A 56,315-nucleotide genomic window follows, 5' to 3' on the forward strand; every position below is an offset into this window, starting at 1 on the left:
ATCACTCTCTTAGTCCTATATATATTGAAAGGAAGAATTGTATATCCCTATTTCTATAATCTTTGGTATCTTATTTCTTCGCAAGCCCCTAACGTGAGTAAGTTACGCGATCGCTTTCCGAGTCATCCACAATTAAAACATCGATCTCAGTCTTTGCATCAACAAAGCCCCATGACGGCAAATGCGCCTTTGCCGTTTCAGGTCGTAAATTGTCCATAGCTAGCAGCTCACGAATTAGAAGCTAATATTTAAGTTGAGTCCTGAGCAATTCATTAAATTTTAATAAACCTGATGATATTCCCCGTTATGCCCAACTCACAGTCCCAAGATGTCTAACAGCATTTTAGAACCCATTTTAAGAATTACATGACCCTTACTCGTTTCAAGCTTTGGGTGTCTAGCCCCCCTAAATCCCCCAATTCTTGGGGACTTAAATATGGTTCCCCCCAGAATTGGGGGACTAGGGGGGCAAAAACTACAATTCTTAAATGGTTTCTTAAATAAAGAAAACTAAATGATCATAAAAATCAATGACCTCAGAATAATTCTAGCTCTTTCTCAACCTAACACCTAACAGATTGTTAGGTGTTAGGTATTTGGAAAATCAAAAAATCCCTAACAGCCTGCAAGGTGACGATCTCTCCTTAAGCCTCTAATCTAAGTACATCGAAACAAGAAATGTTCTTCATGACTTAATGAACCAGCTTGATTAGTTCAGGGCAAAACTATGACTACCGCAACACTCACTTTTTTATCTGATATTCCTACTCAGTCCAGCATCACCACCCATAAAGTACGTGAGTTTTCGGCGGCGGACAAAACTACAACCCTCGAATTACTCAAGCAATATCGCAAAGCGCCATCGGCATACCTACGCGATCGCATCGTGCGCTTAAATATCGGTCTAGTCAAAAAAGAAGTCCATTTCTGGGCAGATCGCCACTCAGAACTCTATGACGATTTATTACAAGTGGGTGCATTGGGCTTAATCGGCGCAGTCGATCGCTTTGAACTAAATCGCGGCTATGCCTTTAGCTCCTTTGCCGTGCGCTATATTCGTGGCGAAATTCAGCATTATCTACGGGACAAAAACTCATCAGTACGCATCCCTCGCCGTTGGATGGATCTGCAACAGCAATCAGTACGAGTAATGCAAAAATTGCGTAATACCTTGCAAAGAGAACCTTCCGCGAAGGAAGTTGCTAACGCTCTTGGCATAACCCTCAGCGAATGGCAAGAAGCAAAACTCGCCTGTCAAAATCGCGCTCCCTTAAGTCTTGATGCACCGATTCGTTCTGAAGAAGATGATTCTTCCTCTATCGGCGATTTGGTTGCAGATCCTAGAAGTAACATGCAACTACAACAGGATGAAAAATTCCGCTTACAGCAAGCACTCTCACTCTTAGAGCAACGCACTAGAGAGATTGTCGAGTTTGTCTTTATTGAAGATCTTCCTCAAAGAGAAGTTGCCAAAATGCTAGGAGTGAGTGCAGTCACAATTTCCCGTCAACTCAAGAAAGGTCTATCAACATTGCGTTGTGCCTTAGAAGCTGAAGCTTGCTAATAAATACAGCGCTTTGTGCTCAAACCCAAACCCAGAGATTTTTTAAAAGTGTTGCGAAGCAACACTTTTAAAAAATCTCTGGGTTTGCTTGATATTGCTATAAAAAAGAAGGGGCGTTTCACGCCTCTTCTTTTTAGTTGAATTGTTCAGCCCAATTGGCAATCCAGTTGAGGGTTTTATGCACCAGTTCAGGAGTTGCTGCTTCACAATAAAGCCTTAGTAATGGCTCAGTACCACTAAAACGAATTAATAGCCAACTTCCATCTGCTAAACGGAACTTAAAGCCATCAGGAGCCTTAGCATCGATTACTTTGCGCCCAGCGATTTCAGTCAATGAAAACTGTTGAAGAGTAGCTACTAATTTCTCACGCGCCGCCATACCTGAGAGCTTCTTATCAATGCGATCGTAATGAGAAACAAAATTAGTCTGCTTTTGGAGATCGCTGTAGAGAATGCTCAAATCCTTTCCAGATTCAGCGATCGCCTCTAGCACATATAAAGCCGACAACAAAGCATCACGTTCAGGAATGTGATTGCCATAGCCGATACCGCCCGACTCTTCACCTCCCAATAGGCAAGGAACGCCAGAGAGCATTCTCTCCGCAATGTACTTGTATCCAACAGGAGTTTCATAAACAGTCAGATCGAAAAGGGCGGCGACTTTGGGCATTAAGTCAGATCCACTAATCGTTTTAATCAGTTCTCCTTTAAATCCACGATGCTTAGCAAGATGTTCTAACAAGATCGGAATTAGGATTTGGGAACTCAGGAAGTTCCCTTCACTATCCACAGCCGCAATGCGATCGGCATCTCCATCGAAGACAAATCCTACTAAAGTCTTTTCGCGATGATCGTGGTGATAGGTTTTGACTTGACGGAAGAGATCGGCAATATATCTTGGCAGTGGCTCAGGCGCACCCCCACCAAAGAGCGGATCAGTATCACTGTTGATTTCAATTAAATTGGCTTGGGTTGTGGATGGCAAATCTAAAATTTTTGCTAAACCTCCTGCGGCAGCCCCATGCATTACGTCTGCGAATACGGTCAACTTTCCCACCGCGATCGCCTCTTTGATCGCTTCAATATTTACCTTGCCTCGCAAAGCTTCACAATAACTTGCCCATGCATCAAAGGTCTCGATTTTGCCCACTCTTTTGTCAAGATGATGGCTTTCGTAGACAAAATCACCACGCTCTAAAATCTCCTCAACTTTTGCAGTCACATCTGGTGACACTGAGCCACCGAATGCACCTTTAATTTTTAAGCCCGAATAGTTGGCAGGGTTATGACTCGCCGTAATTACCAAAGCTCCCAAAGCCTTGCGGTCATAAGCTGCCCAACTAAACGCAGGTGTCGGTGCAAAGTCATCGGCAAGTAAGACATCAAATCCGATCGCGGCCACGGCTTCAGCAGTACGTTTAGCAAAAGCATCAGACATGAAGCGGCGATCATACCCAACAATAATTGTGTTACTCCCTGACGCACCAAAGATTTGATGCAGAATATGAGCAGCGATCGGTGCAACTGCGGCTAAGCGATCAAAGGTAAAGTCATCGGCAATGATGCCTCTCCAACCGTCAGTTCCAAAGCGTATGGGGGGATGCAATGTAAATTTGCCGTGCATAAGCCTTTCAAAATTTCTTTTAGGTTAAAGTTTATCGTGAATTATCCTCAAGTAAAGCAAACTCGCCATAATGGCGCTTTTCGTTTTGCCTACAGCAAAATGAAAACTCAAAACCTTGCAATATATAGCAATGAAAGTTTTGCTTAGGACATAAAACCAAAAAGATGAGTGGCGGCGCGAAGCGCCGCCACTCATCTTTTTGGTTTTGGTTTGTACTAACTAACTCTTTTTTTTGCTATAGGCATAATTAATTACAACCCCAAACCAGTAAAGTTGCGCCCCTGCGGGGCACAACTTTACTGGTTTGGGGAATTTATGCTGCACAGGTACTTATGTAGCGATGTAATTTTTGAAGCAAAGGCTTTTTGATTTAGCGAAGGTGTTGTAATTAAAATTTCGACAACACATTAAAAAACAGCTTGACAATCAGATGTCAACTGCGTTAGGATTATGTGCTTATGTCTTGAATCAAAACTAGACATATACTCCGCCCACTAAAACTGCAGTCATTAGTGCATGAATAAGCCTACTCTTGTTACTCCTGCCTTCGTTCTACCAGATCTTGTAGAAATCCAGCGGGAGAGTTTTCGATGGTTCCTAGAAGAAGGACTTATTGAAGAGCTTGAGAGTTTCTCACCGATTACAGATTATACGGGCAAAATGGAACTCCATTTTATTGCCAAAGATTATAAACTCAAGCGCCCAAAATATAGTGTTGATGAGTCCAAACGTCGGGATGCCACCTATGCCGTACAGATGTACGTTCCCACAAGGCTTATCAATAAAGAAACAGGAGAAATAAAAGAGCAAGAAGTTTTTATCGGCGATCTGCCCCTGATGACAGATCGTGGAACCTTTATTATCAATGGCGCTGAGCGAGTCATCGTCAATCAGATTGTCCGTAGCCCTGGGGTTTATTACAAGCAAGAGATTGACAAGAACGGTCGTCGTACTTATAACGCTAGCCTCATTCCGAACCGAGGCGCTTGGTTGAAGTTTGAAACCGACAAGAATGATCTTGTCTGGGTGCGTATCGACAAAACCCGTAAACTTTCCGCGCAGGTATTACTCAAAGCGATCGGCTTAAGTGATGCCGAAATTCTTGATGCGCTTACTCACCGTGAGTATTTCCAGAAAACGATTGACAAAGAAGGTCAGTTCGACGAAGACGAAGCACTGAAAGAACTTTATCGTAAGCTGCGTCCAGGTGAGCCTCCTACAGAGTCTGGTGGACGTGAACTCTTGCGATCGCGCTTTTTTGACCCCAAACGTTATGACCTCGGAAAGGTTGGACGTTACAAGCTCAACAAGAAATTGCGCTTGAATACCCCTGACACCATGCGGGTATTGACTGAGAAGGATATTCTCACTGCGATTAACTACCTGATCAACCTCAAGTTTGACATCGGTGAAATCGATGACATTGACCACTTGGGCAACCGTCGCGTCAGATCAGTTGGCGAACTATTGCAAAACCAAGTCCGTGTTGGCTTAAATCGTCTAGAGCGCATCATTCGTGAACGGATGACCGTCTCTGATGTTGATGCATTGACACCTGCATCCTTGGTTAACCCCAAGCCCCTAGTTGCCGCAATCAAAGAATTCTTTGGTTCCAGCCAACTGTCTCAGTTTATGGATCAAACCAATCCTCTAGCTGAGTTGACCCACAAGCGTCGTCTTAGTGCCCTTGGTCCTGGTGGTCTGACCCGTGAACGCGCAGGCTTTGCGGTACGTGATATTCACCCTAGCCACTATGGTCGCATCTGCCCCATTGAAACGCCTGAAGGACCTAACGCTGGTCTGATCGGTTCCTTGGCAACTCACGCTCGTGTGAATCAATACGGTTTCATCGAAACTCCTTATTATGCAGTTGAAAATGGCAAGGTTCTCAAGAACGAAGAACCTGTCTACATGACTGCTGATGAAGAAGATGAATTCCGCGTAGCTCCTGGTGACGTAGCCACTAACGATGACGGTTACATTTTTAACGAAATTGTGCCGATTCGTTACCGCCAAGAATGGGGTACGGCAACACCTGAAGAAATTGACTATGTTGCAGTTTCACCCGTACAGATCATCTCGGTGGCAACATCGCTGATTCCGTTCCTTGAGCATGATGATGCTAACCGTGCCCTGATGGGATCGAACATGCAACGTCAAGCAGTTCCTCTCTTGCGTCCTGAGCGTCCCCTCGTTGGTACTGGACTCGAAGCTCAAGCTGCGCGTGACTCAGGGATGGTCATCGTCTCGCGAGTCACAGGTGAAGTCTCCTATGTATCTGCCGATGAAATTCGCGTTAAGGCTGATGATACTGGGCTTGAGAGTATCTACCGTCTGCAAAAGTATCAGCGATCAAACCAAGATACCTGTTTAAATCAGCGTCCTCTGGTATGGGTTGGCGATACAGTCGTCGCAGGACAAGTACTTGCTGATGGCTCAGCAACGGAAGGCGGTGAAATCGCCCTCGGTCAGAACATTCTCGTTGCTTACATGCCTTGGGAAGGCTACAACTACGAAGACGCAATTCTAATTAATGAGCGTCTGGTAATTGATGATGTTTACACCTCGATTCACGTTGAAAAATACGAAATTGAGGCGCGTCAAACTAAGCTTGGGCCTGAAGAAATTACTCGCGAAATTCCTAACGTTGGTGAAGATTCTCTGCGTAACCTTGATGAGCAAGGCATTATTCGCATTGGTGCTTGGGTAAGTTCTGGTGAAATCCTTGTTGGTAAGGTCACACCTAAAGGTGAATCCGATCAGCCTCCTGAAGAAAAACTCCTCAGAGCAATCTTTGGTGAAAAAGCGCGTGATGTAAGAGATAACTCTTTGCGCGTACCTAACGGCGAAAAGGGTCGTGTTGTCGATGTGCGCGTATTTACTCGCGAACAAGGCGATGAGCTTCCTCCGGGGGCAAACATGGTCGTTCGTGTCTATGTTGCTCAAAAGCGCAAGATCCAAGTCGGCGACAAGATGGCAGGTCGTCATGGTAACAAGGGCATTATTTCTCGGATTTTGCCGAAGGAAGATATGCCTTTCTTGCCTGATGGTACGCCTCTCGACATCGTGTTGAATCCCCTGGGTGTGCCTTCTCGGATGAACGTCGGACAAGTATTTGAATGCTTGCTCGGTTGGGCTGCGGAAAACTTGAATGCCCGCTTTAAGATCGTACCTTTCGATGAAATGTATGGTGAAGAAGCATCTCGTGAGTTGGTACATGGTCAGCTAGAACATGCTCGTAACCACACTGGCAAAGACTGGATCTTTAATGATGGTTTTCCAGGTAAATTGACCGTGTATGACGGACGCACTGGTGAACCCTTCGATCAACCTGTGACCGTTGGTAAGGCATACATGCTGAAACTGGTTCACCTTGTTGATGACAAGATTCACGCACGTTCGACAGGTCCTTACTCTCTGGTTACCCAGCAACCTCTTGGTGGTAAAGCCCAGCAAGGTGGTCAGCGCTTTGGAGAAATGGAAGTATGGGCGCTGGAAGCTTTTGGTGCAGCCTATATTCTCCAAGAACTTCTCACAGTTAAGTCTGATGACATGACTGGACGTAACGAAGCTCTGAATGCGATCGTGAAAGGTCATGCGATTCCTCGTCCTGGTACGCCTGAATCATTCAAGGTATTGGTGCGCGAGCTTCAGTCTCTCTGTTTAGATGTATCAGTTCACAAACTCTCTGAGGATGGCAGTAACCAAGATACTGAAGTAGATCTGATGGTGGATACTGGTTCCCGTCGCACCCCAAATCGTCCAACCTATGAGTCAGTCTATCGAGGTGATATCAACTTTGATGAGGACGACGACTAGACTAACCTAGATAATTCGTAATTCGTAATTATCAATTACGAATTACGAATTATGGCTATGCAGCTAAAGAATTTATCAATATAAATAGTCAATTTATTTAAGGACGTTGTAACGTATGGCGAAAGTGGAACAGCGATTTGACTATGTCAAGATTGGCTTGGCATCACCTGATCGCATTCGTAAATGGGGCGAACGTGTTCTACCAAATGGCAGTTTGGTTGGCGAAGTCACAAAACCTGAAACAATTAACTACCGCACACTGAAGCCAGAAATGGATGGCTTGTTCTGTGAGCGGATTTTTGGTCCTGCTAAGGACTGGGAATGTCATTGCGGCAAGTATAAGCGTGTGCGCCATCGTGGCATCGTTTGTGAACGTTGCGGTGTAGAAGTCACGGAGTCACGAGTACGCCGTCACCGCATGGGCTTCATTAAGTTAGCAGCTTCGGTTACCCATGTATGGTATCTCAAGGGTATTCCTAGTTATATGGCGACTTTGCTGGATATCCCTCTACGTGATGTCGAGCAAATTGTTTACTTTAATGCCTACGTTGTCCTTAATCCCGGAATTCAGTCTGAGGTTGATGGTGTAATTGTTTCCGTCAATAGCCGTGAGATCCGTATTCGTGGCGTTGACGGTATTGAAAGAGCTTACCATCTGCATCCTAAACATGTTTCCACTGTTACTGAAGGGAAAGTTGTTGAAGCTGGAGAGGCGATCGCTAGTGCCTATAATCTCTCATACAAGCAACTGCTTTCTGAGGATCAATGGATTGATCTAGAAGATCAGATCTATGCTGAAGATCCAGTCTTAGACGGTATTGAAGTTGGTATTGGTGCTGAAGCAATCAAGCAATTATTGCAAAATATCAATCTTGAAAAAGAAGCCGAACGTCTCCGTACTGATATTGAAAACTCTAAGGGTCAAAAACGCGCCAAATTAATCAAACGTTTGCGTGTAGTTGATAACTTTGTGGCAACTGGCTCGAAGCCAGACTGGATGGTATTGGATGTCATTCCTGTAATCCCTCCAGATTTGCGTCCGATGGTACAGCTTGATGGTGGACGCTTTGCTACCAGCGACTTGAATGACCTCTATCGCCGTGTAATCAACCGTAATAACCGTTTAGCACGTTTACAAGAAATTCTTGCACCTGAAATTATCGTTCGTAACGAAAAACGGATGTTGCAAGAAGCTGTTGATGCGCTCATCGATAATGGTCGTCGCGGTCGGACGGTAGTTGGTGCAAACAATCGCCCACTTAAGTCTCTCTCAGACATTATCGAAGGAAAGCAAGGTCGTTTCCGTCAAAACTTGCTCGGTAAACGGGTTGACTACTCTGGTCGTTCAGTCATCGTCGTTGGTCCTAACCTCAAGATTCACCAATGTGGTTTGCCTAAGGAAATGGCGATCGAGCTGTTCCAGCCCTTTGTAATTCATCGCCTGATCAAAACAGGTTTGGTGAATAACATCAAAGCTGCCAAGAAACTGATTCAGCGTAATGATCCAGCCGTTTGGGACGTTCTAGAGGATGTGATCCGAGAACACCCCGTCATGCTCAACCGTGCTCCGACGTTGCACCGTTTGGGTATTCAAGCCTTTGAACCATTGCTTGTTAGTGGTCGTGCGATCCAATTGCATCCCCTCGTTTGTCCAGCCTTTAACGCTGACTTTGACGGTGACCAAATGGCGGTTCACGTACCTCTATCGATTGAAGCGCAAGCAGAAGCACGCTTGTTGATGTTGGCTTCTAACAACATTCTCTCACCTGCAACAGGTCGTCCGATCGTCACACCTAGCCAAGATATGGTTTTGGGCTGTTACTATCTCACCACTGAAAATCCCTATAAGCAGAAAGGTGAAGGACGTTACTTTGCTAACTTTAACGATGTCGTGATGGCATACGAACAAGGCGAAATTGACATTCATGCCAATGTTTGGGTGCGTTTCGAGGGAATCGTGGAAGGACAAGGTGCAGTCAAGGAAAATGAGGAACCGAAAGTTACGGTTCTCGAAGATGGCACAAAGGTCAAGGAGTATGATTTCCGACGGACTCGTGAAGATGCGGAAGGTGGCTTGATTTCGCAGTACATCAAAACTACTCCTGGGCGCGTAATTTTCAATCAGGCAATTTATGCGTCTCTAGCTAGCTAAATGTTATAAATAGCCGCGCTTGGCGTGGCTATTTATAACCATAGAATTTCGATTAATTACTCAAAAGATTATTTAATAGCTTAATACCATGGCAGATTTCACGACTAGCAACACGGATTCGCCTGAAGAAAAGAAGCCTCAACGCTTTATCAATAGCACCATCGACAAGGGGCAGTTGAAGAAGTTAATTGCTTGGGCTTTTACGCATTATGGAACAACTAGCGCCGCCAACGTTGCTGACCAATTAAAAGCACTTGGCTTTCGCTATGCGACTCAGGCTGGAGTATCAATTAGTATTGACGACTTGCAAGTTCCTGCTAGTAAGAAAGCTTTGCTAGCGGCGGCTGAGCAGGAAATTGAAGAGACTGAAAGTCGTTATACAAGGGGAGAAATTACTGAAGTAGAACGTTTCCAAAAAGTAATTGACACATGGAACGTGGCTAATGAAAACCTCAAGGATGAGGTAGTTAAAAACTTTAAGAGTAATAACCCGCTCAACTCTGTGTACATGATGGCGTTCTCTGGAGCGCGTGGTAACATCTCGCAGGTGCGTCAGCTAGTTGGTATGCGTGGTTTGATGGCTGATCCGCAAGGGGAAATCATCGATTTACCGATTAAGACGAATTTCCGTGAAGGGCTGACAGTTACTGAGTATATTATTTCGTCCTATGGTGCGCGCAAAGGGCTAGTAGATACAGCGTTACGTACGGCTGACTCTGGATATCTTACCCGTCGTCTTGTTGACGTATCGCAGGATGTAATCGTTCGTGAGAATGATTGTGGTACGACTCGCGGCATTAAGCTAAAAGCGATGCGTGATGGGGAAAAGACCTTAATTAAGTTGTCCGATCGCCTATTTGGTCGTGTGGCAGCTGAAGATATTGTCGATCCTAATACGGGCGAAGTAATCGTCATGCGTAACCAAGAGATTTCGGAAGATTTATCCTTGGCAGTCCAAAAGGCTGGGGTCGAAGAAGTTTGTGTGCGCTCTGCCTTTACTTGCGAATCGACGCGATCAGTTTGCCAGATGTGCTATGGCTGGAGCTTGGCTCATGCTGAATTGGTAGACATTGGCGAAGCGGTAGGTATCATCGCCGCCCAATCGATCGGTGAACCAGGTACACAGCTAACCATGCGTACCTTCCACACAGGTGGTGTATTTACTGGGGAAGTTGCCGAACAACAACGCGCTCCCTACGATGGCACAATCAAGTACAACAAAAAGCTGAAAGTCCGCCCCATGCGTACTCGTCATGGTGAAGATGCGTTCATCGTTGAATCCAATGGTGACTTTACCCTAGAAAGTTCTGAAGGTAAAAAGGTCTACGCGATCACCCAAGGTTCGACATTGTTGATGCGTGATGGACAGAAAGTAACTCAAAATCAACTGATGGCTGAGGTATCCATCACAGGTAAAACTTCTCGCAAAACCACAGAAAAGGCTACGAAAGCTCTGAATACTGGTTTGGCTGGTGAAGTATTATTTTCGGATCTGGCGATTGAAGAGAAAAAAGACCGTCAAGGTAACACCAGCTACGTCGCTCGTGGTGAAAAAGGTCGGGTTTGGGTATTGGCTGGTGAAGTCTATGACTTGCCTCCGACGGCTGAACCAACTGTGAAAAATGAAACCTATGTCACAGAAGGTGATGTCCTTGCAGAAACTCGCTTGATTACAGAGCATGGCGGTGTCGTGCGTTTGAGTGAAGAAGACAGTCGCCATAACCGCGAAGTTGAAATTATTACGGCTTCGGTAGTATTGGATCAGGCGATCGTCAAAGAAGAAAGCTACCAAGGTCGTGAGCATTATGTGCTAGAGACTCAAGGTGGTCAAAGCTTCTCGCTCAAGGCTTCCCCCGGTTCCAAACTGATCAATAATCAAGTCGTTGCCGAACTGATTGATGATACTTACCAAACTAAGAGTGGCGGTATTATCAAATTCGCAGGTGTGGAAGTCGCGAAGCGCAGTAAGGGCAAGCAGGGTTATGAAGTTGTCAAGGGTGGCACTTTGCTTTGGGTTCCTGAAGAAACCCATGAAGTGAATAAGGATGCTTCCCTATTGATGGTGGAAGAGAATCAGTTCATTGAGGCTGGTACAGAGGTTGTTAAGGATATTTTCAGCCAAACCGCAGGGGTGGTGGAAGTATTCCAAAAGAATGACATTCTGCGCGAAATTGTGATCAAGCCAGGTGATTTACATCTCGTTGATGATCCACAAACAGCCATGCAAAAGAATGGCACTTTAGCTCAACCAGGCACGGAAATTATGCCAGGATTGACTTCCCCTGAACTGCGCTATGTGGAATATCTGGACTCGACTGAAGGTCCTGCCTTGCTATTGCGTCCCGTGGAAGAATATCAAGTTCCTGATGTACCAACGGTTCCTAGCCAAGAATCGGTTAACCAAGAAGGTCGTTCGATTGGTTTACGGGCTGTGCAGCGTATCCCTTATAAGGATGGCGATCGCGTCAAGGCGATCGATAGCGTTGAGCTACTCAAGACCCAACTATTGCTAGAAGTTGACACGGATGCCCCTCAATTGGCTGCGGACATTGAGTTCATTCCTAATGACAGCGATCCAGGTAGCTTGCGTTTGCAATTGGTAATTCTGGAATCTTTAGTGATTCGTCAAGATAACTCTGGCGACCCAGCCCATACCAACTCACGCACCCGTTTGCTAGTAAATGATGGCGATCGCATTGACCCAGGTGCAGTTGTTGCACGTACCGAAATTCTCTGTAAGAAAGCTGGTCAGATCCGTGGCATTCGTCAAGGGTCGGAAGTAGTACGTCGCTTACTAGTTGTCACCGAAGCAGATTGCATCACCACACCTTGCCCTAATCCCACGGTGCAGGCTGGCGATCTTTTGCGATCGGGCGATGAAATTGGTGAGGGAGTGATTACTGAAGAGTCAGGACAAGTCCTCAAAGTAGAAGATGGCTCCGTCGTATTTCGGATTGGTCGTCCTTATCTGGTATCCCCCGGTGCATTGTTGCAAATCCATGATGCTGACCTTGTGCAACGTGGTGACAACATTGCACTGCTAGTATTTGAACGAGCCAAAACTGGAGATATTATTCAAGGTTTGCCTCGGATTGAGGAACTCCTCGAAGCACGTAAGCCTAAGGAAATGTGTGTACTTGCGCGTACTACAGGTACTGCTCAAGTCACCTACGACTCAGACGATAATCCTGAAGTGAAGATTCTCGGCGATGATGGCGTTCTTGATGATGATTATTCATTCAACGCGGGTCAGAGTGTGATTATCTCCGATGGTCAGAAGCTTTTGGCTGGTGAAGCACTCACCGATGGTCCCGCCAATCCCCATGACATTCTCGATATCTATTTCCATGCTTACAAGGAATCTCTGGGAGTCAGACAAGCGGCGCTCATTGGCTTGCAAAAAGTCCAAGAGTTCTTGATGAACGAAGTCCAGTCGGTATACCAATCTCAAGGTGTAGACATTTCCGATAAGCACATTGAAGTGATCGTTAAACAGATGACTTCTAAGGTACGCATTGAGGACGGTGGTGATACAACTCGTCTCCCTGGTGAGCTAGTAGAACTCCATCAAGTTGAACAAATCAACGAAGCGATGGAAATTACAGGTGGAGCACCTGCGGACTATACGCCTGTGTTGATGGGTATTACCAAGGCTAGTTTGAATACCGACAGCTTTATCTCGGCGGCGAGTTTCCAAGAAACTACTCGTGTTCTTACGGAAGCGGCGATCGAAGGTAAGTCTGACTGGTTGCGTGGCTTGAAGGAGAACGTCATTATTGGTCGTTTGATTCCTGCGGGTACTGGCTTTAATGCCTATGACACGCCAATTGTGGATGTCGATAATGGCTATGAGCCAGATCTCGGCTATGACGAAGAAGCGGATGATGTGATCATTGATGACAACACTGCGCGTAATTATCAAATCATTGAGCCTCGAATCGAACCAATCCGCGTTGTCGATAAGCCTCGCAGTCGTCGTAGCTTTGACGATGAGCTAGTGGATGATGATGTGGAGTTTGATGATGACGATGAGGAAGATGATGATGATTTTGAGGATGAAGACTAAATAAAAAGAAGGGTGCGCTGAGCGCACCCTTCTTTTTATGGATTACGATTAGAGCCGATCGCTTGATTAAGAGATCGCAGTTCTTGCAAAATTTCTCTTAATAGCCGATTCGTTTCGTTTTGAGTAGGCTCTTGCACCTGAATTGTCACTTGTTTCATTTTCAGGACATCCCGCGCAAATCTTGATACCTCAGTGGGGTGAAATAATAAAGGATCGCGATCATTTTGGCGGAGTTCAGGATTAAGTCTAGTTGGATCGTAAGGTAAGTTTAGTAAACCTTGTGCTGGATCGGTATTGGCATAGCGATATATAGAAGCACGCGATCGCCCTAATGCTTTTTGGATTGCTTCTATATCCATTAGCTCGTAGTTATGATCAGTTTTTAGGTCAGCGTGGGAATACGCAGGATTCATGTTGTCACGAGCATTCATAATCATCTTGAAATAGCTTCAACTTATTATGCAATGTCGCCAAGCCTGATTAGCCCAAACCCGTAAAGTTGCGCCCCACAGGAGTGCAACTTTACGGGTTTGAGTAAATTGTTGGGCAGTCCGCTACGCGGACTGCCCAACAATTTGGGGTTAGGTTATAACTATTATGCTGAGCTACTTACTTATAATAAAAGCTGTATTTCGTGGAGATTTCGGTGAAGCGTAATTTTATGCTCTCTTTTTTGAGTCGAGGCTTAGCTACGGCGATCGCTGTAGTGATGCTCAGTAACTTGCCCCTATCTTGGCAATCATCTTTATGGCAATTGTCAGGTAACCAAGCCTATGCTGCTCAGCCTGATCTAGTTGCCAAAACCGCTACAACCTCTAGTCAATCGCCTGATTTGCTAACGGGTAACGTCGTTAAAACTGTTTTGGATAATGGCTTGACGGTTTTAACCAAAGAAGTAAATACGGCTCCAGTGGTCACTGTCCAAGTATGGTATCGCGTTGGTTCTCAAAATGAAAAAGCAGGAATCACAGGTATTTCCCATCAACTTGAACATTTACTATTTAAAGGAACTAAAGATCGTCCGATTCAGTTTGGGCGATTGTTTAGTGCTTTAGGTAGTGACTCTAATGCTTTCACCAGCTATGACATGACAGCCTACTTCGGGACAACAGGTAGCGATAAGCTGGATGCGATGCTCAGACTGGAAGCCGATCGCATGGTTAATACCGTCGCAGGGGAAAATGAACTCAAAAGTGAGCGTACTGTCGTTTTATCGGAGCTAGATGGCGGAAATAATAGCCCCGGCACAAGGCTCTATCGACAGGTTATGCTAGCCGCCTATCCAGATAGTTCTTACGGTTGGCCAGTGATCGGCTATCGTCCTGATGTTGAGAACTATACGGTTGAGGATATCCAAAATTATTACCGTACTTTTTATCGTCCTGATAATGCCACGCTGGTGATTGTTGGCAATTTCAACACCGCAGATACGCTCAAAAAAGTACGTGAAATCTATGGTGCGATCGCTGCTCCTCCAAAACCTCAAGTTTTAATTACCCCTGAAGTACAGCAAAGTAAACCCAAGCCCCCAGAGCCGAAATCAGCGCAGGAGCCAATTCGTCTCAAAGAACCTGGTAGTGTGCCATTTTTGCAAGCGGTCTATCCGAACTTGCCTAAAATCAATGATCCAGATGTGGCGGCGATCGATGTGATGGATAGCATTTTGACATCGGGTAGAAGTTCTCGACTCTATCAAGCTTTGGTGGAGACAGGCTTAGCCAGTAGCGCTAGTGCTAGTGGTTCGGCGATGATTGGCACGGGTTGGTATTTTATGAGTGCGACTCCGACCGCAGGTAAATCGCTTGAAGAACTCGATCGCCTGTTACTAGCAGAAGTTGACAAGCTGCAAACGCAGCCCATTACGGCTGAAGAACTAGAGCGAGCAAAAACTAGTATGCGTGCAAGCTACATTCTCGGCAATCGGGATGTGAATTCTCAGGCTATTCAAATCGGTTATAACCAAACCGTAGCCAAGGACTATCGCTATAGCGATCGCTATTTGAGTGATGTTGATAAAGTCACCAGTGCGGATGTCAGGCGCGTAGCTAAGCAATATTTACAACGCGATCGCCGTGTGGTCGGATATTTTGAGCCATCGGTGATTACGGCTGGGGCGGGGACAACGCCTAGTAATGCTCACTCTTCAGATGCATTTAAACCCAGTTCTCCCGTTGATCCTGCCGAAGTTGCCAAGTACTTACCAGAGAGTGCTTTAGTTGCTAAGGCGGGAATTCCCCCAGAGGTAAATCCTGATAAGTTCACCCTATCCAATGGGTTGAAAGTTCTGTTATTAAGCGATCGCAGTACGCCATCCGTAACTTTAGTGGGTGAAATCAATGCAGGAGCAGGTTTTGACTCAGTTGAGAAAGCTGGTCTAGCAGTCATCACGGCTCAGAATATCACCAATGGCACAGCAACAAAAGATGCATTAACCCTTGCCACACGGTTAGAAAATCGTGGAGCCAGTTTAGGATTTTCGGCTGGTCGTGAAAGTGTGGGTATTTCTGGTATATCACTGTCCAAGGATTTACCAATTGTGATCGATCAGTTAGCTGATTTGCTCCAAAATGCGACTTTCCCAACCAAGGAATTTGAACTCAATCTTCAGCGCAATCTCCTCGCCTATAAGTCAGAGATGGATAACCCCAACTCTTTAGTGCGTCGGATTTTTCAATCAACGCTCTATCCTAAGGGACATCCATTTCAGGCGATGCGAACTGAAGAAACGCTCAAATCCTTAACCCGTGAAGATTTAGCCAAGTTTTACAAGACCTACTATCGTCCTGACAATACGATTCTCACGCTCATGGGTGACTTTGACCCTGCGGTGGTGAAAGCTTTACTCGAAGAAAAATTGGGTAAATGGAAAGCTATAGGTAAAGCACCAAAGTACCAATTCCCAAAAGTGCCAAATCTGGCTAGCACCAATGAGAAACAAACATCTCTCGCGGGTAAAACGCAAGCGGTAACTATCATCGGTCATCCAAGTATTTCCCGCTTCGATCCTCAGTATTACCCTGCGCTCTTGCTGAATCAGGTTGTCGGTGGTGATACCTTAGCTAGTCGTCTGGGTACGGAAATTCGCGATCGCCTTGGTTTGACCTATGGCATTTACAGCTATTTCCAAGCGGGTAGACCTCCACAAGGCGCATTTATCGTACAGATGCAAACCAGTGGTAAGGATACAGAAAAGGCGATCGCGGCGACGGTGGCTTTGCTCAGATCTGTTCGCGATAAGGGCATCACTCAAGCTGAATTTGATGTGGCAAAAAAAAGTTTGCTCAATAGCTTTAGTACTGAGTTTGCTGATCCTGACAGTGTGGCAAGTTCTCTGCTCAGTGATGAAATCTATGGCTTACCAGTCGGCGATTTCTATAAGTTCCCTCAGCGTATCCAAGCGGTTACTTTTGAGCAGGTCAATCGTGCAGCTAAGGAACTATTACAACCCGATAATCTTTTGATTGTCTCGGTAGTTCCTAAAGCTGAAAAATAGTCATAGCAAGGCTCAAAATGGTGATACCCATTTTGAGCCTTGCTATCAAATCCATTAATTACGATCGCAATGGACAAGCTTTCCCTTTTCCCAACTGAAGATGGATCAGTTACTTTTTGGTCAGACACATTCCAAGAAACATTTCATAGCTCCCACGGTGCAAAACACGAAGCCGAAGCTAAATTTGTCACACCCGCCAAAATTGCCGAAAAAGCTCGCACTCAGCCCCAACTTAACATTCTCGATGTTTGCTATGGCTTAGGCTATAACAGCGCTGCCGCGATCGCCTGTGTCTCCTCATTACCAGATCGCAGGGCTAATCTCCACATCATCGCCCTCGAAAACAACCTCGAAGTACCCCAAAAGGCGATCGCCGCAGGATTAGTCAATATTTGGCAACCAGCGATCGCGCAAATCTTAAAAACTGCTGCTGAAACTCAAACTGTAGCTACCGAAAATTTATCTTTACAACTACTCATTGGCGATGCCAGACAAACCATCAGCCAAGTCCCCACAAAATGGGCTGATGCAATTTTTCTTGATCCCTTCTCTCCGCCCCATTGCCCCCAACTCTGGACAGTCGAGTTTATCCAACTTTTAGCCAACTGCCTCAAACCAGATGGCTATCTGGTTACTTACTCCTCATCCGCCGCCGTTCGGGCTGCCATGCTGTTGGCAGGACTACAAATTGGTGCGATCGCACCAATCGGACGCAAATCCCCCAGCACAATCGCCGCCTTTGCACCCACCCCACTACCACCAATTTCTGACACCGAAGCTGCTTTTCTCCATACTCGCGCGGCTATTCCCTATCGCGATCGCGCCTTACAAAGCAAAGCTTCAGAAATTATCGCCATCCGTCAAGCCGAACAAAACAACTGCAATCTTCCTCCAAGCTCTAGCCTTCGCAAAAAAGTTTAGACTTAAGCTATCCTAAAAGATTTGTGAGAGTGCGCCTAAAAGGCGCACTCTCACAAATCTTTTAATCTCATAAAGAAAAAAGTTTATAGCTGTCGCCATTCTTGTTAGGACATAAAACCCAAGAATAGAGTGGCGGCGCGAAGCGCCGCCACTCTATTCTTGGGTTTTGGTTTGTACTAGCTAACTCTTTTTTTGCTATAGCGCTTCAAGCTATATCTAAACTTTTTTGCAAAAATTATAGACATTAGATCATTCATGCTCTAACATAGATGATCGCGACTTTTTTGGCATTCCTCATGAACGCTTCTGAAATCATCCGCTCAATTGAAGCGGAATATATCAAAACGGATCTTCCCACAATTTATGTGGGAGATACTGTCAAGGTTGGAGTTAGGATTAAAGAGGGCGGCAAAGAACGTACTCAGCCATACGAAGGCGTAATCATTGCGAGACGCGGTTCTGGCATTAACTCTGTCATCACCGTTCGTCGTGTATTTCAAGGAATCGGAGTTGAGCGAGCCTTCTTGCTACATTCTCCCCAAATTGAAAGCATCAAAGTGATTCGTCGTGGTAAAGTACGTCGTGCTAAGCTCTACTACTTACGTGACCTCGTTGGTAAAGCAACTCGTCTTAAACAACGATTTGATCGCCCACTATAGAGTCATCTATGGTTATACTAAGTATCAAACACTATTTTGTTATAGCAATTGATACAGATATAACTGGTTGCGTATCGACATCGTGTTTTCATTACGTGCGTCCTTAGTTCAGTTGGTAGAACGCAGGTCTCCAAAACCTGATGTCGGGGGTTCGAGTCCCTCAGGGCGCGCTTCACCAATTTCACAAGATCGAAATTATTTAAGCTTGTTCAAGACTTTACTTAAACATATCGCATTTATCAAGATTGCAAAGGGATCGCAAGAGTTGCCGCTATGACGAAAAACGAACTAAAAGAGCAACCAAAAGAAGCACCGAAAGCTGGAGCAGATGTACAGTCTGAACCAACTGGAGTTGTCAAACTTTTTGTAGAATCCAAAGCCGAATTCGGTAAGATTGTCTGGCCCACCCGCCAACAACTTATTAGTGAATCTGCATCGGTTCTTTTGATGATCGTTGCAGTAGCAACCTTTGTTTATCTAATTGATGCTTTGTTTAGGGCGATCGCATTGCAGGTGTTTCAATAATGTTTACCGAGGACATCGACCACTCATCTAGTAGCCACGAAGATGAAGACGTACTGTTTAACTGGTACGCCGTCCAAATTGCTTCAGGCTGCGAAAAAAAGGTTAAGTCGAGCCTAGAGCAACGCATCAAAACTCTTGATGTCGAAGATAGGATCAAGCAGATTGAAATTCCGCAGACACCGACCGTCAAACTGAGAAAGGATGGCAGTCGAGCAACCTCTGAGGAAAAGATTTTCCCTGGATACGTTCTGATCCAAATCAAAACTGTCAGAAATGAGATCGGACAGCTAGAAGTTGATGATGATGCATGGTTGGCTGTCAAAAGCACCCCCCATGTAATTAACTTCGTTGGTACAGAACAAAAACGTCATTACGGTCGTGGTCGTGGACATGTTAAACCTCGTCCTTTAACCGAAAAAGAAGTCGAAAGAATCTTCCGTGTCACCGTCGAACAAGAGCCAGTTCTCAAAATCAATATGGCTCAAGGCGACAAAATCAAAGTGCTTAATGGACCCTTCAAAGACTTTGAAGGTGAAGTGGTGGAAGTTAGCCCAGAACGTAGCAAACTTAAAGCCCTTCTTTCCATCTTTGGTAGAGACACTCCTGTAGAACTAGAATTCAATCAGGTTCAAAAGCAAAACTAATTCACTCAAACGCAGGTTTGTAGATTTTTTAACGGCTAAAATCAATGGCTAAGAAAGTTACAGCAATTATCAAGTTAGCACTTAATGCTGGTAAAGCTAGTCCAACTCCACCAGTTGGCCCTGCTCTAGGTCAGCATGGTGTAAACATCATGATGTTTTGTAAGGAATATAATGCCCGTACTGCTGATCAAGCAGGCATGGTCATTCCTGTCGAAATATCTGTTTATGAAGACCGAAGCTTTACCTTCGTTCTCAAAACACCACCAGCATCAGTTTTAATTCAAAAAGCGGCTGGTATTTCCTCTGGTTCGGCAGAGCCTAACCGTAAAAAAGTTGGTTCGATCACCAAAGATCAACTTCGCCAAATCGCGGAAACCAAAATGCCTGATATCAATGCAAATGATATCGATGCAGCAATGAAGATCATTGAAGGCACGGCAAAGAATATGGGCGTTACGATTAGCGCTTAGTTCTTAGCTTTGTAAACTTTCGAGATCAATAAGTTTCAATAAAAATTTTAGTTGGGGGAGGGAATTAAGTTTTCCGATCGCACCCCGTAGGAGTAATCATGGCAAAGAAAATCTCAAAGCGTCTTAAGGAAGCTCTCAGCAAAGTTGAGATCCGTCCTTATGCACCAATTGATGCGTTAGAACTAGTTAAGGTAACAGCAACCGCTAAGTTTCCTGAATCTGTAGAAGCACACGTCAGACTAGGTATCGATCCGAAGTACGCCGATCAACAATTGCGAACGACGGTGACTTTACCTAAGGGAACAGGTCAAACAATTCGCGTGGCAGTTATTGCTCGTGGTGAAAAAGTTGCTGAAGCAACCGCCGCAGGTGCAGACATCGCTGGTTCTGAGGAACTAATTGATGAAATCAGCAAGGGAAGAATGGATTTTGATTTGCTGATTTCCACACCTGATATGATGCCCCAAGTGGCTAAGCTTGGTAAATTGCTTGGTCCAAGAGGATTGATGCCTTCGCCTAAAGGTGGTACGGTAACTACTGATTTGGGTGGTGCAATCAATGAGTTCAAAGCTGGTAAGCTAGAATTCCGTGCTGATCGTACTGGGATTGTGCATATTCAGTTTGGCAAGGCTGCATTCCCTGCTGAAGACTTGCTAACTAACCTTAAAGCTTTGCAAGAAACGATTGATCGTAATCGTCCTTCTGGCGCAAAGGGTAGATACTGGAGATCACTCTATGTGTCCGCAACGATGGGACCTGCGATCGAAGTTGATGTTGCTGCATTACGCGACCTCAAACTTGCAGAAGCATAAATAAAGCCTTTCTAAAGTCATTATCCTTGAGATTACTTAGCCCAAAGCAGTAAGAATCTCGAGGAAATATTAAAAGCTCAGTCTAATTGTTGTAATAAGCCTAGAAAGAAATTTCGACAACTGAATATCTCCATAGACAGCAGGTGCTGATTGCTTAATTTCCTGCCGAGGTGTTTTAAAAAAGATTCTTGAGAGAATACTTTTTTAGCCTCGGTCTGCGAAAAGACGAGGCTTTTTTAATGACTTTTAAAGATACATACAGCCAATTTAATAGCGAGTTAAATCGTTGAAATTGGTTCCAAACACAAGGAGGTGAAAACCATATGGGTAAGACCCTAGACCAAAAGAAATTTTTAGTCGGAGAAATGACCAAAGAGTTTGAAGGAACTCAGATGGTCATGGTAATCGACTACTCAACTTTGTCAGTAGCTGAGATTACCAAGCTCCGCCGCTCACTCCGTCCTACGGGTACGGTGTGCAGAACCACCAAAAACACTTTGCTCAAGCAAGCAATCTCTGATGTGCCCGAATGGAAGTCTCTCGAAGGCTTTTTAACTGGTCCTTCGGCATGTTTATTTGTCAAAGATGATATCGGTGGTGCTGTTAAGGCATACCAAGCTTTCCAAAAGGAATCTAAGAAAACCGAACTTCGTGGCGGTGTCTTAGAAGGTCGTGCTTTGACTGCAAAAGACTTGCAAGCGATCGCTGATCTACCTTCTAAAGAAGTACTTATCTCGCAAATTGCTGGCGCAATCAATGCGGTTACCGCCAAGATCGCGATCGGCATCAAAGAGGTTCCTCAATCTCTGGGCAGAGCTATCAAAGCTGTTTCCGAAAAGGAAGCTGCTTAAGAAGCGATTGGCTATTAGCTATTAGCTATTAGCTCAATCTCTATGAAAGCTAAAGGCTAATAGCTAATAGCTAACAGCCTCAAGCAACCAAACCTAAAATCCAATCTAATTAATTAAAGAGAAAAACTATGTCTGCAAAAATCGACAGCATTATTGAAGAACTAAAGTCTTTGAGCCTTCTTGAAGCTTCTGAATTGGTCAAAGCGATCGAAGAAACCTTCGGCGTTTCGGCTGCTGCTCCTGTTGGTGGCATGATGATGGCTGCTCCTGGTGCTGGCGCTGCTGCTGCTGAAGAAGTTGAAGAAAAGACAGCTTTTGACTTGGTACTTGACGAAGTTCCTGCTGACAAGAAGATCGCTGTTCTGAAGATCGTTCGCGAAATCACTGGCTTAGGCTTGAAAGATGCGAAGGATATGGTTGAGTCTGCACCTAAGACCATCAAAGAAGCGATGGCTAAAGCTGATGCTGAAGCTGCTAAGAAACAAATCGAAGAAGCTGGTGGTAAGGTTTCCATCAAGTAATTACCCAGTAACTACTTAGTTCTAAACGCTAAATAAATGTGGAAAAGGAAGGGGTAAATCTAATTGATACTCCTTTCTTTTCTTTTTTGATTATGCTTTGTTATAGTAGTCAAAAATACATTTGCTACGAAAATATGAAATGGCGAGTTGTACTAGAACCCGATCCAGAGACAAATGACTGGTCAGTTTGGTGTCCAGAGTTATCTGGATGTGTATCTGCTGGTGTTACTCAAGAAGACGCTTTGCGAAATATTTGTGAAGCTATAGAGCTTTATTTACAGCCCGATCCTATTGAACTGCTCCCTAACGCGGTTATCCGTGAGGTAGTTGTAGGATGACCAGAATGCGTAGGACGAACGCTGATGCAGTGGAGCGCATATTACGCAAGTATGGTTTTGTACTGGTTTCTCAGAAAGGAAATCACCGCAAATGGCGTAGTTCAGATGGAGACCTCCAAGTCATAGTCCCTTACCATCAAGGACGAGATCTACCCATTGGCACGCTGAGAAATATTGTGGTTACGGCAATGATCCCAGAGGAAGAGTGGAAATCACCATAGCATTAGACATTACACTTACTGCCAAATAAATAACTACTCAATATGAATGATCCCCTTTCAGAATTATTTGCGGTGATTGTCGATCGCCGAGAGCATCCACAAGAAAGTTCTTATACCTGTAAGTTATTTGCAGGTGGCGACAACAAAATTTTAAAAAAAATTGGCGAAGAATCTGCCGAAGTGGTGATGGCTTGTAAAGATGATGATCCTGACGCGATCGCCTCAGAAGTCGCGGATTTGTTTTATCACACCTTAGTGGCGATCGCGCATCACCATGTTGATCTGCAATTGGTATACGACAAATTAGCTCAACGACGCTAAAAGTCAAAAACTTAGGGTTGCGCTTTGCACAACCTTAAGTTTTTAGTACGCAATACTTAATTAATGCAGTAAGATTACCTATGAATTGATCAAAGGGTAGATAGCTGTGGCATCGAATAGTGTAGAGCGTTCTCAGTCTCTGACAGGCAGTATTTTAAAAGGCACTCTTAAAGCTGTTGGTGGCACATTGCTGGGCCTTATCATGATTGGTGGTGCGGCTGTAGCTGGTGGGCTGGTCGGATTAGCTCTCAGTTTTCGCGATCTGCCTGATGTGAGAGTTCTCAAAGGTTATGTACCTGTCGAAACCACTTATATATATGACATTAACGGTGGACTAATTGCGCGTTTGCATGGCGATGTTAACCGTGAAGTTGTCACCCTTGATCGCATTTCCCCACATCTCAAGCGATCGGTTTTGGCGATGGAAGATGCGTACTTCTATACCCACAAGGGTATTGATCCCAGCGGTATTGGACGCGCTATTTTAGCGAACTTTAATGCAGGTGGAACCGTTGAGGGTGGCTCAACCTTAACGCAACAATTAGTTAAAAACTTATTTCTATCCAACGAACGTAGCCTGAATCGCAAAGTTGCTGAAGCAGTTTTAGCAATGCGGGTTGAGCAAGTATTTACCAAGGAGCAAATCCTTGAAATGTACCTCAACCAAGTATTTTGGGGAAAAAATACTAATGGTGCAGAAACTGCTTCTCAGAATTACTTTGGCAAATCTGCGGCTGACTTAACTTTAGGCGAAGCTGCCATATTAGCGGGTACGATTCAAGCGCCTTCGGTTTTCAATCCTGTGGATAACTATGCTGAAGCTAAAAAACGCCAAGGCTTGGTGCTGGATCGTCTGCTAGAGCTGGGATGGGCAACTTCTGCGGAAGTCAAAGCTGCAAAAGCTCAAAAAATAACCATTCGGAAGCAAGGGATCTCTTACGAAGCTAGTCGTGTTCCTTATGTGTCCCAAGCCGTTACTGCTGAGCTAGAAGAAAAATTTGGTCGTGATGTCGTTCTGCAAGGTGGATTGCGCGTGCAGACGACGATTGATTTAAAGATGCAACGCATTGCCGAAGAGGTGGCCGCCGAAGGACATCGGGATCTAGTTGATCGTGGAGCCTATGCTGACCAGTTATCTTTAGTGGCTGTCGATCCTCGTACAGGATTTGTCAAAGCTTTGGTTGGCGGTGTTGGTGATTTTGACAAAAATCAATTTAACCGCGCGGTTCTAGCCAGACGACAGCTAGGTTCTTCATTTAAGCCTTTTGTGTACTATCTTGCTTTTGCATCGGGTAACTATACGCCCGATTCGACAATTGATGATAGTCCCATGTCCATTCCTGATGGCGACGAGCCTTATATCCCTCGCAACTATGACAATAAGTTCGCAGGGGCGATGAGCATTCGTCAGGCGATCGCCATTTCTCGAAATATTCCTGCACTTAGGTTAGGACTAGAATTTGGAAATGAAAATGTAGTAGCCCTTTGTCGAAAATTGGGGATCAATAGTCCGATTCTGCCTGTTGTGTCTTTGCCCCTCGGCGCGGCTGATGTTACGCCCATGGAAGTGGCTGGGGCCTATGCGGTATTTGCCAGTGGTGGTTATAAATCAAAAACGACGTTAATTGCCCGTGTGACCGATCGCAATGGTAATTTGGTGCTAGATAATACGCCGAAGCCTGAGTTAATTCTTGATCCAGTGGCGGTTTCTTACTTGACCGATGCTTTGCGTGGGGTTGTTACCAATGGCACAGCCACAGAAGCACAAATGAGTGATGGGCGACCTGTAGCGGGTAAGACAGGTACAACTTCAGATTTTCGGGATGCTTGGTTTGTGGGCTATACTCCCCAGCTATCGGTTGCCATTTGGATTGGTAATGATGATTATTCGCCGATGGCAAATGGTGTGACGGGTGGTGTGTTTGTAGTTCCGATTTGGCGCAAGTTTATGGAAAAGGCTTTAGCTGGACAGCCAATTGAGCAGTTCCCTGTGCCAAGCGAAATCCAAGAAAAAGAAAGTACTAAAAAGAAAAACTAAGAAAGAGCAGTGCTTTACACTGCTCTTTCTGAAATGTGATGAAATTATGTGGCAACAAATTTTATTTATTTTGCGATTATTTGTTTATTCAGCGATCGCCTCGGCAGTAATTAAATATGTTGCGCCCACTTGGGGATTGTTGGCAAATAATTTAACAGTAGATGTGATGAATGCGATCGCGATATCTGTAATTACCTTACCCGTTGGTTTATTCGCCTTTGTTTTGTGGCTTAAGCGCTAATTCATAGTAATTCTATACAAATATAAGAGGCGGCGCTTCGCGCCGCCTCTTATATTTTGGGCTAAACAAGCTTTGCAAAATTCTTGCTCATGACAAAGCAATTACGACCGTCAGGCGATGTCTCATATCGAATTTCATCAGCAACGGTCTTGGCGATCATTAGGCCTCGACCACCTGTGGGAATATCATCAATACTTTCAAAATCTTTGTTTTTCTGAGATTCTATCGCCGCTCGTTCAATTTCCGCTTGTAGATCAAATGGTTCACCAAAGTCCCAAATCTTCAGCTCTAAAAAAAATTTAGTCTTATCAAGCGTAATCTCAATATCGACTGGCGTTTCTTCAGGCAATCCCTCATGGGCATAGGACACTACATTGGTAAATACTTCAACTAAAACGAGATTACACTGCATCCAAGTTGGTTTTGGCAATAAATTTTGAAATTGCTGAAACCACTCTTGCAATTGAGCAAGAGCATAAATATCACTGTTAACTTGAATATGGTGATGCTCTAACACTGATAACTTAATCTGACTTTCTAAGAATCTAGTATTTTTGGTTTAAGTTCAATTACTGACGGTTGTACCAACGCATTAAGACACCCGCAAGCTTTTCTGAGTCATGACATACAGTGCCATTGTCTTTCTCTCGCATGATGTTAGCAAGTAAAACAGGGCAACCCATAGCAGCAAGGCTATCACGATCTAGATATGTGAAATGTGACCCAGAAGAAGCATAGTGTTGTAGCGATCGCTCCGAAGGTGGATGCTTTTGGGCTAAAACCACATCAAACAATCGCACACCCGCTAACTCATCTAAAACTCGCACATAATCAGATACAGCATAGCCGTCGGTTTCACCTACCTGACTCATGATATTACAAAGATAGATCGATGGCACATTGCGATCAATCAATGCTTGGAGTATTTCAGGTACGAGCAGGTTAGGAATGATACTGGTGTATAAGCTGCCAGGTCCAATCACAATCAGGTCTGCTTCGTTGATATCCTCAATGGCTTGGGGCAAACCCTGAGGGTTATCTGGTTTACAACCAATATGTTTGATTTTACCTTTGGCTAGGGGAATATTGGACTCCCCCTCAACATATCGTCCATCTTCAAATTCAGCCCATAGCACCATATGATCGAGGGTTGCTGGCAATACGCGCCCCCGTACAGCTAATACCTGTGAACTAGCAGCGATCGCTTTTTCGAGATCGCCTGTGACTTCACTCATGGCGGTGAGAAATAAATTACCAAAGCTATGACCAGTTAAGCCTTCTCCAGTTTGAAAACGATATTGAAAAAGTTCGGTGACTAGTTTCTCCTCATCGGCGAGAGCAGCTAGACAGTTACGAATATCGCCTGGGGGTAAAACTCCATACTCACGGCGCAAACGTCCAGAGGAGCCACCATCATCGGCAACCGTGACGATCGCCGTAATGTTAGCGCTATATTGCTTCAGTCCACGCAATAAATTGGATAAGCCCGTACCACCACCCACAGTGACAATTTTGGGGCCACGGTTGAGTTTACGATGGGAAACCAGTAATTCTAATAGTTCTTTGTCTTGATTGGGCATCAAAACTTGGGTGATCGAGCCGAGAGCGCGTTTCTGCCCTAGCCACAATAGCCCTAGCCCGATTAAAAGTGCGAGGGGTCCACTCATGTTGCGGGGCAAGATCGATACTAAGGTTTCGATCGCATTACCAATCAAACGCGAAAGAAATAAGATCGGGGTTAGTCTCGCGGAGATGGCAACTCCTAACACGATTAACACAATACCGACGATGCTAACTAGTAGCCATCGCTTCACAAATAATCCTGGTAAAAACCACTGAAACCCTCTCAGCCACTTTCTTCTCTTTAGGGCTGGATGATATCGATTTGCTGGTGGCTTTTTTGAGGGCTTCATTTAGCATCCTGTAATATGTACCAGCACTTCGCGGGTATGACCCAAGTTGCGATGTTCCCAGACAAAGATTCCTTGCCAAGTGCCGAGGGCAAGTTTACCATTAGCGATCGGGATCGTTTCTGAGGTTTTGGTAAGCGTGCTGCGAATATGCGATGGCATATCATCAACACCTTCGGAGATATGGCGATATTGACTCTCATCTTCAGGAATCAATTTTGTAAAAAATGTTTCTAGATCAGCCAATACATCGGGATCAGCATTTTCTTGAATGATGAGACTAGCTGATGTGTGACGTAAAAACACGTTGCATAACCCCATCTTTATCCCTGATTGAGCTAAAACTGCATCCACTTGGCGGGTGATATTGTGCAGCTTTTTGCCATTGGTACGCAAAGCGATCGTTTGCTGCACCATAGTTTGGACTGTATTTGTGTTCATTGAGTATCTAGAAAAGCGCCGACTATGGATAATGCTACCACTGGCGCTGTGATGGCGGATAAAACCCGATCGCCTAAGGATACAGGGATAAATCCTGCGGCGATCGCCATTTCTTCTTCTCTGGTAGTCCAACCACCCTCGCAACCTGTGGTAACGATGATCTCAGAATTTTCTTCTCCAGTTGAGTTTTGCAGACTAGTGAGTAAATGTGGGGCATTAGGACTAGTTACGCATATATATTTCCAAGTTGGTAATGTTGAGTTTGCCAGAGTGTCTAGCCATGAAGTTAATGGTTGTGGACTATGAATTTCAGGTACATAATTACGCATTGATAATTCGGCGGATTCTTCGGCGATGCGTTGCCAGCGATCACGTTTTTGGTTGCCAATTTCTGTACCTGATTTGATGATTGTGCGATCGCTAAATAACGGCACAATTTGACGTACTCCTAACTCTGTAGTTTGACGAATTACCGACTCGATATTGCTACCTTTCGGCATGGCGATACCGAGAGTGATTTGGGCTGCTAATTCAGAATTGTTTTCTAATTTGGAAATAATTTCCGCCATATCGGGATCTTGCGACAACTTGGCTAACCACCATCCGCCTTGGCGATCGAGGGCAATAAATTCGGATTTCGCTTCTAATCGCAATACATTGCATAGATAATGTCTTTGCTCTGTGGTAAGTGCGATCGGGCTATTAATTTGCAAAGCTGATGGGACTTGGTGAGCTTGTAAAGTTAATCTTTGCAGTCGGCGTTTTTTGATCACAGCTTAGACGGATTATTGAGATTACACAAATTTATCAGCAATTCTTATTACAAAAGTCTTACAAAAAGTTACGTTTAGTCACTTTGGCTGGAAACTCCTTGTTGCGGATCTGGACTTGGACAATTTGACCATTTTTGGCGAGATGGGGTGGCACATAGCCAAAGGCGATCGCCTTACCTAGGGTTGGAGACATCGTGCCACTGGTGACAATGCCCACAGTCTCGCCTTCAAAGCGAATGGGATAGTCGTGACGAGCGATATTGCGACCTTCCAATTCCAACCCGATTAATTTGCGAGAGACTCCATTCTGTTTCTGATCTTCTAAAACAGCACGTCCGATAAAATCACCTTTCTCTTTGAGATGCACAATCCACATCAGATCGGCTTCTAGAGGAGTGATCGTATCACTCATATCTTGACCATAAAGATGCATTCCTGCCTCTAGCCGCAGGGTATCACGGCAACCTAAACCACAGGGTACAACATCGAGATCCAGCAGTTTTTGCCAAAGGGCTTTACCTGTTTCGATATCGGTCATAATTTCACAGCCATCTTCGCCTGTGTAGCCTGTCCGCGCCACAAAACTGGGAACACCTAACACTTCGGTACGGGTATGTCCAAACCGCAAGCGGGGCAGCTTGGATAAATCGTCAGTAATGATGTTTTGGAGAGTAGCGATCGCAGTTTTGCCTTGAACAGCAATAAGTGTTTGTGAATCTGAATTATCGATTAGGCGATCGCCTAAATGTTGTTGTAACCATGCCTTATCTTTGTCGGTGGTGGAAGCATTGACAATTACTGACCAATTTTCGCGATCACCATCAGGTTCATGACGATAAAAAATCACATCATCAATAATCCCTGCTTGCTCATTGAGTAAAACTGTATATAGGGCCTGTCCTACCTTCACTCTTCCTAAATTAGATGGCACAAGTTTGTTCAAGATTTCGAGAACACCTTCCCCAGAAATTGCAAATTTGCCCATGTGTGACACATCAAACATCCCGACTTGCGATCGCACGGCCTTATGTTCCGCAACCAGACCTTGATATTGGACGGGCATCTCCCAACCACCAAATTCCACCAATCGCGCACCAGCAGCAACATGGAGATCATACAAAGGAGTGCGTTTGAGAATGTTGGTCATAGATTTATTTGAAAAATTACTACAACTATAATATGTAGTTTTGTATACTGACTGTCTGAATGAAGTAATTCCCCCAAAACATAAATCATCAAAAAGCGATCGCCCCCAACGCAATCTCAACAACCTGCGATCGCCTAAAACGCAATCCACAAAACGCGATCGCTATACTTAATCTTATGCAGGATAATGTTAGTGTTGGATTTATTCAAGGAGCTACAAATCAATGACTCAGACAATTGCAAGAAAATCCTTATATGAATCTGACTACCTTCTTTGGACGCAAGAGACTATAGCTAAGTTAAAAGCTAGAGACTTTGATCATGTAGACCTTGAAAATTTGATAGAGGAGATTGAAGATTTGGGGCGTTCTTATCGGGATGAGCTAGAGAGTCGATTGGATGTATTGCTATCTCATATTTTGAAGCGGTTATATGTTCCTCTAGTCAATGATTACAATGGTTGGGAAAGAACCATTAGAGAACAGCGTAAGCAAATTAGACGACGCTTAGAAAAGTCTCCAAGTCTTAAAAATTATTTGCCTGAAGTTTTTGATGATATTTGGCAGGATGTAATTAAGGAAGTTCGAGAAGATTATCCACAATATGAATTTCCTGATTTGTGGCAGTTTGAGCGTGATATCGAAACATTGTTAAATGGTAATTTCTGGAGTTAAAGTGAAGGCGATCACTTCTCAACGCCAACAAACGAGAACACCCAGTCATCCCATTTATGCGATTTTTCTCACTTCGTAGTGATTTGCCATCAGTTTTGCGGCAAATTGCATACAGGCATAAATATCTTCTCTTTTTAGGGATGGATATTCTTCAAGGACTTCTTCAATGGAGTCACCTGCGCCCAAAAACTCCATGATTGTTTGCACTGTAATTCGGGTGTTAGCGATAATCGGTCTTCCGTTACAAATGTCTGGATGAATAGTTATTCGACTTTGCATAAAAATTATTTCTCCTTTTTAAAAACTCAGAATCGCCTCAATTACAACCCATCAAAAAGCGTTCATCTCAACCACAATTGCAAAGCATCATTCTCAACCCACACTCTGCAATCCTACTATTACTATAGATAAACGTCCACAAGTGATCATTTATTCACTACATATCTAGCTAGAGACTCCTCTGAAGCTGCATAAATCTGGCTATGTGATTGCTCGATAATACTCTGGTTATATCTATCAACTTCTTTTTCAGAGAGACAAATTTTTGCTAATGCACTACTATGCGAATGATCCTGAGTTAGCAGTATGGCTAAATTCGGTGACAGAGGATAATAAAAATCTAAACCTTCGACATCTTTGTCTAGACTCAAACCAATAGCATATGTATTTATTATTGGCTGATCTCCAGTTATTAGTGTGATTGATGTCAAGTTCTTTAAAAATACTATTCTGAAAGAATTTCTTTCAGAATAGATAGAGTAGCCCAGATTCGTAGCTAATATGTGACTGATTACATTCCAAGTCTTTTCAACAACATCACTAAGATGTAAGTCATGCGAGCTACCTAGTGCATTAACTTTAATCTTTTGTGTTCTCATATATTGAACACATATATAATATATAAATTTGCTGCAATCATTATCCCTTTCAAAAAAAGATGCATCTTCATTTAAGAGTAACTCAATAAACTCTATAGCATCAAACTCAATTTTAGAATGTAACTCTTCTTCAAAATTAAATATCGCTTCATCTAGTAAATCATCTATTTTATTACTAATTATATTTATGCTTTCGATATATTTTTTAATATCAAATATAAAATTAAACCAATTTAGCCATCCTTCATTTAACTCTTGTAAATGATCTGCACTTTGTTCTATCGCAACCATACGTATGAACTCTATATCTTGGGCAGAAAGCTCTTTTAATTTGTAGAAATCTCTAATTTGTCCTACATTCATTAAATCTGCCTTGAAAATCTTTCCTTGTCTAGCACACCATATTGATTCATCTAATGACCAAGATCTTAGATATTTTCTCCATACATAGTGATGTCTTCTTTTTTTCATTATTTATAAAATATCCTTCAATAATATTTTTCTGATAGGTAAACAATGTAGTGAAGACTTATGAACTATAGTAGAAACTATATATTTGATTGATATTAGTGTAAAAGATTAATGATAAATTTAATCTTTTACACTAATATCCTAATTATCTCAATTTCTTAATCAGGGGATAACATTGTTGAAAGTTTCTAGTATTCTACAATCAATATTTTATTCTCTAAATTTCTAAACGAAATTAATTCTTTTTCATTTGCCATATTTAAAAATTTTGGCAACCAATACATAGCCTTCTTCACCTGCTGCGGTTTCTCAATTAACTTACCCTCAAGCACATTGATCACATATCGCATTCCCAACCGAGGAACCAGATATCTTAGCCAAACCTCAATTTCACTAGCATCAGCAACCTCTAAACCTCTTTCTAGCAAATCCTGAAAATATTTCTTGCTTTTGAGTGTAGAATTAGCAATCCTTAGCGCTTCAACAATATCTTCCTCAAGCAACACACAAACGCGATCAAACTGCTGCTCTTCTGACAGACTTGTCAAAAATTGAGGATTACGATTGGGTGAACTCATGAAACTAAAAATTGTCATGATGGTATTCCTAGCCTATCTAAATTTCTACACTCAACAAACTTCTAAACTGCCCTGACTGAAATTTCTCATCAGGAAGCCTAGCATTGCTTCTAGCATCCGCAGGAGGGCGATAGTGACCCGACTCATTCGTCCATTTCCGCAAAATTCCGCGACTTGTTCGACCAGAAAAATAGAGCCGTCCTGCATAGTCCACATCATAACCCATCGCCAAATCAACATGACCGATTAGGCTATTTCCCACTTTAGCACTAGCTTTACGGATAAATACAGTCCTATTTTGGGTGACAAAGTTATAGACACCTGATGCAGTCCGAGTTTCTTGATTAAACATTATCTCTATCCACTTGCCGTCACGGTAAACCAACCGCGATCTTTGAATAACTTTGGGCAAATCCTCTGGGAATAAATTAGAAAATTTTGCTGACAGAATTTTTGCTCCTAAACTTACTTATACCTATCAGCCAAAGCCAACATTGCATCTAACTGAGAATCCATCAACAGACATTGCTCCAAATGCTCAATATCCAGATCGGGCAAACATAAACTATGGGAACTCTGCACATAATCCCCATCCTGCAAGCAAAAAACACTAATCTTCCCATCTTCCCAAAACCAAACTTCAGGAACCTCTAGCAATTGATATTTTCTGAGCTTAGCGACATTCCCACTCGTCACCACCACCTCAATACATAAATCCGAAATCTCTTTCTCCGTATCAAAGTTATAGGACAAATCCGCCTGAAATTTAGTGCGTCCTTGCAAGGACTGAGTATATGCTCCAGTAGAAACGAACCGAATGCGCTTGAGCGTAAAATATGAAATTAACAACGCACCAAGCAAAGTACAGATCATTTCATGCAGTCGTCCAATACCCACAATTTCTAAAACTCCCTCACAATAAATCAGGCGCACACCATCAATATCTGCAAAAGCAGATTCCAACGCTTGGAACTGCTCCCACGTTACAAACTGCCTAACAATATGTTCGCGCTCTGACTTAGCTAAAGCTTGGATCATGGCTTGGAGACTCACCGCTTAATTTTATGATTTTAGCTTGAATTTTTAGATGCTGTAAGGCGATCGCCACCATAATTTTCTCAGATCAGGATCAATGTAACGGTGGTAACGGTAAATTAGTAGGTAGAACCAAAAACAGCAAAAGCAAAACTAGATATGTTTGATGAAATCGCCGATAAGTTTGAGGCGGCTTGGAAAAAGTTACGCGGACAGGACAAAATCTCTGACTCCAATATCCAAGGCGCGATTCGCGAAGTACGCAGGGCGCTATTAGAGGCAGATGTCAACCTACAAGTTGTCAAAGAATTTGTCGAAGAAATCTCCAAACAGGCTCAAGGGGCTGATGTCATTGCAGGTGTGCGCCCCGATCAGCAATTTATCAAGATCGTCTATGACGAATTGGTAAGGACAATGGGCGAGGCAAATGTACCACTTGCCGAGGCAGACAATGCCCCCACTGTGATTTTAATGGCAGGTTTGCAGGGGACTGGTAAAACAACGGCTACCGCCAAATTAGCTTTACATTTACGCAAACTAGAGCGCACTGCTTTACTCGTAGCAACCGACGTATATCGTCCTGCGGCGATCGATCAGTTGATTACCCTTGGTAAGCAAATTAATGTGCCAGTCTTTGAAATGGGGGCTGATGCTGATCCTGTGGAGATTGCCCGTCAAGGATTGGCTAAGGCGAAGGAATTAGGCGTTAATACCGTAATCGTCGATACGGCGGGACGCTTGCAGATCGATCGCGACATGATGGATGAACTCAAGCGCGTCAAGGATGCGATTAATCCCGATGAAGTGTTGCTGGTTGTCGATGCGATGACAGGACAAGAAGCGGCGACATTAACTCGTACTTTCCATGATGAGATTGGGGTTACGGGCGCAATCTTGACCAAGATGGATGGTGATACTCGTGGTGGTGCAGCGCTATCGGTGCGGCAGATTTCGGGACAGCCAATTAAGTTTATTGGTGTCGGTGAAAAGGTTGAGGCTTTGCAGCCTTTCTATCCTGAGCGCATGGCTTCGCGGATTTTGGGCATGGGCGACGTGCTGACGCTAGTTGAGAAAGCTCAAGAAGAAATCGATCTCACCGATGCTGCTAATCTCCAAGAAAAGATTCTGAGCGCTAAGTTCGACTTTGACGACTTCCTGAAGAATACCCGCATGATGAAAAACATGGGTTCCTTCGGTGGAATGTTGAAGATGCTTCCTGGGATGAAAATCAATGATGCCCAAATCCAAGAGGCTGAAAAGCAACTCAAGCGTTGTGAATCGATGATTAGCTCCATGACTAAACAAGAACGCAAAGATCCCGACCTCATCTCTAAAAGTCCTAGCCGCAAACAACGGATTGCCAGTGGTTCAGGTTACAAACTTCAAGATGTGACTAAGCTCGTCGCCGATTTCCAGAAAATGCGATCGCTCATGCAGCAAATGGGACAAGGCAAAATGCCCAACTTCCCTGGAATGCCCAACATGGGCGGCGGCGGATTTCCTGGAATGGGTGGCATGGGCAACCAAGCACCATCAGGCAATCCTGTTTATGGCAAGAAAAAGAAAAAGAAAAAGGGATTTGGCGAATTGTAGGGGTTTAGCATTTGCGCCACTATCTCCAAACTCTCCACCAAAACCTCAATTCGCAAATGCTAAACCCTCTTTGCTTTAACTGATCGCTTTTCCCTACGGTTTGAGATTAAGGGCAAAGCATTCCCAAATTAATCAATTATCAATTACCAAACTAAATGCAACCAAAAATCATTATTCATGGCGGTGCGGGTAGCACTGTCGAAAGTAAAGGCGGCTATGAACCTGTCCGCAAATCATTATTTGCGGTTCTGGAAACCGTTTATCCGATGCTGCTCGATGGCGCGAAGGCGATCGATGCGGTGGTCAAGGCTTGTCAAATGCTCGAAGACGATCCGCGATTTAATGCGGGGACTGGATCGGTTTTACAGTCCGATGGTCAGGTGCGGATGAGTGCCTCAATTATGGATGGCGATCGCCAAAGTTTTAGTGGTGTCATCAATACGGCGCGAGTTAAAAATCCGATTGATCTCGCTAAGCATTTGCAAACTAGCGACGATCGCGTTCTCTCTGATTACGGCTCGGCGGAACTCACTCGCGAATTGGGCATCCCGATTTATAATCCCCTCACCGATGAACGCCTTGCCGAATGGGTAGAGGAGCGCAAAACTAACTTCACTCGCAAAATGGCAGATGTGGCGATGGGAACAATCGGTGCGGTAGTTCTCGATCAATATGGCAGCATTTGCGTGGGGACATCCACAGGTGGACGTGGCTTTGAGCGTATTGGTAGAGTTAGCGACTCGGCAACCCCTGCGGGTAACTATGCCACCAAGTTTGCAGGTGTAAGCTGTACGGGTGTCGGTGAAGACATTCTCGATGAAGGCTTTGCTACTAGAGTGGTGGTGCGCGTCACCGATGGCATGACACTTCAGCAAGCGGTCGAAAAATCGATTAATGAGGCAAAAAGTCGCGATCGCGATTTTGGCGCCATTTGTCTAGATGCTACTGGGGCGATCGCATGGGGCAAAACCTGTCCCGTATTGTTCGCTGCATACCATGACGGCGAAAAGATGCAAGATACTCTATAGAACAGCAGTTTTTCATCGCGATCGCGGTATAGAGGTGAAAAACTGTTTTTGATGGTTGCGATTAATTAAAGATGAGCTAAGCTCTTCAAGAGGCATGAACTGAAACTGTATGAAAGATGTAATCGTGATCGGCGCAGGGATGGCAGGATTAACCTGTGCTCAACAACTAAAGCAAGCAGGGCTAAATGTCACCATTGTTGAAAAATCAGCAGGTGTGGGCGGACGAATGGCAACTCGACGTTTGCAAGGTACTTGGGTCGATCATGGAGCACAACTCATATCTGTGAAAAGCGACAGTTTTGGGAGATTCGTTCGCAAATTGCAAGAGAAAGGCATTGTTCAAGAGTGGACGCGCAATGTCTATCAACTATCATCATCTGGCTTGCGTCCTCCTGATGCCGATGCCAGACATCCACGCTATTGCTGTCCGATGGGAATGACGGCGATCGCCAAATCTCTTGCCATTGACATTCCCATCATCAACAATGCCCGCATCGTTGGGGTCAGCCACAACGATACCAAATGGCAATTAGTAACTGATCGCCAAGAAACTCTCGAAACTTCGGCGATCGTCTCAACCATACCTGCCCCTCAATTTCTACCTTTATTTGAAGAAGTTCTAACCTTAGCCCCTAGTTTTCTGCAAGCTGTCCAATCAGTCAAATTCGCTCCCAGTGTGACAATCATGGCTGGTTACAATGCCAGTAACTCCGTGCCAGTAGAATGGCAAGCAATTAGATGTATCGATGATCCCATTCTTGATTGGATTAGCTACGACAGCAGCAAACATTCAGACAAAGCTGTGCAACCTGTTTTTGTCTTGCAAAGTACTGCCGAATTTGCCAAACAATCAATGGAGGAACCTGATCTGGAAATTGCGGGTAAACCTCTGCTCAATCAAGTGGGGAGATTATTGGAAAAATGGCTAGCTAGTCCCGAATGGTGGCAAGTGCATCGTTGGCGTTACGCTCTCGCCGAAGAGTCTTTAGGGGTTTCTTGTTTATCCACGGCGATCCCCTTAGCGCTTATCTGTGCAGGTGACTGGTGTGCTGGCAAAAATATTGAAGCTGCCTATAATTCGGGTATTGCCGCAGCAGAGTCAGCGATCGAGTTACTCAAAGTTTAAACCTAAAAATAAAGGGCGTGCTTTGCACGCCCTTTATTTTTAGAGAAAGTGATTGACAATCAATACAATCTTTTGTGATAATTGACAATTGTGAGATTTTATTGAGCAGCAATACTCTTGGCTAATGTAATTGTTATTGGGGCACAGTGGGGTGATGAAGGTAAAGGCAAAATCACAGATTTGCTGAGCCGCTCCGCAGATGTCGTTGTTCGCTACCAAGGCGGTAATAATGCAGGACATACGGTCGTCGTTGGCGATCGCACCTTTAAGCTACACCTGATTCCTTCGGGAATCCTGTATCCCAAAACGGAATGCATCATTGCCAATGGCACTGTGATCGATCCGAAGGTGCTTCTAGAAGAAGTGGATCGACTCAAGGATTTGGGTATATCGACAGACAACCTGTTTATTTCTGAAACCGCCCATGTGACCATGCCTTACCACCGTGTGTTAGATCGCGCCTCAGAGGATCAGCGAGCCGAACACAAAATTGGCACAACAGGGCGTGGCATCGGACCTACCTACACCGACAAATCCGAGCGTGTCGGTATTCGGATGATTGACTTAATGGACGAACAGCGTTTAGCCAAAAAGCTACGTTGGGCGATCGAACAAAAAAACATTGTTTTACAAAAGCTATATAATTTAGAACCACTTGATGCTGAAGCGATCATTGAAGAATATCGCGGCTATGCCGATCGCCTCCGTCCCCACGTAGTTGATGCTTCCCTAAAGATCGATGCAGCTATCCGTGAGCGTCGCAATATTTTGTTTGAAGGCGCACAGGGAACATTGCTTGACCTCGATCATGGCACATATCCCTATGTAACTTCATCAAATCCCGTTGCAGGTGGTGCTTGTATCGGTGCTGGTGTGGGACCAACTTGCATCGATCGCGTAATTGGTGTAGCCAAGGCATACACAACTCGCGTTGGTGAAGGACCTTTTCCGACTGAGTTGCATGATGACATTGGCAATCACATCGGCGAGGTTGGTGCAGAATTTGGCACAACTACAGGGCGCAAGCGTCGTTGCGGTTGGTTTGACGGCGTAATCGGTCGTTATGCAGTGCGGATCAATGGGCTTGACTGCCTTGCGGTCACTAAGCTTGACGTACTTGATGATCTCGAAGAAATCAAAGTTTGTACCGCCTACGAACTTGATGGCAAAGTCACACACGACTTCCCCAGTGACGCACGAGCTTTTGCTAGAGCGATCCCCATCTACGAAACCTTACCTGGATGGAAGCGATCGACTAGCGAATGTAAAACCGTTGAAGAGTTACCCACCGAAGCCAAGGAATATCTTAAGTTTCTAGCTGACTTGACTGGGACTCCGATCGCAATCATCTCTCTAGGTGCAAGCCGAGGACAAACCATTATCGTGGAAGACCCCATTCATGGGCCCAAACGGGGTTTGTTGAGAGCTTAGATTTGGCACTCAGCTTCTAGCTTTTAGCTTTTAGCTTCTGGGTTAAATCTAGGCAATGACAACTACAAATTAAAAGCCAATAGCTAATCGCTAACGGCTAAAAGCCATTAAGAAATCACAAATTACCAAAATGCAACTACAAATTAACGCTACTACACGTCCCCCAGCCAACAATCGCGCTCTTCGTCGCGGTGGTCAAATTCCTGCAACTGTATATGGACATAAAGGCGCTGAATCGATCTCGATCGCTTTAGATGCTAAAGAAGCAACTACTCTACTGCGCGAAGCTACGATCAATAACACAATGATCGAAGTAAATGTAACCGATGGTGACTTCAAAGGCAAAACACTATTGCGTGAAGTTCAAAATCATCCTTACAAAAATGATATTTATCACCTTAGCTTTTTTGCGATCGAGGCTCAGTCGAAGATCGAAGTAGACATTCCTTTACACTTCGTAGGCGTACCTGTAGGCGTAAAAGTTGGCGGTGGCTCCGTGGACACAATCAAGAACTATGTACGTGTATCTTGCGCTCCAAGCAATATCCCTGAAAGCTTTGAAATTGATATTGCTCCTCTGGAAATCGGCAAGGGTGTGCATGTTAGCGAAATTAACTATCCTGAAGGTGTTAAGCCTGTAACCGAAAGCACTGCTCTCGTTGTTACCATTCTCAAGAAATAAAAAAAGGGGCGCTTCGCGCCCCTTTTTTTATTTCTTTAAAAGTTGATAGGCGGCGCTTTGCGCCGCCTATCAACTTTTAAAGGGTTTATGATTGCTATGCAAGAACTATATGCCGATCGCGATCGACTTTTAACCATCCTTCATCTTGTAATAATTTCATTGCTCTAGTAACAGTGACGCGGGTGCTGCTAATGGCACTGGCAAGGTGCTGGTGCGTAAGACGCACAGTCAGACGAGTTCCACCATCAACAGGGATGCCAACTTCTTGCTTAAGCAGAAGCAGGATTTGGCGGAGTCGCTCTTCCACCCGCTTATTACTAACTAGTGCTAGCAAAGCTTCCGTTTGTTGAAGACGACGGTTGAGATGTTGCAAAATGCCATGATAAAGCTGTGGTGATTGTTCTAGCTCAATCAAGGTAAACCGCATCAAGTCAACATCTGATAGGGAAATTGCCTGATAAGGTTCAAGATTTGTTAATGGCAACCCAAAGGGCATTGCTTGTACTGCAAAGCCAACCAAAACTTCATCGCCTGACGGATGCAAAGTATTTAGTTGCACAACTCCACGACAAACTACCCATACTTCATGCGGATACATGGGAATAATTTGTCCACTCTTGTAAGTGTGCATGGTGCGACCGCGATAAATTTCTTCGAGCGATCGCCGCCAATCGGTTACAGAATGGGTGGAGTTAAGATCAAAACTTGAGAACGTATATGTCATAAAAGCGTGAGGTACACATTAGTGATCCTATGTGTTTCTCGACACTATCGGGTTAAGCCTAGTTTATCTAATCAATAAATTATTCTTAAATTCTTGCAGAACATGAGGCAGTGCAAAGCCATCGCCTCATGTTCTTTATGTAAGAACTAGCGTAATGTTGTTATCTTTGGGTGGAATATCGCTAAATGCTTCAAAAAATTCTTTAGCTATTGGCGGAAAGTTAGGAAACTCAAATTTGGCATCACCATCCGCAATATAAGCCCAAAAATAACGAAGTTGTGGTGTTAAGGTTTCCGCTAACTCTACAGGCAAATTGAGAGGCGGATGAGTTAGTAATCTCAGTACAAATGGATGGGAATGATTTCCCATCCATTCGCGTGAGAAATGTAATAGATCAGCTTGCTCAGGAATCGATTTGACACGAAAAGATTCTATTTCTAGGCGATCGCCTGCTGCATCAGAAATGTAATTGAGAACGCGGTAAGGATGGGGATAGCTCACCAGAGAACCTGTAGTGATGTCATAGAGATCGTAGCGATCGCTATAGGCAATATCCTGCACATGGAGATGTCCAGTAAAGACTAACTTCACATTTGCCTGATGTAAAACTTTGCATAGCCGCTCATTATTTCCCAGCATATAGCGCTTACCGAGAGCATTACGGGATTGGTCATGCATGTGTTCCAACACATTATGATGAATCGTCACTAAGTTCAATTCATAGTCTTGGTTTTCAAGAACCGATTGCAACCAAACTAACTGCTCATCATCGATCCAGCCAATTTGTTGTCCATCAGCATCAAATTGATTAGAGTTCAATCCAATTAGACGAACTTTAGGTAATACTTCGCATTCATAATAAAGTTTATTTGGTTCGCTAGGTCCATGCTCAAAGCCAAACCTAGTATAGTGAGGAGAGAATTTATCAAAGGTATCGATCCTTGGTACGTCATGGTTTCCCGCAATCACATAGACGGGATAAGGAAGTTTCGCGAGTCGCTCCGATAACCATTGATGGTTATCTGGTTCTCCATGCTGTGTGAGATCCCCTGGTAAAAGTAGAAAGTCTAAATCTAGACTAGCAAGGTGTGACAGTACTTCTTCAAATGCGGAGATGCTGTACTCAACAAGATGAAATCGTGCAGGATGCTGCCAAATCGTATGGGGCAATGCGATATGCAAATCGGAGACGATCGCAAATTTAAACTTAAGTGCCACCTAGATCCAAACCATAAATAGTTACCTTTTGATTATAGGGTATAGCTAGATATAGGCGATTGCAAGATCGCCGCTATAGAGCTGTCACCATTTGTGTTAGGACAAATCACAACCCAGAAGACGAGTTGCGGCGCGAAGCGCCGCAACTCGTCTTCTGGGTTTGCGTCTTAACAAGACTGGCGACAGCTATACAAAGACAAAATGGCGTTTACAATAGTTTGGTTACATTGTTTCAAGATCGAAATTTGAATGGCTGAACTAGCTCTATCGTCGGCTCTAGTTAATCGTGCTGCCCTCACACCAATGATGCAGCACTATATCGAAATGAAAGAGCAGTATCCCCATGCCGTGATGTTGTATCGGTTGGGAGATTTTTTTGAAGCATTTTTCGAGGATGCAGAACTAATTTCGCGGGAATTGGAATTAGTGCTAACAGGGCGTGACGGTGGTAAGGCGATCGGGCGCATCGCCATGGCAGGAATTCCGCACCATGCCCTTGATCGCTATGCTAATCAGTTAGTTGAAAAAGGCTACTCGATCGCCGTTTGCGATCAGATGGAAGCAGCTTCAGAAGCACAAGGTCTAGTAAGGCGCGAAGTCACAAGGGTAATTACCCCGGGAACCGTGATCGAAGAGGGAATGCTGGCGACGAAGAAAAATAATTTTTTGGTGGCGATCGCTAATGGGGGCGAAAATTGGGGCTTAGCCTATACTGATATTTCCACAGGAGAGTTTTCCGTCACCCAGTTAAATAGTACTGAGCATTTAATTCAAGAACTATTACGCTTACAACCTGCGGAAGTTCTCATTCCCATTGATGTCCCTAATCCCCAATTATTTCGCGGTTATAAGGCAGAGAAGCCGCAAGCTTTTTGGGAAGGAATTTCGCCAATAAAGCAATCGAGTTTACCTGAACCCTATAGCGCCTTACCTGAGAGTTTTTGCTACACACCGCGATCGCAATCTGCCTTTGCATTAGCTGAAGCTAAACAGAGGATTCTCGATACCTTTAGAGTGCGATCGCTTGAGGGCTTTGGCTGTAAGTCTTTACCTCTAGCAATTAGAGCCGCAGGAGGTATTTTAGAATATCTGGAATCCACTCAAAAAAGTGTGAAGATGCCATTGCAAGGGATTTCCACCTATGCGATCGCTGACTTCTTAATTCTGGATAATCAAACGCGCCGCAATCTCGAAATTACGCAAACTGTGCGTGACGGCACTTACTATAGTTCACTGCTATGGGCGCTAGATAAAACCACCACAGGCATGGGTAGCCGAGCCTTGCGCCGTTGGTTATTGCAACCACTTAAGGATATCAACGCGATCAATGAACGTCTCGATACAATTACAGAACTTCTGAAACAACATTCTCTACGCAAGAATTTAAGAAGTTGTCTGAGTCAAATCTATGACATTGAGCGCTTATGCAGCAGGATTGGTGCAGGTACGGCAAATGGACGCGATTTAATTGCTGTCGCAGTATCACTAGAAAGGATGCGTGATGTTGCGGATGTGGTGGCGAGATCCAATTCGCGCTACTTAAAAGCTTTGCAGTCCGTACCATCGGAACTTCTACAACTGGGGGATCAATTACAAAAAACTCTCGTTGAAGAACCGCCAATTTATATTACCGAAGGCAATATTATTCGTTCGGGAGTAAATGAACAACTCGATCGCCTTCGCCAACAAAGTCGAGATGATGTAGAGTGGCTAGCAACATTTGAGAAGCAGGAAAAGGAACGTACAGGCATTAATACGCTCAAAGTTGGCTTTAATAAAGCTTTTGGCTATTACATCAGTATCTCTCGTGGCAAGAGTGAACAAGCCCCTGCTGATTACATCCGTAAGCAAACCCTGACTAATGAAGAGCGTTATATTACACCTGAACTCAAAGAGCGAGAAACAAGGATTCTTAATTCCGATAGTGAACTTAAGCAATTGGAATATGATCTGTTTGTGGAGTTAAGGTTACTTACTGCTAAACATATCGAACCGATGCGAACCCTCGCCACAGCCCTCGCCGCCGCCGATGTGTTATGTAGTCTCGCCGAGGTTGCCGTAACCTATAACTATTGTCGTCCCCAAATTACCAGCGATCGCGCGATCACCATTCACAACGGTCGTCATCCCGTGGTTGAGCAGTCTCTCCCCGCAGGTTTCTTTGTTCCTAATTCTACCTATTTAGGTCATGAAGTCCAGAATCCAGACTGCCCAGATTTAATCGTCTTAACAGGACCAAATATGAGCGGCAAAAGTATCTATTTGCGGCAAGTAGGACTAATTCAATTAATGGCGCAAGTAGGCAGCTTTGTCCCTGCGGAGTCGGCGACTTTAGGGGTATGCGATCGCATCTTTACTCGCGTTGGTGCAGTCGATGATCTTGCCACAGGTCAATCCACTTTCATGGTGGAAATGAATGAAACCGCTAATATTCTCAATCATGCTAAAGATCATTCTCTGGTATTACTTGATGAAATTGGGCGTGGTACTTCCACCTTTGATGGCATGGCGATCGCTTGGTCAGTTGCTGAATATATCGCCAATAAAATCAAAGCACGCGGTATTTTTGCTACCCATTACCATGAACTCAATGAACTCGCGAGTCTGCTTCCCAATGTTGCCAATTTCCAAGTTACGGTCAAAGAACTAGAAGATGAAATCATTTTCTTACATCAAGTCCAAGAAGGCGGAGCAGATCGTTCATACGGTATTGAAGTGGGGCGCTTAGCAGGGTTACCAGCCAGTGTAATTAGCCGCGCTAAGCAAGTTTTAGAACAAATTGCTAAAAATAGTCACATTGCTACGGGCTTGAGATCAGGTGGATCGACTAAAACAAATAGTCAATCAAGCGATCGCGCACCAAAGTCATCCTTAAAAGCGGCTCAAGATTTACCTAAAGAATCACAAATGACAATTTTTGATAATTCTCCTTAGACCAATCGTGAGGGTTTGGGCGAAGTGAGCCAATCTCTACTTTTCGGGATTTTTAAAGATTGCGATAAAGTGCTATAAATTTGGGCAAGTTAGTAGCTAGATGTATTTTAATAACTCAGTTTAATTGTCTTAAAAAAATCATTTAAATCAACCTAATATAGCTGTCGCCAGTATTGATTTAGGAAGCAAAATCCAGAAGATGAATGGCAGCGCCTCTCGCCGCTATTCGCTTCTTGGGTTTGGATTTGTCCTAATATCAAGTGGCGATAGCTATAAATGACTAATCACAGTACTTTATGCTGAAGGGGATAGATGTATTTTGTTGAAAGTATTTTTTTGTAATACGTTCAATAAAATCTAATTATTTATCCGATCGCAAATTACTATAAATTATTCATCAATTGAATACTGATTGAATAACGATAAATACTGAAATTAATATTTATACAGGCTATCAAACTTAAAATTTCTCGTAGTAAAACCTATGACTAGCCTCAAAAATGTCCTTGAGGAAATCGTTGTTGTAGAGGTGCAAGAACAAATCAAGCACCTCAGCCCCGCCGCTCGCGAAGCGATTAACCTCAGCGAGGTCGCCGCCTTTGCACTCAATCGATTGCCAGTACTCTATGCAAGTACCAGTCGAGGATGGCTGCAACAACGTAAACGCGCCCACAATGAACTACAGCACCAGATTGTCAGCGCAGTGCAGCAGGCTCTGCTAGGCGTAAAGCGTGATCCTTTGCGAAAATCGACCAAAATTGCGGCTAGTAAAGTTGAAACCCCTGCTCATATTCTGGCAAGGTTACAAAAACTTTTGAGTAAGTCTGCTTTGCAATGGCAAGATGTGCCACAAGCTTTTCAGGAAGCACTTACTTTAGTTAGTCACACCCCAGAATATGCAAGTTTAAGTATTAACGATCGCCATCGATTGCGAGATATTAAAGGCTATTTACACCGCAAAGAATCTCATCAGCATGAGCATCGTGATTGGCATAATAATATTGAATTACCCAATCCTGAACTTACATCGTATATTCTTTCTGCTTCTTATTTCCTAACCAATGTTTTAGAAGATTTAGCAAAGCAAGAAATAAAAAATCAATTGACCCATATGGCAAATGTTCTGCCCCGTAAGGTTGGGATTGATGATGTATGTGCATACGTGCTAAATCGTCTGCCCGCATTGTATGCCACCACTGAACAAGGTGTGATTTGGCAAACTCAAAAGGCAAAAGAGCAGCTATCTAGCCAGATTGAATCAACTGTCATTCAATCACTGATGACTTTAGGAAAAACACCACGTCGTCTAGCCGATCCGATTCCATTACTCAAGTTTGAAGATGAATGTGAACAAGCTATTAGTGAACTACGTCTAATTTTTCAAAGGGAAGATATTACTTGGCGAAATATTGCACCTCTAGCAGAATATGCGATCGAGCATGAGAGGCAGGGGATGACCTATTGGCGACAACAGTGGCGAATGCTAGGACAGATTTATAGTGAAATGTATTTAAGACCAGGGGATGCAGAGCTATCTCTTAGCCATAATTCTGAGGGAGAAGTCTTAATCGTGCGCGCACATACTAAGGAAGCCTTTGGTTGGCTAGCAGATAATCCTAAAAATTTAGGTATCAGTACTTTACGGCTTTTCCCTGCGGTTGCTGAGATTGAGCTTTATGGGTTTTTCTTGGATTTTTCAATTAATTACACCCGCGAAGAAATGGCTGCTGATGGAATTATTTAGCAATGTAAGTTTTGCTTACCAAAAGATGAGTGGCGGCGCTTCGCGCCGCCACTTATCTTTTGGGGTTTGATTTGTCCGAGCTATCTCTTGCGTTGCTATATGTTCAATGATTGAGCAAAAAGCTTTATATCCGCTCTCCAACTTTGTCAATCTGTGAAGATTTGCTCATAAGGTCTGCGAATTATTGTAGAGTCATAAAGCTGTTCTAGTTTTAACGGGGATCAGCCGTTAAAAAGTGAAATTAAGTAGATTATTTGTATTTGCTTAATTTAAAAGATGGGGAAAGTTTGGTGAAAGTCCAACGCTGTACCGCAACTGTAAAAGCTGTTAGCTAAATATATAGCCGCTAAAGTCAGGATGCCCGCTAGAACTAGTTTAATTTGTTTATATCTGCGAGTTACAGAGTATGAATTTGTCTAAGATTTTCTCGTCAATCCAGTCTAGAGCTTTGGCGATCGCCTTTGGTTTTAGCTTTTTGGTGTTTGCTAACCCCGCATCAGCACACCATCCGATGGGCGGACGAGTTCCTAGTAACTTTTTTGAAGGCTTCATGTCAGGATTGGCTCACCCTGTAATTGGGCTTGACCACCTTGCTTTTATTGTGGCTGTCGGTTTATTTGCAGCACTCAAGCCTCAAGGTTTCTTAATTCCCCTATCCTTTGTTTTATCGGCAATGCTTGGCACTGGACTTCACCTCATGGGTGTTAATTTGCCCGTAGTCGAGCTAGTGGTTCCAGGTTCAATTTTGCTATTTGGCATTTTTCTAACCACCAAAACTAGCCCTAATGCATTAGTGATGATTGCTTTATCCACAGTCTCAGGACTGTTTCATGGTCATGCCTATGGGGAAGCAATTTTTGGCGCACAGACTACCGCGTTAGTCTCCTATTTAGTTGGGTTTACCTTAATTCAACTAGTTATTTCGGGTTCTGCTTTCTTAGTTGGTCAGAAAGTCCTTAAGGGTGATTTCTCTCAAGTATCGCCTAGCCTCAAATCAGCAGGCTTAGTCATTTGTGGAATCGGTGCTACATTTTTAGCCTCTAATCTTTCATCCCTGATTTTCCCTATGCCTAAGGGCTAGATAATTTTCAAAAATTAGGAGCAGTTCATGAACTGCTCCTAATTTTGAATTTCTACCATGTAGAGCTTTGGGAATTTTTTAAAGGAGATTTTAGAGATAATTATGGCAGCGAAAATACCTGTAACGGTGATTACTGGCTTTTTAGGTAGTGGCAAAACCACCCTAATTAGGGAACAGTTACAAAACAATCAAGGTCGGCGCATTGCTGTGCTTGTGAATGAATTTGGTGAGATTGGTATTGACGGAGACTTGCTGCGTTCTTGTCGCGTCTGCGATGAAGATGGCACAGAGGTTAAACCCAACATTGTGGAATTGACCAATGGCTGTCTGTGCTGCACGGTTCAAGAGGAATTCTTGCCAACGATGCAGGAACTTCTAAAAAGACGCGATCGCATCGACTGTATCCTCATCGAAACCTCTGGCTTAGCATTACCCAAACCCCTAATCCAAGCCTTCCGTTGGCAAGAGATTCGCAATGGCGCGACGGTTGATGGCGTAATTACGGTGGTTGATTGTGAGGCAGTTGCTAGTGGCAGACTGGTGAGCGATCTTGAGGCTTTAAATTCTCAGCGCCAACAAGATCCCAATCTCGATCATGAAACTCCCATTGAAGAACTATTTGAAGATCAGTTAGCCTGTGCCGATTTGGTTTTATTAACGAAAACTGATTTGGTGGATGCTGACGCTCAAAATAAAGTGCATTCATGGCTCAAGCAAGAATTGCGCGATGGCGTTAAGGTAATTGCTTGTGATGAAGGCAAAATTAGCTCTGAGATTCTATTGGGCTTCAATGCGGCGGTTGAGGATAATTTAGATTCTCGTCCTAGCCATCATGATTCTGAAGAAGAGCATGAACATGATGATGATATTAATTCGATCAATATCGTTACCGATCGCGCTTTTGAGCCGACTCAGTTATTAACATCGCTGAAACAAGCGATCGCTGATCAAGAGATCTATCGGATTAAGGGCTTTGTGAATGTCCCGAATAAGCCGATGCGAATGGTTTTACAAGGCGTAGGAGATCGCCTTGAGACTTCCTATGATCGCCTGTGGACTAGTGATGAGAAACGTCAAACTCGTTTGGTATTTATCGGTCAATCTTTAGAGCGATCGCAAATTGAAGCGGCGCTAAGTTTATAGACATTGAGAAGGTGCAACGCGCCTTTTCAATGTGATTATTTTTTTTGGAATTTTCTCAATTGCAATCTACTACAGCTATTTGTCCCAGCCTCTTTAATGCCGCCACTGCTCAAGACGGCATTCTTTCGCGTATCCGTTTACCTGCGGGATTAATTACTTCTACGCAATGCGAAGTTCTCACAGCGGTCGTTAATAAATTTGGTAATGGCGAAATCCAAATTACTAATCGCGCTAATCTGCAAATCCGCACCAGTCAGGCTCTAACCAAGGAAGCACTTCTAGATCTGCAAGATTATGGACTTGCTTCTAGTAACGAAAGCACTGATGGCTTGCGGAATATGATGGCGAGTCCTAGCGCTGGGATTGATGCCCACGCAAAAATCAATACAATTCCATTGGTTAAAGCATGGAACTTCTATCTATTACAGCATCCCGAATTAGCGATTCTCTCAAATAAATTCAGCATTTGTTTTGATGGCAGTGAAGCAATTAGAGTTAGCGATCGCCCCAATGATATTTGTTTAGTAGCTACTGAAATTAATGGCGAGATTTATTTTGATTTGCATTTAGGCTTAGGCGATCGCGGTGATTCACCAGCACCAGTCGGTGTTTTAGTCCCTCAGAAACAAGTCTTAGAGGTTCTTGCGGCTCTAACAGAAGTTTATCGGCAATATACAGAGCAAAAGCTAGAGCAGAAAACTCATTCGCGATCGCGTCCTCCTAGATTACGAGAATTACTGCATGATTGGGGTGTGGAAAAGTATCTTGCTCTGGTTACAAAGAAATTAGGTTACGCATTAAGACCCTCACCCCTAGCCCCTCTCCCATTAGGGGAGAGGGGAACAAGATCGTTGGAGGTTTATGAGCATTTAGGGATTCATTCTCAAAAACAATCAGGACTTTTCTATATCGGTGTGGTTGTTCCATTGGGAAGGTTAACTTCGCAGCAACTCACTGGTCTAAGTAATCTTGCGAAACAATATGGTGGTGGAGCTTTGCGGTTAACTCCTTGGCAAAACCTGTTGATTACGGATATTGCGAAAGCTGATCTTGAGAAAGTAAAGCAAGAGATCTTGAATTTAGGATTGTATATTTTGGCTAATCATCCCTATGCTGCGATCGCTGCTTGTTCTGGTTATAAAGGATGTAAATCAGCACATACAGACACGCAAGCTGATGCTAAGCAAGTAGCCGCTTATTTAGAAAACTGCATTCAACTCGATCACCCAATTAATATCCATTTTTCTGGCTGTGAAAAGTCCTGCGCTCAGCATCATCCTAGTGATATTGCGGTGGTTGGGATGGGCGGAATTAATACTGAAACCTATAGAGTTTATGTAGGTGATGGTGATTCTAATTTTGGTAGAGAGATCTATACAGATTATGATGCTAAAAATTTACCTGCTCTAATCGAACAGTTATTACAGAACTATCAATATCAGCGTCGAGATTCTACACAAACTTTTCGAGAATTTGTCAATCAACAATCATAAAAAAGGCGGCGCAGTGCGCCGCCTTTTTTATTTAGATATCCAAGTCCGCAAGTCCTAGTTTGGAACCATAGGTTTCAATAAACTCACGGCGCGGCGCAACTTTATCGCCCATCAAAATTGTGAAAATGCGATCGGCTTCGGCAGCATCTTCGATGGTGAGACGTTTAAGCGATCGCGTGGCAGGGTTCATGGTCGTTTCCCAGAGCTGCTGTGGCATCATCTCGCCTAAACCTTTAAAGCGCTGAATGTTGTAGTTCGCATTGGGAGGGAAGGTGGCAATTAATTTTTGTAAGTCGTTATCGCTGTAGCAGTACTGAGCGGTTTTACCACGCTCTAATTTATATAGTGGAGGACAACCGATATAAATAAAACCGCGATCAAGCAATTCTCGCTGATAGCGATAAAAGAATGTCAGCAACAATGTCCGAATGTGCGCTCCGTCAACGTCCGCATCAGCAAGAAGAATGATTTTGTGATAACGCAGTTGGGACTCATTAAAGTCTTCACCTTTAATCCCCAGCCCACAGCCAGTAATCAGTGCTTGGATTTCATTGTTTTTATAAATCTTGCTATCATCGGCTCTCTCGATGTTGAGAACTTTACCGCGCAATGGAAGGATTGCCTGATAATGGCGATCGCGTCCTTGTTTTGCCGAGCCACCTGCGGAATCTCCCTCAACGATGAAGATCTCGGATTCTTTGGGATCGCGAGAACTGCAATCGGCAAGCTTTCCAGGTAAGGTCGAAGACTCTAGAGCGGATTTACGGCGGACTAGCTCACGGGCGCGACGGGCGGCTTCCGCAGCATTAAAGGCTTGTAGTGCTTTCTCAATAATCGAAGTCGCCACCGCAGGATGAAACTCAAGATATTCATTGAGAACTTCACCCACGAACGAATCAACGATACCTCTGACTTCAGTATTGCCTAGTTTGGTTTTAGTTTGACCTTCAAATTCTGGATCGGCAACTTTAACCGAAATCACTGCCGTTAAACCTTCACGGACGTTTTCACCAGCCAGATTTGAGTCGCCATCTTTGAGCTTTTTCAGCTTACGCGCCGTGGCATTCATTGTGCGGGTGAGGACAGTCTTTAGACCCTCAAGGTGTGTACCACCATCGATGGTGCGGATGTTATTCGCAAAGCCGAGAACATTGTCGTTGTAGGAGTCAATACACCATTGCAAAGCGACTTCCACCGCTACATTATCGCGCTCACCATTCACATAGATAATGTCAGGGTGAATCGGTTCCTTGTCGCGGGTCATGTAGGCGACGTATTCGCGAATACCACCTTCATAACAATAGATATCGGTGCGAAGTTCTGCACCACGGCGATCGCAATATTCGATTTTTACGCCAGCATTGAGGTAGGCAAGCTCTTTGAGGCGACTAGCGAGAATGTCATATTCAAAATCAGTTTGAGTAGTAAAGATTTGCGGATCAGGCTTGAAACGTACCTGTGTACCGCGCCTTGTTTCCTGACTCTTGCTAGGGATGAGATCGCTAACAGGAAAACCACGCTCATATCTTTGGGTATAAACTGTATCCAATCGCCATACCGAGACCTCCACCCATTCCGATAGGGCATTAACTACGGAGATACCAACACCGTGTAAACCGCCTGATACTTTATAGCCGCCATCACCGAATTTACCACCAGCGTGGAGAACAGTTAGTACAGTTTCGAGGGCTGATTTACCAGTTTTGGGGTGAATGTCAATGGGGATGCCGCGCCCATTATCGGAGACTTGTACAGAGCCATCGGGCAGAAGCTCAACTAAAATGCGATCGCAATGTCCTGCAAGGGCTTCGTCTACGCTGTTGTCAACGACCTCAAAAACGAGGTGATGTAATCCTTTTGGCCCAGTTGTGCCGATATACATCCCAGGTCGTTTACGAACTGCTTCTAGACCCTCAAGTACTTGGATCTGATTGGCATTGTAAGTTTCTGTAACGATCTCAGGCATGAAGGTAAACAACTCCAGAAATTATGTCGCTTGCAAGATGGCTATGAAAAAAGTTACAAAAAACTTTTTAGCGCTCTTGATAGTGTTTTAGGATGTGTTTTGAGCCAAGACTCAAAAACACTCTGCCATTATAGCTTAAAAGCCTTGCAGATATATCAAAACCATCTCAGGTTAAGTTTTTAGATACTCCATGTATCTTCAAAATTTAATTGTGATTAATGGCGATCGCTATAACCTAATAAATAATTTGGACTTTGGCGGCGGCTTCAGTGGCTCTTTGACGGGCTTCGGTGACATCTTTGCCTTTAGCGAGAGCGATACCCATGCGGCGGTAGGGACGGGAATCGGGTTTGCCAAATAAACGCAGATCGGTGTTAGGAATCGCAAGGGCTTCCGCTACGCATGTAAAGGAAATATTTTTGCTGGTTTCGCTAGCAAGAATGACAGCACTAGCGGACGGACTGAGTAATTCAATCGAGGGCATCGGTAAGCCTAAAATTGCGCGTAAATGGATCTCAAACTCGTTGAGGTTTTGGGAGATGAGAGTCACCATGCCCGTGTCGTGAGGACGGGGGGAAAGTTCCGAGAAAATTACTTCATCTTTGGTGATAAAAAATTCTACGCCGAAAATACCTGCGCCGCCGAGTTTATCGGTGACTTTGCGGGCGATGTCCTGTGCATCCTTGACTTGGGTAGAGGTTAAGCCGACAGGTTGCCATGATTCTTGATAGTCACCTCGTTCCTGACGATGCCCGATCGCTTCACAAAATAGCGTCTCTCCTTGCCACTGACGGATGGTTAACAGAGTAATTTCGACTTCAAAATTGATAAATTCTTCGATGATGATTTTAGCTGTATCACCCCGCCCGCCTGCGATCGCATAATTCCATGCTGTTTCCAGTTCTTCGGCAGAATTGACAACGGATTGCCCTTTACCAGAGGAGGACATAACGGGTTTAATTACATTTGGGAAACCAATCTCGGCGGCGACAGTTTTTAGTTCGTCGAGGCTTTTAGCATAGGCATATTTGGCAGTGCGTAAGCCCAATTCATGGCTGGCTAAATCACGAATGCGATCACGGTTCATCGTAAAGTTGGTAGCGGCTGCCGTGGGAATGATAGTGTAACCCTGCGCTTCTAGTTCGAGTAGTTTCTCAGTACGGATTGCTTCCACTTCTGGCACGATCAGATCGGGTTGATATTTTTTGATAACGGCTTCGAGAGCATCACCGTCCAACATGGAGATCACTTCGCGATAATCGGCAACTTGCATCGCAGGGGCGTTGTCATAGCGATCAACCGCAATCACTGTATTACCGAGTCTTTGCGAGGCAATCACCACCTCCTTACCTAGTTCGCCAGAGCCAAGCAGCATGATTTTTTTCGGTAATGCGATCGCCATTGAATTCACCCAAATCTCTACAAAAATCTCTATAAAAGCAATGTTACAGCGCTTTGCACCTAAACCAAAAGAGAGTAGCGGCGCTTCGTACTGCTACTCTCTTTTGGTTTGGGTAGACAATTGAGTGCTAGGATCGCTTGCATGAAAATTTTAGGAATTGACCCAGGGTTAGCAATTGTCGGATTTGGTTTGATTGAGGTTGAGAAACCTGCCTCCCCAAAACTATTGGAATTTGGCACTATCGTGACACCGAAGCAAACACCAATCGGCGATCGCCTTAAGACTATTTACGAAGATATGCATACGCTGATCGAGCAGTTCCAACCGCAAGTGGTGGGAATGGAGAAGCTATTCTTTTATCGAATGGGAAACTTGGTAAATGTGGCTCAAGCTAGAGGCGTAATCGTATTAGTTCTTAATCAACACAATATTGAACCGATTGAGTTCTCACCACCACAAATCAAGCAAGCTCTCACTGGTCATGGCAATGCGGATAAAAATGATGTGCAGGAAGCAGTGAAACGGGAACTTAGTCTTGATGCAATTCCCCGTCCTGATGATGCCGCCGATGCGATCGCGGCGGCGCTCACTTGTTGGCTAATTGCTTGAGTCAGAAAAAAGTATATAGCAAAGTAAGTTTTGCCTAGAACATAAAACCCAAAAAGATGAAGGCGGCGCAAAGCGCCGCCTTCATCTTTTTGGGTAATGAGTTGTAAGATTTGGAGGGTTGTGAGAGTGCTCCCCTTCGGGGAGCACTCTCACAACCCATTTAGGATTGCTGCGACACGAAGCGTGGCTTCTTATCTTGTGACAAAATGTGCTGAAATTAGTTAACAAAAATATCCATGTCAGATCCTACAGCCTCAGAAATTTTACAAAATCGTCTCAGCTATCAAGGTCGCAAATTTTCCTTCCATGTTGATCGCATCAAGTTACCCCATGGCGTAACAGGTGAATATGCCTACATTAAGCATCCGGGGGCAGGAATGGCGGTTCCTGTGACAGACGATGGCAAATTCGTGTTAGTTAAGCAATATCGATTTGCAATTCAGCGCTATTTATTAGAATTTCCTGCGGGAACTTTGGAAGTTGGTGAAGATCATGATGTAACAATCAAGCGCGAAATTGAAGAAGAAACAGGCTATCGAGCTAGCCAATGGCAATATTTAGGAGGTTTCTATATTTGCCCAGGTTATTCTGATGAGATTATTCATGCATATCTAGCTCAAGGGCTGGAGAAGCTAGAACATCCTCCTGCTCAAGATGAAGATGAAGAGATAGAAGTTGTGTTATTGAGCCGTGAAGAGATAGAAGCGTTGTTGCGATCGCAGAGTGCCGATACTAGTTTGGATGCCAAATCGATCACCGCATTTCATCTGGCTTTGCAAGCTTTATAAACAAAAAAAACGGCGCTTTGCGCCGTTTTTTTTGTTTATAAAGCTGCCTCTTTTTTGAGTTTGTCGCGATCGCTTATTTTTGTATTCGGTGTTTGAAGCGCAAAGTAGAGCTTGTTCAAAGCACTGAGATAGGCTCTCGCCGAGGCAACAATAATATCGGTGTTGGCGGAATGTCCAGAGAGAGTGCCGACATCAGGATGCTTGAGGCGAATTGTAACTTCGCCGAGGGCATCGATACCTGCGGTAACGGACTGGACGGAGTACTCGATCAACTGATTCGGGACATCTACAATGCGATTAATCGCTTTGTAAATCGCATCAACAGGACCAGTTCCCACTGACGCATCGGTAATTTCTTCTCCATTGGGCATGATGATCGTAATTGTTGCTGTAGGAATGGCGCGATCGCCACAGCTTACTTGTACATGATCAAGCTTGAATGCTTCGGGTGCATGACGAATCTCGTCGTTGACGATCGCCTCTAAGTCGCGATCGCTAATCTCGCGTTTCTTATCAGCAAGTTCCTTAAAGCGCACAAAGGCAGCATTAAGTTCTTGTTCTGAAAGCTCAAAGCCAAGCTCTTTGAGTCGAGAACTCAAAGCATTACGTCCCGAAAGTTTACCAAGCACGATCAAGTTATCGGTTAAGCCGATGGACTGAGCATCCATGATTTCGTAGGTGAGACGATTTTTTAATACTCCATCTTGATGGATACCTGACTCATGGGCAAAGGCATTTGCACCCACGATCGCTTTATTGGGTTGCACCAACATGCCTGTGAGATTAGACACAAGGCGCGAAGTTTTATAAATCTGCCTTGTATCAATATTGCAGAGTGGAGCAGTTGATTCGGCTGGACGACCGAGGAAGCTATTGAAATAGGTGCGGCGCACATGCAACGCCATCACCAATTCTTCGAGAGCGGCATTACCTGCCCGTTCACCGATCCCGTTGATTGTGCATTCCATTTGACGCGCCCCATTTTTGGCGGCTTCAAGGAAGTTGGCAACCGCTAAGCCAAGATCATTATGACCATGTACAGAAATTATCGCTTGATCAATATTTCGCACATTGTCTTTAATACCCTTGATTAAAGCTCCAAACTCAGATGGTGTTAAATAGCCCACGGTGTCAGGAATATTTACCGTCGAGGCTCCTGCGGCGATCGCTGCTTCTAAGACTTGATAAAGAAACTCAGGATCAGAGCGTCCAGCATCTTCAGGGGAAAACTCGACATCTGCAACTTTAGATCTGGCATAGGCAACCATGTCTGGCACGATCGCCAAAACTTCAGCGCGAGTTTTGCGGAGCTTATATTCCAAGTGAATATCGGAGGTGGCAAGAAAAGTATGAATACGACCTTTTGCCGCAGGTTTGACCGCTTCGGCAGCCGCTTCAATATCCGATCTGGTGGCACGCGCTAAACCGCAGATTGTGGGGCCATTTTCCGTACCAACGAGCTTAGCAATTTCTTGGACAGCATGAAAATCGCCTTTACTAGCAAAGGGAAACCCAGCCTCGATAATGTCTACACCAAGTCGAGCCAGTTGCTGCGCGATTAGCAATTTTTGCTCCACGTTCAGAGTTGCGCCTGGGGACTGTTCGCCATCGCGTAAGGTGGTGTCAAAAAAGATAATGCGGTCTTGAGCAACTGGGGACTCTTGAGATGTTACTGATGTAGACATAATGCGTTAATTCATGAATGTATATTTGTAAAAACGTAACTATAGGATTTGGCTAAATTCCTTGGCGTTTAATTGGCTAGGTAGTAGCGAATTATAACAAAAATTAGCTAGTCTAATTTTAGCCTGTTTTTTATCAATGATAAACCAATTTTATAGGCTGTGAATTACACAATCAAATTCTATAATCATTTAACTTAACGTCAGTTCGTCGAAAGCAGAAAATGGTAAGAAACGCTAAGCGATTCTTACCATTTTCTGCCATTTGTGCCGTGCGAAGCATGGCACAAATGGCTATATCGAACTCACGTTAACTTAATCTTTTACGATGGGAGGGTTTTACTACTTTAAGGGTTTTGCGATTTAATTTATAGCAAAACAAGAGTTAGCTAGTACAAACCAAAACCCCAGAATCGAGTGGCGGCGCTTCGCGCCGCCACTCGATTCTGGGGTTTTATGTCCTAAGCAAAACTTGCTTTGCTATA

The 56,315-nt window shown here is 44.2% G+C and carries 49 protein-coding genes, 1 tRNA gene, 1 pseudogene, 1 riboswitch and 1 other annotated feature; of the genes and pseudogenes, 33 read left to right on the forward strand and 18 right to left on the reverse strand.

Annotated features, from left to right (window positions below; genetic code table 11):
• Positions 1 to 88 precede the first annotated feature (88 nt).
• A complete protein-coding gene (locus tag B9G53_RS28385; protein ID WP_254923557.1) occupies positions 89 to 217 on the reverse strand; it encodes a hypothetical protein in 129 nt (42 codons plus the stop codon).
• 510 nt (positions 218 to 727) lie between these two features.
• Here B9G53_RS28385 and B9G53_RS04860 point away from each other — a divergent pair.
• Positions 728 to 1,564 carry a sigma-70 family RNA polymerase sigma factor gene (locus B9G53_RS04860; RefSeq protein WP_094529758.1) on the forward strand — a complete coding sequence of 279 codons (837 nt, stop codon included), beginning with the start codon at positions 728 to 730 and terminating at the stop codon, positions 1,562 to 1,564.
• Positions 1,565 to 1,697: 133 nt separating this feature from the next.
• On the opposite strand, the gene B9G53_RS04865 is transcribed toward B9G53_RS04860, so the two are convergent.
• Positions 1,698 to 3,188, reverse strand: coding sequence for a phosphoglucomutase/phosphomannomutase family protein (locus B9G53_RS04865; RefSeq protein ID WP_176453095.1), 1,491 nt, complete (start codon positions 3,186 to 3,188; stop codon positions 1,698 to 1,700).
• Positions 3,189 to 3,704: 516 nt separating this feature from the next.
• On the opposite strand from B9G53_RS04865, the gene rpoB reads away from it, so the two are divergent.
• From rpoB to B9G53_RS04880, 3 genes are all read left to right on the forward strand, one after another.
• Positions 3,705 to 7,007 (forward strand): DNA-directed RNA polymerase subunit beta, encoded by a 3,303-nt coding sequence (rpoB, locus tag B9G53_RS04870; protein WP_094529762.1) that lies wholly within the window; start codon positions 3,705 to 3,707, stop codon positions 7,005 to 7,007.
• Positions 7,008 to 7,122: 115 nt separating this feature from the next.
• On the forward strand, positions 7,123 to 9,159 hold the full coding sequence (gene rpoC1, locus B9G53_RS04875) for a DNA-directed RNA polymerase subunit gamma (RefSeq protein WP_094529764.1): 2,037 nt from the start codon (positions 7,123 to 7,125) through the stop codon (positions 9,157 to 9,159).
• A gap of 88 nt (positions 9,160 to 9,247) precedes the next feature.
• Positions 9,248 to 13,225: a DNA-directed RNA polymerase subunit beta' gene (locus tag B9G53_RS04880; protein WP_094529766.1), complete on the forward strand. Its 3,978-nt coding sequence runs from the start codon at positions 9,248 to 9,250 to the stop codon at positions 13,223 to 13,225.
• A 35-nt stretch (positions 13,226 to 13,260) separates the two neighbouring features.
• On the opposite strand, the gene B9G53_RS04885 is transcribed toward B9G53_RS04880, so the two are convergent.
• Complete coding sequence (locus B9G53_RS04885; RefSeq protein ID WP_094529844.1) at positions 13,261 to 13,638, reverse strand: resolvase; 378 nt, start codon at positions 13,636 to 13,638, stop codon at positions 13,261 to 13,263.
• A gap of 233 nt (positions 13,639 to 13,871) precedes the next feature.
• Here B9G53_RS04885 and B9G53_RS04890 point away from each other — a divergent pair, with 233 nt between their 5' ends.
• From B9G53_RS04890 to B9G53_RS04960, 15 genes and pseudogenes are all read left to right on the forward strand, one after another.
• Positions 13,872 to 16,718, forward strand: coding sequence for a pitrilysin family protein (locus tag B9G53_RS04890; RefSeq protein WP_254923559.1), 2,847 nt, complete (start codon positions 13,872 to 13,874; stop codon positions 16,716 to 16,718).
• Between the two features lie 39 nt (positions 16,719 to 16,757).
• Entirely contained in the window at positions 16,758 to 17,639 is an 882-nt protein-coding gene (locus B9G53_RS04895) for a tRNA (5-methylaminomethyl-2-thiouridine)(34)-methyltransferase MnmD (protein WP_254923560.1), read from the forward strand.
• Positions 17,640 to 17,935: 296 nt separating this feature from the next.
• Complete coding sequence (gene rplS, locus B9G53_RS04900; protein WP_094529846.1) at positions 17,936 to 18,298, forward strand: 50S ribosomal protein L19; 363 nt, start codon at positions 17,936 to 17,938, stop codon at positions 18,296 to 18,298.
• A 97-nt stretch (positions 18,299 to 18,395) separates the two neighbouring features.
• A tRNA-Trp gene (locus tag B9G53_RS04905) sits at positions 18,396 to 18,468 on the forward strand.
• Between the two features lie 103 nt (positions 18,469 to 18,571).
• Complete coding sequence (gene secE / locus B9G53_RS04910) at positions 18,572 to 18,823, forward strand: preprotein translocase subunit SecE (protein WP_094529772.1); 252 nt, start codon at positions 18,572 to 18,574, stop codon at positions 18,821 to 18,823.
• Complete coding sequence (gene nusG / locus B9G53_RS04915) at positions 18,823 to 19,467, forward strand: transcription termination/antitermination protein NusG (protein ID WP_094529774.1); 645 nt, start codon at positions 18,823 to 18,825, stop codon at positions 19,465 to 19,467. The genes secE and nusG overlap by 1 nt, the downstream gene beginning before the upstream one ends.
• A gap of 44 nt (positions 19,468 to 19,511) precedes the next feature.
• Positions 19,512 to 19,937, forward strand: coding sequence for a 50S ribosomal protein L11 (rplK, locus tag B9G53_RS04920; protein WP_094529776.1), 426 nt, complete (start codon positions 19,512 to 19,514; stop codon positions 19,935 to 19,937).
• Positions 19,938 to 20,035: 98 nt separating this feature from the next.
• Positions 20,036 to 20,749 (forward strand): 50S ribosomal protein L1, encoded by a 714-nt coding sequence (gene rplA, locus B9G53_RS04925; RefSeq protein ID WP_094529778.1) that lies wholly within the window; start codon positions 20,036 to 20,038, stop codon positions 20,747 to 20,749.
• Positions 20,750 to 20,861: 112 nt separating this feature from the next.
• Positions 20,862 to 20,996: a sequence feature (ribosomal protein L10 leader region), on the forward strand.
• A 76-nt stretch (positions 20,997 to 21,072) separates the two neighbouring features.
• Positions 21,073 to 21,600, forward strand: coding sequence for a 50S ribosomal protein L10 (gene rplJ, locus B9G53_RS04930; RefSeq protein WP_094529780.1), 528 nt, complete (start codon positions 21,073 to 21,075; stop codon positions 21,598 to 21,600).
• A gap of 128 nt (positions 21,601 to 21,728) precedes the next feature.
• On the forward strand, positions 21,729 to 22,121 hold the full coding sequence (gene rplL / locus B9G53_RS04935; protein WP_094529782.1) for a 50S ribosomal protein L7/L12: 393 nt from the start codon (positions 21,729 to 21,731) through the stop codon (positions 22,119 to 22,121).
• Between the two features lie 134 nt (positions 22,122 to 22,255).
• Positions 22,256 to 22,459 carry a type II toxin-antitoxin system HicB family antitoxin gene (locus tag B9G53_RS04940; protein WP_094529784.1) on the forward strand — a complete coding sequence of 68 codons (204 nt, stop codon included), beginning with the start codon at positions 22,256 to 22,258 and terminating at the stop codon, positions 22,457 to 22,459.
• The gene (locus B9G53_RS04945; protein ID WP_094529786.1) at positions 22,456 to 22,680 is read left to right on the forward strand and encodes a type II toxin-antitoxin system HicA family toxin; all 225 of its coding nucleotides are present in this window, start codon (positions 22,456 to 22,458) and stop codon (positions 22,678 to 22,680) included. Before B9G53_RS04940 ends, B9G53_RS04945 begins: the two co-directional genes overlap by 4 nt.
• Positions 22,681 to 22,734: 54 nt before the next feature.
• A pseudogene (gene hisE / locus B9G53_RS04950) lies at positions 22,735 to 23,001 on the forward strand (phosphoribosyl-ATP diphosphatase); the annotation flags it as partial.
• A 106-nt stretch (positions 23,002 to 23,107) separates the two neighbouring features.
• A complete protein-coding gene (locus B9G53_RS04955) occupies positions 23,108 to 25,039 on the forward strand; it encodes a transglycosylase domain-containing protein (RefSeq protein WP_094529789.1) in 1,932 nt (643 codons plus the stop codon).
• A gap of 46 nt (positions 25,040 to 25,085) precedes the next feature.
• Positions 25,086 to 25,280: a hypothetical protein gene (locus B9G53_RS04960; protein ID WP_094529791.1), complete on the forward strand. Its 195-nt coding sequence runs from the start codon at positions 25,086 to 25,088 to the stop codon at positions 25,278 to 25,280.
• A gap of 61 nt (positions 25,281 to 25,341) precedes the next feature.
• On the opposite strand, the gene B9G53_RS04965 is transcribed toward B9G53_RS04960, so the two are convergent.
• Genes B9G53_RS04965 through gcvT form a run of 5 tightly spaced genes read right to left on the reverse strand, consistent with a single transcriptional unit; the run spans position 25,342 to position 29,551 of the window.
• Positions 25,342 to 25,797, reverse strand: coding sequence for an anti-sigma regulatory factor (locus B9G53_RS04965; protein ID WP_094529793.1), 456 nt, complete (start codon positions 25,795 to 25,797; stop codon positions 25,342 to 25,344).
• Between the two features lie 52 nt (positions 25,798 to 25,849).
• Entirely contained in the window at positions 25,850 to 27,193 is a 1,344-nt protein-coding gene (yvcK, locus tag B9G53_RS04970) for a gluconeogenesis factor YvcK family protein (protein WP_094529795.1), read from the reverse strand.
• Positions 27,194 to 27,631 (reverse strand): secondary thiamine-phosphate synthase enzyme YjbQ, encoded by a 438-nt coding sequence (locus B9G53_RS04975; protein ID WP_176453096.1) that lies wholly within the window; start codon positions 27,629 to 27,631, stop codon positions 27,194 to 27,196.
• Entirely contained in the window at positions 27,628 to 28,404 is a 777-nt protein-coding gene (locus B9G53_RS04980; RefSeq protein ID WP_217901512.1) for a 16S rRNA (uracil(1498)-N(3))-methyltransferase, read from the reverse strand. Before B9G53_RS04980 ends, B9G53_RS04975 begins: the two co-directional genes overlap by 4 nt.
• A 58-nt stretch (positions 28,405 to 28,462) precedes the next feature.
• Complete coding sequence (gene gcvT / locus B9G53_RS04985; protein ID WP_094529852.1) at positions 28,463 to 29,551, reverse strand: glycine cleavage system aminomethyltransferase GcvT; 1,089 nt, start codon at positions 29,549 to 29,551, stop codon at positions 28,463 to 28,465.
• Positions 29,552 to 29,591: 40 nt separating this feature from the next.
• Here gcvT and B9G53_RS28390 point away from each other — a divergent pair, with 40 nt between their 5' ends.
• Together B9G53_RS28390 and B9G53_RS04990 are read left to right on the forward strand one after the other, a co-directional pair.
• A complete protein-coding gene (locus tag B9G53_RS28390; protein WP_254923562.1) occupies positions 29,592 to 29,723 on the forward strand; it encodes a hypothetical protein in 132 nt (43 codons plus the stop codon).
• Positions 29,724 to 29,774: 51 nt separating this feature from the next.
• Positions 29,775 to 30,224: a DUF29 domain-containing protein gene (locus tag B9G53_RS04990; RefSeq protein ID WP_094529797.1), complete on the forward strand. Its 450-nt coding sequence runs from the start codon at positions 29,775 to 29,777 to the stop codon at positions 30,222 to 30,224.
• Between the two features lie 54 nt (positions 30,225 to 30,278).
• Here the strand turns inward: B9G53_RS04990 and B9G53_RS04995 are convergent, their stop codons facing one another.
• The 5 genes from B9G53_RS04995 to B9G53_RS05015 all read right to left on the reverse strand — a co-directional run bounded on the left by B9G53_RS04995 (position 30,279) and on the right by B9G53_RS05015 (position 33,204).
• Positions 30,279 to 30,503: a DUF433 domain-containing protein gene (locus B9G53_RS04995; RefSeq protein WP_094529799.1), complete on the reverse strand. Its 225-nt coding sequence runs from the start codon at positions 30,501 to 30,503 to the stop codon at positions 30,279 to 30,281.
• Positions 30,504 to 30,649: 146 nt separating this feature from the next.
• Entirely contained in the window at positions 30,650 to 31,573 is a 924-nt protein-coding gene (locus B9G53_RS05000; protein ID WP_094529801.1) for a DUF4238 domain-containing protein, read from the reverse strand.
• Between the two features lie 188 nt (positions 31,574 to 31,761).
• Entirely contained in the window at positions 31,762 to 32,169 is a 408-nt protein-coding gene (locus B9G53_RS05005) for a hypothetical protein (protein WP_094529803.1), read from the reverse strand.
• 19 nt (positions 32,170 to 32,188) lie between these two features.
• Positions 32,189 to 32,503 (reverse strand): hypothetical protein, encoded by a 315-nt coding sequence (locus B9G53_RS05010; RefSeq protein WP_094529805.1) that lies wholly within the window; start codon positions 32,501 to 32,503, stop codon positions 32,189 to 32,191.
• Between the two features lie 113 nt (positions 32,504 to 32,616).
• Positions 32,617 to 33,204, reverse strand: coding sequence for a Uma2 family endonuclease (locus B9G53_RS05015; protein WP_254923563.1), 588 nt, complete (start codon positions 33,202 to 33,204; stop codon positions 32,617 to 32,619).
• 141 nt (positions 33,205 to 33,345) lie between these two features.
• Here B9G53_RS05015 and ffh point away from each other — a divergent pair, with 141 nt between their 5' ends.
• From ffh to B9G53_RS05040, 5 genes are all read left to right on the forward strand, one after another.
• The gene (ffh, locus tag B9G53_RS05020) at positions 33,346 to 34,779 is read left to right on the forward strand and encodes a signal recognition particle protein (protein ID WP_094529810.1); all 1,434 of its coding nucleotides are present in this window, start codon (positions 33,346 to 33,348) and stop codon (positions 34,777 to 34,779) included.
• A 155-nt stretch (positions 34,780 to 34,934) separates the two neighbouring features.
• On the forward strand, positions 34,935 to 35,807 hold the full coding sequence (locus tag B9G53_RS05025) for an isoaspartyl peptidase/L-asparaginase (RefSeq protein WP_094529812.1): 873 nt from the start codon (positions 34,935 to 34,937) through the stop codon (positions 35,805 to 35,807).
• 109 nt (positions 35,808 to 35,916) lie between these two features.
• A complete protein-coding gene (locus B9G53_RS05030) occupies positions 35,917 to 36,933 on the forward strand; it encodes an NAD(P)/FAD-dependent oxidoreductase (RefSeq protein WP_094529814.1) in 1,017 nt (338 codons plus the stop codon).
• Between the two features lie 117 nt (positions 36,934 to 37,050).
• A complete protein-coding gene (locus tag B9G53_RS05035) occupies positions 37,051 to 38,364 on the forward strand; it encodes an adenylosuccinate synthase (RefSeq protein ID WP_094529816.1) in 1,314 nt (437 codons plus the stop codon).
• Between the two features lie 130 nt (positions 38,365 to 38,494).
• On the forward strand, positions 38,495 to 39,046 hold the full coding sequence (locus B9G53_RS05040; RefSeq protein WP_094529818.1) for a 50S ribosomal protein L25/general stress protein Ctc: 552 nt from the start codon (positions 38,495 to 38,497) through the stop codon (positions 39,044 to 39,046).
• 94 nt (positions 39,047 to 39,140) lie between these two features.
• On the opposite strand, the gene B9G53_RS05045 is transcribed toward B9G53_RS05040, so the two are convergent.
• Positions 39,141 to 39,770: a Crp/Fnr family transcriptional regulator gene (locus B9G53_RS05045; protein ID WP_094529820.1), complete on the reverse strand. Its 630-nt coding sequence runs from the start codon at positions 39,768 to 39,770 to the stop codon at positions 39,141 to 39,143.
• Positions 39,771 to 39,905: 135 nt separating this feature from the next.
• On the reverse strand, positions 39,906 to 40,988 hold the full coding sequence (locus B9G53_RS05050) for a metallophosphoesterase (protein WP_094529822.1): 1,083 nt from the start codon (positions 40,986 to 40,988) through the stop codon (positions 39,906 to 39,908).
• A 249-nt stretch (positions 40,989 to 41,237) separates the two neighbouring features.
• Between B9G53_RS05050 and mutS the strand changes: the two genes are divergently transcribed.
• The 5 genes from mutS (at position 41,238) to cobG (ending at position 49,383) form a co-directional block, all read left to right on the forward strand.
• A complete protein-coding gene (mutS, locus tag B9G53_RS05055; RefSeq protein ID WP_094529824.1) occupies positions 41,238 to 43,922 on the forward strand; it encodes a DNA mismatch repair protein MutS in 2,685 nt (894 codons plus the stop codon).
• A 484-nt stretch (positions 43,923 to 44,406) separates the two neighbouring features.
• Positions 44,407 to 45,666 (forward strand): late competence development ComFB family protein, encoded by a 1,260-nt coding sequence (locus B9G53_RS05060; protein WP_094529826.1) that lies wholly within the window; start codon positions 44,407 to 44,409, stop codon positions 45,664 to 45,666.
• A gap of 237 nt (positions 45,667 to 45,903) precedes the next feature.
• A riboswitch (cobalamin riboswitch) is annotated at positions 45,904 to 46,050 on the forward strand.
• A 22-nt stretch (positions 46,051 to 46,072) separates the two neighbouring features.
• Positions 46,073 to 46,747 (forward strand): HupE/UreJ family protein, encoded by a 675-nt coding sequence (locus B9G53_RS05065; RefSeq protein WP_094529828.1) that lies wholly within the window; start codon positions 46,073 to 46,075, stop codon positions 46,745 to 46,747.
• Between the two features lie 102 nt (positions 46,748 to 46,849).
• Complete coding sequence (cobW, locus tag B9G53_RS05070) at positions 46,850 to 47,890, forward strand: cobalamin biosynthesis protein CobW (RefSeq protein ID WP_094529830.1); 1,041 nt, start codon at positions 46,850 to 46,852, stop codon at positions 47,888 to 47,890.
• 44 nt (positions 47,891 to 47,934) lie between these two features.
• The gene (gene cobG, locus B9G53_RS05075; RefSeq protein WP_094529832.1) at positions 47,935 to 49,383 is read left to right on the forward strand and encodes a precorrin-3B synthase; all 1,449 of its coding nucleotides are present in this window, start codon (positions 47,935 to 47,937) and stop codon (positions 49,381 to 49,383) included.
• A gap of 31 nt (positions 49,384 to 49,414) precedes the next feature.
• Here the strand turns inward: cobG and gyrB are convergent, their stop codons facing one another.
• Together gyrB and purT are read right to left on the reverse strand one after the other, a co-directional pair.
• Positions 49,415 to 51,349: a DNA topoisomerase (ATP-hydrolyzing) subunit B gene (gene gyrB / locus B9G53_RS05080; RefSeq protein WP_094529834.1), complete on the reverse strand. Its 1,935-nt coding sequence runs from the start codon at positions 51,347 to 51,349 to the stop codon at positions 49,415 to 49,417.
• A 235-nt stretch (positions 51,350 to 51,584) separates the two neighbouring features.
• On the reverse strand, positions 51,585 to 52,751 hold the full coding sequence (gene purT, locus B9G53_RS05085) for a formate-dependent phosphoribosylglycinamide formyltransferase (RefSeq protein ID WP_094529836.1): 1,167 nt from the start codon (positions 52,749 to 52,751) through the stop codon (positions 51,585 to 51,587).
• Positions 52,752 to 52,892: 141 nt separating this feature from the next.
• Between purT and ruvC the strand changes: the two genes are divergently transcribed.
• Both ruvC and B9G53_RS05095 read left to right on the forward strand, forming a co-directional pair.
• Positions 52,893 to 53,360, forward strand: coding sequence for a crossover junction endodeoxyribonuclease RuvC (gene ruvC / locus B9G53_RS05090; RefSeq protein ID WP_094529838.1), 468 nt, complete (start codon positions 52,893 to 52,895; stop codon positions 53,358 to 53,360).
• Between the two features lie 236 nt (positions 53,361 to 53,596).
• Positions 53,597 to 54,148, forward strand: coding sequence for an NUDIX hydrolase (locus tag B9G53_RS05095; RefSeq protein WP_094529840.1), 552 nt, complete (start codon positions 53,597 to 53,599; stop codon positions 54,146 to 54,148).
• Positions 54,149 to 54,183: 35 nt separating this feature from the next.
• Here the strand turns inward: B9G53_RS05095 and B9G53_RS05100 are convergent, their stop codons facing one another.
• Complete coding sequence (locus B9G53_RS05100) at positions 54,184 to 55,833, reverse strand: 2-isopropylmalate synthase (protein ID WP_094529842.1); 1,650 nt, start codon at positions 55,831 to 55,833, stop codon at positions 54,184 to 54,186.
• Positions 55,834 to 56,315 lie beyond the last annotated feature (482 nt).

The sequence above is a fragment of the Pseudanabaena sp. SR411 genome (assembly GCF_002251945.1).
In the GTDB taxonomy this organism is placed as follows: Bacteria; Cyanobacteriota; Cyanobacteriia; order Pseudanabaenales; family Pseudanabaenaceae; genus Pseudanabaena.

Bases quoted from the DNA above. Each gene is read 5' to 3' on its own strand.
- B9G53_RS28385 (WP_254923557.1), bottom strand. From the start codon at position 217: ATGGACAATTTACGACCTGAAACGGCAAAGGCGCATTTGCCGTCATGG.
- B9G53_RS04860 (WP_094529758.1), top strand. From the start codon at position 728: ATGACTACCGCAACACTCACTTTTTTATCTGATATTCCTACTCAGTCC.
- B9G53_RS04865 (WP_176453095.1), bottom strand. From the start codon at position 3,188: ATGCACGGCAAATTTACATTGCATCCCCCCATACGCTTTGGAACTGAC.
- rpoB (WP_094529762.1), top strand. From the start codon at position 3,705: ATGAATAAGCCTACTCTTGTTACTCCTGCCTTCGTTCTACCAGATCTT.
- rpoC1 (WP_094529764.1), top strand. From the start codon at position 7,123: ATGGCGAAAGTGGAACAGCGATTTGACTATGTCAAGATTGGCTTGGCA.
- B9G53_RS04880 (WP_094529766.1), top strand. From the start codon at position 9,248: ATGGCAGATTTCACGACTAGCAACACGGATTCGCCTGAAGAAAAGAAG.
- B9G53_RS04885 (WP_094529844.1), bottom strand. From the start codon at position 13,638: ATGAATCCTGCGTATTCCCACGCTGACCTAAAAACTGATCATAACTAC.
- rplS (WP_094529846.1), top strand. From the start codon at position 17,936: ATGAACGCTTCTGAAATCATCCGCTCAATTGAAGCGGAATATATCAAA.
- secE (WP_094529772.1), top strand. From the start codon at position 18,572: ATGACGAAAAACGAACTAAAAGAGCAACCAAAAGAAGCACCGAAAGCT.
- nusG (WP_094529774.1), top strand. From the start codon at position 18,823: ATGTTTACCGAGGACATCGACCACTCATCTAGTAGCCACGAAGATGAA.
- rplK (WP_094529776.1), top strand. From the start codon at position 19,512: ATGGCTAAGAAAGTTACAGCAATTATCAAGTTAGCACTTAATGCTGGT.
- rplA (WP_094529778.1), top strand. From the start codon at position 20,036: ATGGCAAAGAAAATCTCAAAGCGTCTTAAGGAAGCTCTCAGCAAAGTT.
- rplJ (WP_094529780.1), top strand. From the start codon at position 21,073: ATGGGTAAGACCCTAGACCAAAAGAAATTTTTAGTCGGAGAAATGACC.
- rplL (WP_094529782.1), top strand. From the start codon at position 21,729: ATGTCTGCAAAAATCGACAGCATTATTGAAGAACTAAAGTCTTTGAGC.
- B9G53_RS04940 (WP_094529784.1), top strand. From the start codon at position 22,256: ATGAAATGGCGAGTTGTACTAGAACCCGATCCAGAGACAAATGACTGG.
- B9G53_RS04945 (WP_094529786.1), top strand. From the start codon at position 22,456: ATGACCAGAATGCGTAGGACGAACGCTGATGCAGTGGAGCGCATATTA.
- B9G53_RS04960 (WP_094529791.1), top strand. From the start codon at position 25,086: ATGTGGCAACAAATTTTATTTATTTTGCGATTATTTGTTTATTCAGCG.
- yvcK (WP_094529795.1), bottom strand. From the start codon at position 27,193: ATGAAGCCCTCAAAAAAGCCACCAGCAAATCGATATCATCCAGCCCTA.
- B9G53_RS04975 (WP_176453096.1), bottom strand. From the start codon at position 27,631: ATGAACACAAATACAGTCCAAACTATGGTGCAGCAAACGATCGCTTTG.
- gcvT (WP_094529852.1), bottom strand. From the start codon at position 29,551: ATGACCAACATTCTCAAACGCACTCCTTTGTATGATCTCCATGTTGCT.
- B9G53_RS04990 (WP_094529797.1), top strand. From the start codon at position 29,775: ATGACTCAGACAATTGCAAGAAAATCCTTATATGAATCTGACTACCTT.
- B9G53_RS04995 (WP_094529799.1), bottom strand. From the start codon at position 30,503: ATGCAAAGTCGAATAACTATTCATCCAGACATTTGTAACGGAAGACCG.
- B9G53_RS05000 (WP_094529801.1), bottom strand. From the start codon at position 31,573: ATGAAAAAAAGAAGACATCACTATGTATGGAGAAAATATCTAAGATCT.
- B9G53_RS05005 (WP_094529803.1), bottom strand. From the start codon at position 32,169: ATGACAATTTTTAGTTTCATGAGTTCACCCAATCGTAATCCTCAATTT.
- B9G53_RS05010 (WP_094529805.1), bottom strand. From the start codon at position 32,503: ATGTTTAATCAAGAAACTCGGACTGCATCAGGTGTCTATAACTTTGTC.
- ffh (WP_094529810.1), top strand. From the start codon at position 33,346: ATGTTTGATGAAATCGCCGATAAGTTTGAGGCGGCTTGGAAAAAGTTA.
- B9G53_RS05025 (WP_094529812.1), top strand. From the start codon at position 34,935: ATGCAACCAAAAATCATTATTCATGGCGGTGCGGGTAGCACTGTCGAA.
- B9G53_RS05030 (WP_094529814.1), top strand. From the start codon at position 35,917: ATGAAAGATGTAATCGTGATCGGCGCAGGGATGGCAGGATTAACCTGT.
- B9G53_RS05040 (WP_094529818.1), top strand. From the start codon at position 38,495: ATGCAACTACAAATTAACGCTACTACACGTCCCCCAGCCAACAATCGC.
- B9G53_RS05045 (WP_094529820.1), bottom strand. From the start codon at position 39,770: ATGACATATACGTTCTCAAGTTTTGATCTTAACTCCACCCATTCTGTA.
- mutS (WP_094529824.1), top strand. From the start codon at position 41,238: ATGGCTGAACTAGCTCTATCGTCGGCTCTAGTTAATCGTGCTGCCCTC.
- B9G53_RS05060 (WP_094529826.1), top strand. From the start codon at position 44,407: ATGACTAGCCTCAAAAATGTCCTTGAGGAAATCGTTGTTGTAGAGGTG.
- B9G53_RS05065 (WP_094529828.1), top strand. From the start codon at position 46,073: ATGAATTTGTCTAAGATTTTCTCGTCAATCCAGTCTAGAGCTTTGGCG.
- cobW (WP_094529830.1), top strand. From the start codon at position 46,850: ATGGCAGCGAAAATACCTGTAACGGTGATTACTGGCTTTTTAGGTAGT.
- gyrB (WP_094529834.1), bottom strand. From the start codon at position 51,349: ATGCCTGAGATCGTTACAGAAACTTACAATGCCAATCAGATCCAAGTA.
- purT (WP_094529836.1), bottom strand. From the start codon at position 52,751: ATGGCGATCGCATTACCGAAAAAAATCATGCTGCTTGGCTCTGGCGAA.
- ruvC (WP_094529838.1), top strand. From the start codon at position 52,893: ATGAAAATTTTAGGAATTGACCCAGGGTTAGCAATTGTCGGATTTGGT.
- B9G53_RS05095 (WP_094529840.1), top strand. From the start codon at position 53,597: ATGTCAGATCCTACAGCCTCAGAAATTTTACAAAATCGTCTCAGCTAT.
- B9G53_RS05100 (WP_094529842.1), bottom strand. From the start codon at position 55,833: ATGTCTACATCAGTAACATCTCAAGAGTCCCCAGTTGCTCAAGACCGC.